This window comes from Mariniflexile ostreae (genome assembly GCF_042427585.1).
GTDB lineage: Bacteria > Bacteroidota > Bacteroidia > Flavobacteriales > Flavobacteriaceae > Pseudalgibacter > Pseudalgibacter ostreae.
In genome coordinates, this window is the sequence record NZ_JBHMFC010000028.1 from 1 (window position 1) to 57671 (window position 57671).

At 34.7% G+C, this 57671-nt stretch carries 46 protein-coding genes and 2 tRNA genes (1 of these 48 running past the window's edge); 33 read left to right on the top strand and 15 right to left on the bottom strand.

The features are described from left to right. Positions 1 to 165: 165 nt before the first annotated feature. The 5 genes from ACFFU9_RS07905 (at position 166) to ACFFU9_RS07925 (ending at position 3485) form a co-directional block, all read left to right on the top strand. Complete coding sequence (locus ACFFU9_RS07905) at positions 166 to 540, top strand: hypothetical protein (protein WP_379860856.1); 375 nt, start codon at positions 166 to 168, stop codon at positions 538 to 540. Between the two features lie 92 nt (positions 541 to 632). Continuing rightward, on the top strand, positions 633 to 911 hold the full coding sequence (locus tag ACFFU9_RS07910; RefSeq protein ID WP_379860857.1) for a helix-turn-helix domain-containing protein: 279 nt from the start codon (positions 633 to 635) through the stop codon (positions 909 to 911). Between the two features lie 5 nt (positions 912 to 916). Beyond that, positions 917 to 1288 (top strand): hypothetical protein, encoded by a 372-nt coding sequence (locus ACFFU9_RS07915; protein ID WP_379860858.1) that lies wholly within the window; start codon positions 917 to 919, stop codon positions 1286 to 1288. A gap of 121 nt (positions 1289 to 1409) precedes the next feature. Next, a complete protein-coding gene (locus tag ACFFU9_RS07920; RefSeq protein WP_379860859.1) occupies positions 1410 to 2624 on the top strand; it encodes a hypothetical protein in 1215 nt (404 codons plus the stop codon). Positions 2625 to 2753: 129 nt separating this feature from the next. Next, positions 2754 to 3485 carry a hypothetical protein gene (locus ACFFU9_RS07925; RefSeq protein ID WP_379860861.1) on the top strand — a complete coding sequence of 244 codons (732 nt, stop codon included), beginning with the start codon at positions 2754 to 2756 and terminating at the stop codon, positions 3483 to 3485. Positions 3486 to 3863: 378 nt separating this feature from the next. On the opposite strand, the gene ACFFU9_RS07930 is transcribed toward ACFFU9_RS07925, so the two are convergent. Beyond that, positions 3864 to 3945, bottom strand: a tRNA-Leu gene (locus tag ACFFU9_RS07930). Positions 3946 to 4139: 194 nt separating this feature from the next. Between ACFFU9_RS07930 and ACFFU9_RS07935 the strand changes: the two genes are divergently transcribed. From ACFFU9_RS07935 to pth, 3 genes are all read left to right on the top strand, one after another. After that, a complete protein-coding gene (locus ACFFU9_RS07935) occupies positions 4140 to 5081 on the top strand; it encodes a ribose-phosphate pyrophosphokinase (RefSeq protein WP_379860863.1) in 942 nt (313 codons plus the stop codon). Between the two features lie 67 nt (positions 5082 to 5148). After that, entirely contained in the window at positions 5149 to 5778 is a 630-nt protein-coding gene (locus ACFFU9_RS07940) for a 50S ribosomal protein L25/general stress protein Ctc (RefSeq protein WP_379860864.1), read from the top strand. 396 nt (positions 5779 to 6174) lie between these two features. Continuing rightward, positions 6175 to 6741, top strand: coding sequence for an aminoacyl-tRNA hydrolase (gene pth / locus ACFFU9_RS07945; RefSeq protein ID WP_379860865.1), 567 nt, complete (start codon positions 6175 to 6177; stop codon positions 6739 to 6741). Between the two features lie 5 nt (positions 6742 to 6746). On the opposite strand, the gene ACFFU9_RS07950 is transcribed toward pth, so the two are convergent. Beyond that, positions 6747 to 9476: a T9SS type A sorting domain-containing protein gene (locus ACFFU9_RS07950; protein WP_379860866.1), complete on the bottom strand. Its 2730-nt coding sequence runs from the start codon at positions 9474 to 9476 to the stop codon at positions 6747 to 6749. Positions 9477 to 9707: 231 nt separating this feature from the next. On the opposite strand from ACFFU9_RS07950, the gene ACFFU9_RS07955 reads away from it, so the two are divergent. The 10 genes from ACFFU9_RS07955 (at position 9708) to ACFFU9_RS08000 (ending at position 21205) form a co-directional block, all read left to right on the top strand. After that, positions 9708 to 10640 (top strand): bifunctional riboflavin kinase/FAD synthetase, encoded by a 933-nt coding sequence (locus tag ACFFU9_RS07955; RefSeq protein ID WP_379860867.1) that lies wholly within the window; start codon positions 9708 to 9710, stop codon positions 10638 to 10640. Further along, positions 10633 to 11949 (top strand): HTTM domain-containing protein, encoded by a 1317-nt coding sequence (locus tag ACFFU9_RS07960; RefSeq protein ID WP_379860868.1) that lies wholly within the window; start codon positions 10633 to 10635, stop codon positions 11947 to 11949. The genes ACFFU9_RS07955 and ACFFU9_RS07960 overlap by 8 nt, the downstream gene beginning before the upstream one ends. Before the next feature lie 429 nt (positions 11950 to 12378). After that, a complete protein-coding gene (gene serS / locus ACFFU9_RS07965) occupies positions 12379 to 13650 on the top strand; it encodes a serine--tRNA ligase (protein WP_379860869.1) in 1272 nt (423 codons plus the stop codon). Between the two features lie 156 nt (positions 13651 to 13806). Further along, positions 13807 to 13929: a hypothetical protein gene (locus tag ACFFU9_RS07970; RefSeq protein WP_379860870.1), complete on the top strand. Its 123-nt coding sequence runs from the start codon at positions 13807 to 13809 to the stop codon at positions 13927 to 13929. Positions 13930 to 14350: 421 nt separating this feature from the next. Beyond that, entirely contained in the window at positions 14351 to 16144 is a 1794-nt protein-coding gene (locus tag ACFFU9_RS07975) for a tetratricopeptide repeat protein (protein ID WP_379860871.1), read from the top strand. 67 nt (positions 16145 to 16211) lie between these two features. Further along, a complete protein-coding gene (locus tag ACFFU9_RS07980; RefSeq protein ID WP_379860872.1) occupies positions 16212 to 17072 on the top strand; it encodes a cupin-like domain-containing protein in 861 nt (286 codons plus the stop codon). A gap of 265 nt (positions 17073 to 17337) precedes the next feature. Beyond that, on the top strand, positions 17338 to 17805 hold the full coding sequence (locus ACFFU9_RS07985) for a hypothetical protein (RefSeq protein ID WP_379860873.1): 468 nt from the start codon (positions 17338 to 17340) through the stop codon (positions 17803 to 17805). Between the two features lie 455 nt (positions 17806 to 18260). Beyond that, positions 18261 to 19793, top strand: a complete 1533-nt coding sequence (locus tag ACFFU9_RS07990) for a hypothetical protein (RefSeq protein ID WP_379860874.1) — start codon at positions 18261 to 18263, stop codon at positions 19791 to 19793. Between the two features lies 1 nt (position 19794). Continuing rightward, positions 19795 to 20463 (top strand): hypothetical protein, encoded by a 669-nt coding sequence (locus tag ACFFU9_RS07995; RefSeq protein ID WP_379860875.1) that lies wholly within the window; start codon positions 19795 to 19797, stop codon positions 20461 to 20463. A gap of 244 nt (positions 20464 to 20707) precedes the next feature. After that, positions 20708 to 21205: a DUF6646 family protein gene (locus tag ACFFU9_RS08000; RefSeq protein WP_379860876.1), complete on the top strand. Its 498-nt coding sequence runs from the start codon at positions 20708 to 20710 to the stop codon at positions 21203 to 21205. Between the two features lie 135 nt (positions 21206 to 21340). Here the strand turns inward: ACFFU9_RS08000 and ACFFU9_RS08005 are convergent, their stop codons facing one another. After that, entirely contained in the window at positions 21341 to 21814 is a 474-nt protein-coding gene (locus ACFFU9_RS08005; protein WP_379860877.1) for a regulatory protein RecX, read from the bottom strand. Positions 21815 to 21919: 105 nt separating this feature from the next. Between ACFFU9_RS08005 and ACFFU9_RS08010 the strand changes: the two genes are divergently transcribed. After that, positions 21920 to 24301, top strand: a complete 2382-nt coding sequence (locus tag ACFFU9_RS08010) for a T9SS type A sorting domain-containing protein (RefSeq protein ID WP_379860879.1) — start codon at positions 21920 to 21922, stop codon at positions 24299 to 24301. Positions 24302 to 24452: 151 nt separating this feature from the next. Beyond that, positions 24453 to 24866 carry a putative signal transducing protein gene (locus ACFFU9_RS08015; RefSeq protein WP_379860880.1) on the top strand — a complete coding sequence of 138 codons (414 nt, stop codon included), beginning with the start codon at positions 24453 to 24455 and terminating at the stop codon, positions 24864 to 24866. A 463-nt stretch (positions 24867 to 25329) separates the two neighbouring features. Here ACFFU9_RS08015 and ACFFU9_RS08020 read toward each other — a convergent pair whose 3' ends face one another. Then, on the bottom strand, positions 25330 to 26832 hold the full coding sequence (locus ACFFU9_RS08020) for an aminotransferase-like domain-containing protein (protein WP_379860881.1): 1503 nt from the start codon (positions 26830 to 26832) through the stop codon (positions 25330 to 25332). Positions 26833 to 26908: 76 nt separating this feature from the next. On the opposite strand from ACFFU9_RS08020, the gene ACFFU9_RS08025 reads away from it, so the two are divergent. The 4 genes from ACFFU9_RS08025 to recJ all read left to right on the top strand — a co-directional run bounded on the left by ACFFU9_RS08025 (position 26909) and on the right by recJ (position 32173). Further along, the gene (locus ACFFU9_RS08025) at positions 26909 to 28729 is read left to right on the top strand and encodes a TonB-dependent receptor plug domain-containing protein (protein ID WP_379860883.1); all 1821 of its coding nucleotides are present in this window, start codon (positions 26909 to 26911) and stop codon (positions 28727 to 28729) included. Between the two features lie 7 nt (positions 28730 to 28736). After that, positions 28737 to 29834, top strand: a complete 1098-nt coding sequence (gene bioB, locus ACFFU9_RS08030) for a biotin synthase BioB (protein ID WP_379860884.1) — start codon at positions 28737 to 28739, stop codon at positions 29832 to 29834. Between the two features lie 166 nt (positions 29835 to 30000). After that, the gene (locus ACFFU9_RS08035; RefSeq protein ID WP_379860885.1) at positions 30001 to 30423 is read left to right on the top strand and encodes an OsmC family protein; all 423 of its coding nucleotides are present in this window, start codon (positions 30001 to 30003) and stop codon (positions 30421 to 30423) included. Positions 30424 to 30484: 61 nt separating this feature from the next. Beyond that, entirely contained in the window at positions 30485 to 32173 is a 1689-nt protein-coding gene (gene recJ / locus ACFFU9_RS08040) for a single-stranded-DNA-specific exonuclease RecJ (protein ID WP_379860908.1), read from the top strand. A gap of 63 nt (positions 32174 to 32236) precedes the next feature. Here the strand turns inward: recJ and tamL are convergent, their stop codons facing one another. The 3 genes from tamL to ACFFU9_RS08055 all read right to left on the bottom strand — a co-directional run bounded on the left by tamL (position 32237) and on the right by ACFFU9_RS08055 (position 40526). Next, positions 32237 to 34570: a translocation and assembly module lipoprotein TamL gene (tamL, locus tag ACFFU9_RS08045; protein WP_379860886.1), complete on the bottom strand. Its 2334-nt coding sequence runs from the start codon at positions 34568 to 34570 to the stop codon at positions 32237 to 32239. Next, a complete protein-coding gene (locus tag ACFFU9_RS08050) occupies positions 34524 to 39611 on the bottom strand; it encodes a translocation/assembly module TamB domain-containing protein (RefSeq protein ID WP_379860887.1) in 5088 nt (1695 codons plus the stop codon). The genes tamL and ACFFU9_RS08050 overlap by 47 nt, the downstream gene beginning before the upstream one ends. A 156-nt stretch (positions 39612 to 39767) precedes the next feature. Beyond that, complete coding sequence (locus ACFFU9_RS08055) at positions 39768 to 40526, bottom strand: UDP-2,3-diacylglucosamine diphosphatase (protein WP_379860888.1); 759 nt, start codon at positions 40524 to 40526, stop codon at positions 39768 to 39770. Between the two features lie 261 nt (positions 40527 to 40787). Here ACFFU9_RS08055 and ACFFU9_RS08060 point away from each other — a divergent pair, with 261 nt between their 5' ends. Then, positions 40788 to 41822 carry an AI-2E family transporter gene (locus tag ACFFU9_RS08060; RefSeq protein ID WP_379860889.1) on the top strand — a complete coding sequence of 345 codons (1035 nt, stop codon included), beginning with the start codon at positions 40788 to 40790 and terminating at the stop codon, positions 41820 to 41822. Positions 41823 to 41857: 35 nt separating this feature from the next. Here ACFFU9_RS08060 and ACFFU9_RS08065 read toward each other — a convergent pair whose 3' ends face one another. After that, the gene (locus ACFFU9_RS08065; RefSeq protein WP_379860891.1) at positions 41858 to 42310 is read right to left on the bottom strand and encodes a 6-pyruvoyl trahydropterin synthase family protein; all 453 of its coding nucleotides are present in this window, start codon (positions 42308 to 42310) and stop codon (positions 41858 to 41860) included. A gap of 116 nt (positions 42311 to 42426) precedes the next feature. On the opposite strand from ACFFU9_RS08065, the gene ACFFU9_RS08070 reads away from it, so the two are divergent. Next, the gene (locus ACFFU9_RS08070; protein WP_379860893.1) at positions 42427 to 43068 is read left to right on the top strand and encodes a 2OG-Fe(II) oxygenase; all 642 of its coding nucleotides are present in this window, start codon (positions 42427 to 42429) and stop codon (positions 43066 to 43068) included. Between the two features lie 317 nt (positions 43069 to 43385). On the opposite strand, the gene ACFFU9_RS08075 is transcribed toward ACFFU9_RS08070, so the two are convergent. Continuing rightward, a complete protein-coding gene (locus ACFFU9_RS08075; RefSeq protein ID WP_379860894.1) occupies positions 43386 to 44720 on the bottom strand; it encodes an MATE family efflux transporter in 1335 nt (444 codons plus the stop codon). Positions 44721 to 45063: 343 nt separating this feature from the next. On the opposite strand from ACFFU9_RS08075, the gene ACFFU9_RS08080 reads away from it, so the two are divergent. From ACFFU9_RS08080 to ACFFU9_RS08110, 7 genes are all read left to right on the top strand, one after another. After that, positions 45064 to 45137: transfer RNA gene (locus tag ACFFU9_RS08080), tRNA-Ala, on the top strand. Between the two features lie 87 nt (positions 45138 to 45224). Beyond that, positions 45225 to 46109 carry a hypothetical protein gene (locus ACFFU9_RS08085; RefSeq protein ID WP_379860895.1) on the top strand — a complete coding sequence of 295 codons (885 nt, stop codon included), beginning with the start codon at positions 45225 to 45227 and terminating at the stop codon, positions 46107 to 46109. 144 nt (positions 46110 to 46253) lie between these two features. Next, the gene (locus tag ACFFU9_RS08090) at positions 46254 to 46553 is read left to right on the top strand and encodes a helix-turn-helix domain-containing protein (RefSeq protein WP_379860896.1); all 300 of its coding nucleotides are present in this window, start codon (positions 46254 to 46256) and stop codon (positions 46551 to 46553) included. After that, on the top strand, positions 46534 to 47811 hold the full coding sequence (locus ACFFU9_RS08095) for a DUF3987 domain-containing protein (protein WP_379860897.1): 1278 nt from the start codon (positions 46534 to 46536) through the stop codon (positions 47809 to 47811). Before ACFFU9_RS08090 ends, ACFFU9_RS08095 begins: the two co-directional genes overlap by 20 nt. 82 nt (positions 47812 to 47893) lie before the next feature. After that, a complete protein-coding gene (locus ACFFU9_RS08100; RefSeq protein WP_379860898.1) occupies positions 47894 to 49105 on the top strand; it encodes a site-specific integrase in 1212 nt (403 codons plus the stop codon). A 90-nt stretch (positions 49106 to 49195) separates the two neighbouring features. Next, entirely contained in the window at positions 49196 to 50059 is an 864-nt protein-coding gene (locus ACFFU9_RS08105; RefSeq protein ID WP_379860899.1) for an AAA family ATPase, read from the top strand. Beyond that, on the top strand, positions 50031 to 51065 hold the full coding sequence (locus tag ACFFU9_RS08110) for a DUF3871 family protein (protein WP_379860900.1): 1035 nt from the start codon (positions 50031 to 50033) through the stop codon (positions 51063 to 51065). Before ACFFU9_RS08105 ends, ACFFU9_RS08110 begins: the two co-directional genes overlap by 29 nt. Before the next feature lie 35 nt (positions 51066 to 51100). Here the strand turns inward: ACFFU9_RS08110 and ACFFU9_RS08115 are convergent, their stop codons facing one another. From ACFFU9_RS08115 to ACFFU9_RS08140, 6 genes are all read right to left on the bottom strand, one after another. Then, entirely contained in the window at positions 51101 to 52195 is a 1095-nt protein-coding gene (locus tag ACFFU9_RS08115; protein WP_379860901.1) for a HigA family addiction module antitoxin, read from the bottom strand. Positions 52196 to 52207: 12 nt separating this feature from the next. Then, complete coding sequence (locus ACFFU9_RS08120) at positions 52208 to 52540, bottom strand: type II toxin-antitoxin system RelE/ParE family toxin (RefSeq protein WP_379860902.1); 333 nt, start codon at positions 52538 to 52540, stop codon at positions 52208 to 52210. An 87-nt stretch (positions 52541 to 52627) separates the two neighbouring features. Beyond that, complete coding sequence (locus ACFFU9_RS08125) at positions 52628 to 54070, bottom strand: 5-methylcytosine restriction system specificity protein McrC (protein ID WP_379860903.1); 1443 nt, start codon at positions 54068 to 54070, stop codon at positions 52628 to 52630. A 3-nt stretch (positions 54071 to 54073) separates the two neighbouring features. After that, a complete protein-coding gene (locus ACFFU9_RS08130; RefSeq protein ID WP_379860904.1) occupies positions 54074 to 56179 on the bottom strand; it encodes an McrB family protein in 2106 nt (701 codons plus the stop codon). Between the two features lie 23 nt (positions 56180 to 56202). Further along, positions 56203 to 57225, bottom strand: a complete 1023-nt coding sequence (locus ACFFU9_RS08135; RefSeq protein ID WP_379860905.1) for an HNH endonuclease signature motif containing protein — start codon at positions 57223 to 57225, stop codon at positions 56203 to 56205. Next, a protein-coding gene (locus tag ACFFU9_RS08140) for a restriction system-associated AAA family ATPase (protein ID WP_379860906.1) crosses the window boundary here: on the bottom strand, positions 57225 to 57671 show its end. It continues 1281 nt past the right edge of the window; 447 of the gene's 1728 nt are visible here — the last part of the coding sequence; the start codon falls outside the window, past its right edge; its stop codon occupies positions 57225 to 57227. The genes ACFFU9_RS08135 and ACFFU9_RS08140 overlap by 1 nt, the downstream gene beginning before the upstream one ends.

Genomic DNA, 57671 nt, shown 5'->3' on the forward strand with positions numbered 1-57671 from the left:
TTTTAGTGCGCTTGTAGAGTCCCATGAAAATTATTTTTAGTCTGCAAACCAAAAATAAGGGATTCTCAAGCTTCTTTAAAACTTAAACTTTCGGATAGTTGTGAGTTTAGACCTATCGAAAATTACAATGGCACTAAAGATTTTTTAAAATGGATTGATACACAATTGATAAATTTAGATTTAAAAGACTTAAAGCAAACCAGTCAACCAACCGAGACAATAACAAACCCACACTTTAAGAAACTACCTTTTTATTGTGAAATAGGGGCATTGTTCGCACAAGGTTTTATATACAAAATAGGTTTTGACTATTATTACAAAGAAATGAAATTTGAAAGCATTAATAAACTATCTAAACATGTTGAGAAAGAAATATTAAAAACTAATAAATCAACCAGACAATGGATTAATGACACAGTACAAAACACAGGAATTAAAAATTTTTATGCTTCTAATAACAGGATGCAAAATATTATAGAATATTGCGAAATAAAGGGCATCGAAATAAAACCCGATTTTAAGCCAAATACTACGTATTAATAAATCTGCACCAAATCTGCACTGGTGCAGTAATATAGTGCCAAGGAACTAAACGCAAATTTGTATCATATTAATCTTAAAAAGTTAAAAAGATGCAAACGGTACAACTAATTTCTGTAACACCCGAACAACTACAAAACGCAATTATTGAGGGCGTAAAAACTCAACTTCAAGACCTTAAAAAGCATTTTGAGCCAAAGACACCTAACGAGTATTTAACACGTGTTGAGGTTGCTGAATTGCTTAAAATAAACCTTGCAACTGTTCATAACTGGACAAAGAAAAGTATTTTAATATCTTACCAAATCGGTGGGCGTGTTTATTATAAACGCAATGAGGTTGAGAACGCAATTGTTGAACTTAAGAAGTAAAAGCAATGGCAACGCAAACACCTCAACCAGTAACCCACGTTTACAAAGAAGTTAACGAGGGCAAATATAAAAGCGTAAAACATTACGAGCTTCTACAATGTAACGCAGTACCTAAATTTTCGACACTTATTAATATTAGTGCAAATCAAAATTGCGCTTTATCTATGCCCGATTTTTGGCTAAGAATTAGGCAGGGCAACAAGTGGACAAAATACATAACAGGACTTTTTAAAACCTCTAAAAAAGGTATCTACAAGGGCGACACCCAAAAAAAAACAAACCTCGTTATTTTTAAGTTTTCAGACGACACCAGTACATTAACTATTGATGTTTACGAAAACTTCTATACAAGCGATTTAAGCACGTTTCTACAGTAACATAACGGAACTGTTGCCAAATGTACAAAAGCAAAAAAGAGGGCGTTCAAAACCCTCTTTTATTGTTCAAATGTGGCAATACGGCAACGCATTACTCACACGCAAATATAACTATTTTCTTTTGATAGACTTTGTAAAATATGAACTTATAAACACACGCCCCGAAATATTGGAGTGTAACAGTTTATTAGATTTTCATAACAAAGTAAATTTATCTACTGGCGAAATGGGTACATACATAAACGCATTTTATAAAGGTTTAGAATTTCGTATTTATGATGCCACCATAAAGACACCTTACAGACGTATAACGGTCGAGGGTAGTTTACATAAATACTGGAATAGTGGGGCGCATAATTTTAACGACTTTGGAATTATGCAAGTTGTTGAGGTTGTGAATGACTTAAAAAGATGCTTCAATATATTTCAAGAAAACTGCGTTTTAAAATGCTTAGAAATAGGTGTTAACATAGAACCACCATACAAAACTAAAACTATCTTAAACCAATGCCTATTACATAAAACAGACCGTTTTAAATGGGTGTACACCAATGATGAGGGCAACTACATACAAACCAAACACCAAAGGCACTTTATAAAAATTTACGACAAGAAAACCCACTACAAAAACAAAGGCTTCACTATTGATAATGAGATATTGCGTATTGAAAAGAAATATACAAAAATGAAATACCTCAACGACAAAGGAATATACACCCTCAAAGACCTTTTAAACTATGGTTTGCACAACTTCCAGCCCGAACTATTAAAAGATTGGGAAAACGTTTTAATTTATGATAAATCAATACTAGAGAAAACCAAATACAAAGACAGATATTCCAATGTAGTTTTTTGGCAGGAACTTAAAAGAGATAACTTTAAATATCACAGAAATAACCTTAATAAAATCTTATCAAAACACCCTGAAAATATTAAAAACCAAATAGCCATTTTGATAAAAAATAAGTGTGAATTTCTAAATACTAAAACTACCCAAATTAACCCTTTACATATACGGTTAATTCGGGTAGTTTCTACTTCTCAAAAACAGGACGAAAACAGGCGCTTATGTGTGGTTACAAAACTCAATATTTCGATGCAAAAAGAAGATAGTATTTTATTAAGTCATACAGGATTGAGATACTACTTTAAAACCGATAAGAAGATATTTAACGAGGTCAAAAATAAATACCTTTCTGGAAATTGGATTGATTCAGAACACGAAACCCAAATAAAAGAAATTGCGCACAACATAAGAAACACCAACAGCAACCAAACCATTAGACAGAGAAAACTATATACGAAAAATCAAATGAGACTATTCAACATCAATTAAAACAAAGAAAAATTATTAACAATTATTAACACCTAAAACACAGAAAATGAAAAACAGAAAAGACGACCCGAACAACGGAGAAATCACAGAAGCAGAATTAAACGAATTAATCGAAAACCTTTGGAAATAATGAACACAACAGAAAAAACACCACAGACAAAATTTAAAAGAGTATTGGTCTTTGAGAATACGGAGAGACTAAAAAATATAGTAGAGCAAATAAAACCGCATAAACCTTATTTAAACGCTTTGAAGGAATCCTACGAGCTGTTAGAGATTGGAGATTTCACCAATGATAAGTACATTGAACTTATCACAAAAGGCACTCTTATAACTGAAAGAAGATACAAGGAGTTTCTAAATTCAGAACTTGAAAAACTAGGTGTAAAATCCAGCGTATTAAAAGGCAACTTATTAAATGAATCGGATGACTCACTTGATAATCTAAAGGAATCTTTGAAAGCTTTAAAGTCATTTAGGGTAAAACAGTCAAGTTTTGACGAGCAATTGCCACCGCTAAAACTTGAATCGATTACTTATGCAAATATAGGTTGGGTTTTTTATGTAAGCAATGAAAGCCGTGAGGCCATAAGCGAAATGCACTGCAAGACCTATCTTGAGAGTGAAGATGAACAAAAGCTTTATGAGTCGATTAACGCTATAGCCAAGGCTTATGACAAGTTTCTTGATGACTCTAAAGCCTTGTTAAATCTTGATTTTCGCTTTGATGGATTGGGAGCTCTGAAGCAATACATTGATGACCCCATTGTAATGAGAAAGCACGATAAAAACTACAACAAGAAAACCTTGATTAGGAATGAATGGTTACTATCTTTTATAAGGTATAACAAGAAACAGTAATCTATTATGCGCTATTGTTGGGGCAATTTAGAAAGTGTATTGCTATCAATTAAAAAACCTTACAGAAATGTGGGGTTTTTTTTGTTTAAATAGTTTTAAAGAATCATTTCTTTCACACAGTAAACCTCTAATTTTTAATAGAAATATACCAAGGTAGTGCCAAGGGTAAAAAGAAAAAAACAACGATATTGCAACGAGGGTGAAAATATAAATATTGTTGACCTTTGTTGACATTCAGAATGCCTAAAAAGTACCAAGGTAGTACCAAGGGTAAAAGAAAAAAACAACGGTTTTTAAAATGGTTGTCAAATGGTTGTCATGTATGCTAAATAAAAAACCGTAAACAATTAATTAACAACTGTTTACGGTTTTATTAAGTACTCAAGGTGGGAATCGAACCCACACAACCGAAGTTACTGGATTTTGAATCCAGCGCGTCTACCAATTCCGCCACTTGAGCAATTTAAAATCATGCCTCCATATTACGATTAGGATTGCTACTTAAGCATGTTTGCGACTGCAAAAATATATTTTTTTTTGATAAGTATCACAAAAATACTCGTTAATATTCTTTTTAGGTTGAAATAAAAGTATAAATTTGCACCTCGTTAAAAATCATCTAGTGTTTTTGCACTCTAATACAACATGTTAACTATGCCAATCGTTATTACCGAAGCCAAAATTTTTGCATGCACACAAAGTAAAGTTCTTGGTGAAAAAATAGCAAAATCTTATGGTGTCCCCTTAGGGAAGGTTATTACCTCAACTTATAGTGATGGTGAATTTCAGCCGTCTTATGAGGAATCTATAAGAGGTGCCCGTGTTTTTATCATTGGATCCACCAATCCAGGTCCAGAAAATTTAATGGAAATGTTGTTAATGCTCGATGCAGCAAAGCGTGCTTCTGCAAGACACATAACTGCCGTTTTGCCATATTTCGGTTGGGCAAGACAAGATAGAAAAGATAAGCCACGTGTGCCCATTGCAGCAAAATTAGTAGCTAAAATGTTAGAAGCGGCAGGTGCCACGCGCATTATAACGATGGATTTGCATGCCGACCAAATTCAAGGATTTTTCGAAAAACCAGTAGACCATTTATTTGCCTCTACTATTTTCTTACCTTATTTGCAAAGCTTAAACCTCGATAATTTAACCATTGCATCGCCCGATATGGGAGGTTCAAAACGAGCATATGCCTATTCCAGGGCCTTAGAATCCGATGTGGTTATATGCTACAAACAACGCTCTAAAGCCAACACCATTTCCCACATGGAACTTATTGGCGATGTTACTGGTAAAAACGTCGTTTTAGTAGACGATATGGTCGATACCGCAGGAACACTTACTAAAGCTGCAGATTTAATGATGGAACGTGGTGCATTAAGTGTTAGGGCCATTTGCACGCATCCTATTTTATCTGGCGACGCTTACGAGAAATTAGCAAATTCAAAACTAGAAGAACTTATCGTCACAGATTCAATTCCTGTTAAGCCATTAAGTGATAAAATCAGGGTATTAAGTTGCTCAGATTTGTTTGCACAGGTTATGGATAAAGTCCATAACAACAAATCTATCAGTTCACAATTTGTGATGTAATATTTTTTTTCAAAAAAAATAAAAGGTATATTAAATTTAGAATATTAATTAAATTATATAAATAAAAATGAAATCAATTACAATCGACGGATCTCAAAGAGAAAGCGTGGGCAAAAAAGCAACAAAAGCCTTACGTAATGCTGGTCAGGTTCCTTGCGTATTATACGGGGGAGATAAACCAGTTCATTTTGCAGCACCAGAACTTGCATTCTCAAAACTTGTATACACCGCAAATGCGCATACAGTTGTGATTGCTTTGGATAATGGCGAAAAATTAAATGCCATTCTACAAGACATTCAATTTCACCCTGTAACAGATAGAATTCTACACGTAGATTTTTATCAGTTATTCGATGATAAAGAAATCACTATGGATATTCCTATACAATACATTGGAAGCTCACGTGGTGTTAAAAACGGTGGTGTTTTACGTAAAAACCAACGTAGCTTAAAAGTAAAGGCTGTACCGGCCAACTTACCAGATTTTATCGAAGTGGATATTACGCCGCTTAAAATTGGTAGTAAACTTTACATTACAACTTTAGAGAACGATGCTTACAAATTTATGCATCCAGAAAACACTGTGGTATGTCAAGTAAGACGTTCTAGAACATCTATAGACGAGTTTGACGACGAAGAAGAAGAAGGAGCAGCGGCAGCAGAAGGAGCAGCTACAGAAGCACCAGCTCAGGAATAAATCTTATTCTTAATAAATATTTAGAGCATCCTGAGGTCATTCAGGATGCTTTTTTATTTTTAAGAAGATTAAGGATTTGGGCGTTACCGCGTCCCGATACTTTTTCGGGACACGGTCGGGCTTTCCGCTATATCTTTTTAAAAGGTCATAATGCAAAAAGTACAATGCGGCTATCTGCCTGCTTTTAGAGCTAAACCTAAGGGTATGGTTTGGTGGGTTTAAAAAGGATGCCGCTACAATCCCTAACGCAGGCAGTTCTGGAAAACCATGTTCGTCATGGGTTTTTTAGACAATATTGATAAGGGATTGGCTTGAAAATAAATTAAAAGCGATATGATGTATGCATGGTTTTTAAGGATGTTTAAAAAGAGAATTCATATTGAAGAACACGATGTTATGAAAAAATTTTTGATTGTTGGATTAGGTAATATTGGCGAGAAATACGAGAACACGCGTCACAATATTGGTTTTAAAGTTTTAGATTATTTGGCATCTCAAGAAGCCCTGACTTTCGAAACCCAAAAGCTTGCCGATATAGCGACCTATAAATTAAAAGGCAGAACCTTCATTTTAATAAAACCCAATACTTATATGAATTTAAGTGGTAAGGCTGTACAGTATTGGTTAACAAAAGAAAAAGTCCCTTTACAGAACCTATTGGTTATTACAGACGACCTTAATTTGCCCTTTGGAAGCATTAGGTTAAAAACCAAAGGAAGCGATGGGGGGCATAACGGTCTTAAAGATATTCAAGATAAACTAAATACCTCACAATACAATCGGTTTAGGTTTGGCATAAGCGACGCGTTTAGCTCGGGTAAACAAATCGATTACGTACTGGGCGAATGGACCGAAGAAGAGTCTGAAAAATTAAAAGAACGCTTAAATAAGGCAACAGAGCTTATAAAGTCGTTTGCTTTAGCAGGGGTTAACCATACCATGAACGCATTTAACGGGAAATAAAAAACTTAGTTTATCATTATTTTTCTGGTATACGTTCGTGTTCCGTCTCTTGCCTTCAGAATATACATGCCAGACGATATCGAACTTAATTTTATGGTTTCATTAAAAACGCCATTATTCTCATAGTCTTTTTTAAAGATAATACGCCCGCTGGTATCATAAATAACAATATCAATTTTATGCTTTATTAAATTGGTTAGGGTCACGATAAAGTCTCCTGAATTGGGGTTAGGAAACACTTTTAAGTCGGCAAATGCTATAGGTTCTGGGCTGCCTTCTGTAATAGTGGTTGTGCAGAGTTCTAAATACCAAGATGTTAAGATGCCTGTGTCTCCTGCCGAAAGATCGGCAATACCTAAAGTCCAATTCCCAAAAGGATTCTCTCCTTTAAATATACTTAATGGATTTAAAGGGCGGTACACGTCATTGTTTTGGGCATTGGAGCAATCTATAGGGTTGGCGTTGTCGTCTAGGCGAATTATAAGGCTGCCATTTCCGCATAAGTTAGGAGTTATTAGATTGGTTTGTGTCGAATTCGGACTTTGAAGCGCTATCTGTAAATCCCCTTGGTAAGTATGATCAATGTTAAGTCCCACTTTTACATCTGTTATAGTGGTAGATTCGTTAACGCTTATAGTACTGCTAACAAAAGCATCACCATTATCAGGGATATTTAAAGGCAGGTCGGTACCACCTGTGTATTGTGTACATGTGGTTGATACGTTGTAACCTATAGCGAAATTTTCAGGATTAATGGCAAAAAAGATATTATTAACGGCCTCCACCATAATTCTACAAAATGGCGCTTTTATATCGTTAGGGAACGAAATGTTTGCTGTGCCATCATTCGCTGTATTGGCTACTAATACGGTAGGGAAGGTTAGGCCGCCATCGGTAGATAAAAGAATGTTTACCAGGCTAGTGTTTACTGGGCTTGCATTGGTTTTAGCGACATCCCAAGTAATGGTTTGTGTACTGTTTTCGGGGTAGCTAACATAGCTTTGCTGAGAGGTTATTTTAAAGGGGCCGGCATCGGCATAGGTAGATACGGTCATGTTATCGGTAGCGGTTTGCCCACCTCTAATATCATGGTCTCTTACAGTAAGCTGGAAGTTGATAGGCCTACTCACAGATGCGAGCTTTTCCCAAGTGGTGGAGCCATTAGAGAGCCTTAAGTCTTCTAGCCTAGGGATGTACCTTATAGGGGAAGTGGTGCCTTCAAAAGAACGCACTAGGGGTCCTGAGGCATTCGATTCGTTAGGAACGCCCCTAGAGGCGCCTCCTCCAAGATCATACTGTTCCCAGGTGTAAGTATGTGTATCTGTGCCCTCGGTATCTGTAGAGCTGCCCGTAAGTTTATAAGGTGTGGAAATAGGAATGGTATAAGAGGACCCTGCATTGGCTTTAGGCGGCGAATTGAACGTTGAAGACTCGGTACCGCAGGTGCTGCTTCCTGTTGTGATAGTGTTCCAAATCATTTGAATGCTTTTTTGATGAAAATAAGCATCTGCATACGATTGAATGTTTTGGGGCGCACAGATGCCAGCGTAAGCCATAATAGTACTTCCGCTACCAGGTTCATAGGCGTTGGAAGAGTTCCATTCTAAGGTATCGCAATTTCCTGCATTACCGTTCCAGGTATGGGGCGCACCAAATTGATGGCCCATTTCGTGTGTTACAAAATCTATATTATAAGCATCGCCCACTGGAAACGGCTGCCCCGTAACGCCTCGTGCCTTTGCGTGGTTGTTGCATACCGAGCTTAATTCTGCAATACCTCCCGCGCCTGTGCTAAAGGTGTGTCCAATATCATAATTTGCGGCGCCTATTGTTGTATTGATAATGGTTTGGCTTTCATCAATTAATGCACTAGCGTCAAAATTGCTAAAGCCATCCTCCTCATCTAAAAAAATAATATCCATATTATTTACCAAAGACATTACTAGGGATAGGTCTCTTTTGAAAATAGCATTCACACGTGTCATGGTAACCACCATAGCCTCTAATACGGCCTGTTTTTTTTGGGCCATGGTAGCGTTGCTTAACCCTGCAGCATCGATGTGGAACGAGGCATATTCTGCTGTACTTGCCAGTGCCAATCGAAACGTTCTTAGTTTGCCATCACCCATGGTTTTTGCCGATTTCGATAGGTTGTTAGATGGGTTTAAGGTAGTCGCGTAATCTGGTGTAAGGCATTTTGGGAATTCTTTTAAAGTGGGCAAGTCGGTTTTGTTATAAACCGTATAAGTATTCGAACTGCTGTTGTAGGGGTCTATAAATTGAGTTCCGTTTGCTGGGGAGAGCGTCATGGCATGAAGCCCTTTTGGTGTTAGGCTAAAGTGGATTGTGGTCTCCGGATTTTCAATGTTATGGCCGGCATAGCTGCGTATATGGTTTTGTTCTGCTTGAAAAACAGGTTCAAGTATTGGGGTTTCTATAACGGTATACGAGCCTATAGTGCCATCGGCATTGGGAAATGTAATAATTTGGCTAGAGGCTTTTGAGCCGTTTGAGGGGCGTGAGGCCAATTGCAACCTGGCGGTTAGCTGCTCAATATCCAGCTGGTATAATCTATTTTTGTTAGAGAATCCTTGTCTGAAATCATTTTCGCGCTTTACCGTCTGCTTTTGTGTGGTTACCGTCCATAACGGATTGGTGTGTTGTGCAAAAGAGGTCAAAGATAGGCACGCGATGCTCAATAAAAGCAATAGAAATTTCAGGTTAAGCTGTTTCATAATAAAACCAAAGGATCAAATTGGGGAAATAAAAATACCTTGATAATTTATGATTAGCAAGGTTTTTAGTCATTTTGATTTATTTGGAATCATTGCGAAAGGTATTACATGATTTGAGAAGCGGCTCTAAGGCTTTGTAATAATTGAGATACGGGCCTATAACATTTAAAGAATTAGTTTAATTTCGCATTATAGCTTTAGAATCCCTAATTTTGCATAAAACCGAGTGGCTTGAAAATTTTAAATGACCTTGATGCTTTTGCTAAAACCCCTACAGTAGTTACTATTGGCACATTTGATGGTGTGCATATAGGGCATCAGAAAATAATAAAACGACTTTTAAATACGGCCGAACAAGGGCATTTAAAGTCTGTAATTCTTACGTTCTTTCCTCATCCGCGTATGGTTTTGCAAAAAGATGCCCATATCAAATTAATCCATAGCATTGGAGAAAGATGCCAGATTCTAGATAGTTTGGGCTTAGATTACTTATTTATTAAAAAATTTACACACGACTTTTCTAGGCTCTCTGCTAAAGCGTTTGTGAAAAATATTTTGGTAGACAAACTACATGCTAGAAAAGTGATTATCGGTTACGACCATAGGTTTGGTAGAAATAGAAATGCCGATATTAACGATTTAAGGAAATTTGGTGAGTATTATGGGTTTGAAGTAGAAGAAATTTCATCGCAAGATATTGATGAGGTTACAGTGAGTTCCACGAAAATACGAACAGCTTTAAAAGAGGGGAACATCGAAAAAGCCAATGCTTATTTGGGCCATAGTTTTATGATTACGGGTAAAGTAGTAAAAGGAAAGGAACTGGGTAGGCAAATAATGTTTCCTACAGCCAATATTAGTGTAGACGAAACCTATAAATTAATCCCAAAAAAAGGCTCGTATGTGGTCAGTTCTGAAATGGGTGGACAACTGGTATATGGCATGATGAATATTGGTACCAACCCTACAGTTGAGGGGAAGAAAGAATCTATTGAAGTTCACTTTTTCAACTTTAATAAGGATCTGTACCACCAAAATATTCAAGTGAATTTACTGCAACGTATTCGGGATGAAGAGAAATTTGAGTCGGTAGATGCGCTAAAGGCACAATTATTAAAAGATAAAGCCGTTTCGCTTCAGTTTATTGCGTCTCAACATGCTTAAAGTTTGGTTGTTTAAACATGTGGATAATTCGGCATTGATTGTCTTTAGAATCATTTTCGGATTGCTCTGTTTTTTAGAATCTGTTGGTGCTATTTTTACAGGTTGGTTAAAACGCACCTTAATAGACCCTAAATTTACATTTTCGTTTATCGGTTTTGAGTGGTTGCAGCCCCTTCCTGGAAATGGGATGTATGTCTATTATGTTATTATGGGGGTTTTGGGGCTCTTTATCATGATTGGGTATAAGTACCGATGGAGTGTTATAGCCTTTACGCTTATGTGGTCTGCCACCTATTTAATGCAAAAGGCATCGTATAACAATCATTATTATTTATTGGCCCTTTTAGGGGGGATTATGGTTTTTCAGCCCGCAAATAGATACGCGTCGTTAGATGTTAAACTGAATCCAGAGCTAAAACAGATCAGCATGCCGCAATGGTGTAAAGGGGTGTTCGTGTTGCAACTTTTTATCGTCTACACGTATGCTTCTATTGCGAAACTGTACCCAGATTGGCTAGACACCAGTGTGATAGCGTTAATGATGAAAGCCAAACAGCATTATGTGATTGTTGGAGAACTCCTTCAGTTAAAATGGCTGCATTACGGTATGGCTTATGGCGGTATTTTGTTTGATGGCTTAATTATTCCGTTGCTGCTTTATAAACCGACAAGAAAAGCGGCTTTTATAGCCTCTGTTTTTTTTCATTTATTCAATTCATTTGTATTTCAAATCGGGATATTTCCTTATTTGGCATTGGCTTTTACGCTTTTCTTTTTTGAGCCCAAAACCATTCAAAACTTGTTTTTAAGGAATAAGCCTTTTTATGAGAAAGGAGAGGTGAAAGTCCCTAAAGTAGGAACAGCGCTACTGGTTTTGTTTTCTATTTATTTTAGTATTCAAATAGCACTGCCGTTGCGACATTATTTTATTCAAGAGGATGTGTTGTGGACAGAAGAAGGGCATAGGTTATCCTGGCGCATGATGTTAAGATCTAAAAGTGGATATACCCGATATACTGTGGTGGATAAGGCTACCAACGAGCGGGTTCTAATTAATCTTAACGATTTTCTAACAAAAAAACAATCCAGATTAGCGAGTACAAAACCCGATGTGATGTGGCAATTTTCCCAATATTTAAAAAAACATTTTAAATCTCAGGGTCAAGAAGTGGCGGTTTATGTGGACAGCAAGGTGGGTGTAAATGGAAAACCGTTACAGCCTTTTATAGATCCTGAAATTGATCTTGCCCATGAAAAGTGGGACTTTTTTAAGCACAGTACTTGGATATTGCCATACAAAACGGATTGATTTTTTTGCTATGAATGTTTTTTTTGAATCTTAATCCATGTCATTCCAACGTTAGGAGGAATCTTCTATTTCTATTTTTTATTGAGAATTAATATACTTTCTTTTTTAAAGAGATACTTCGCCATACTCTTAATGATGCCATACGCTTTTAGTATTTTTATCATTAAGCGGGAGGTGCGAAAAAAGGACTTTAACAAGCCTTGTCTTTCCGATGTTAATAGAAGCTTCATCACTTACATATCTTTTCTTTCATTAAGAATGAAAAACGGCTAAAGCATCTCAGCAACAAGAAACTATCGTTAATCATTTCTAAATAGGTCTCTTTACTTTTATAGCATGATAAGAGCGTTGTACCCGTAACATAATAATACAGGTTTAGTGTTAAATATAGCAGTAATTCGCTAAATTTGCAGCTTAAAATTTAGATAGATGTTACAGGTTCCTTTTATTAGAGAAAATAGAGATTTAGTTATAGAGCGCTTGGCGAAACGAAACATGGATGCAACCCAGATGATCGATCAGGTGATATCCCTTGATGAAGCACGTCGAAATACCCAAGCAGAATTGGATAATACCTTGGCAGAATCCAATACACTGTCTAAAGAAATCGGGAATTTATACAAATCTGGAAACGCCACAGAAGCCCATGCTTTAAAAGAGAGAACAAGTGAGTTAAAAGAGCTTTCTAAAGAACTGAATGAGGTTTTAAACACCAAAACGTCAGAGTTAAGCCAATTGCTATACAAAATACCAAATGTGCCCAATAGTATTGTGCCTTCTGGAAATTCTGAAGTTGATAATGAAGAAGTGTATAAAGAGGGCGATATTCCTGTTTTACATGCAAACGCTTTGCCTCATTGGGAATTGGCCAAAAAGTATGATATTATCGATTTTGAACTTGGTAATAAAATAACAGGTGCTGGATTTCCGGTTTATAAAGGAAAAGGTGCCAGGTTGCAACGTGCATTAATAGCGTATTTTTTAGATAAAAATACTGCGGCGGGCTATACAGAATATCAATTACCGCTTTTGGTAAATGAAGCTTCAGGTTTCGGTACAGGGCAGTTGCCCGATAAAGAAGGGCAAATGTACCATGTTGGGGAAGATAATCTCTATTTAATTCCCACAGCCGAAGTACCAGGAACTAACATCTTTAGAGATGTTCTTTTAAATGAAAGTGAACTGCCTATAGGCATTACAGGTTATACCCCGTGTTTCCGTAGGGAAGCAGGGAGTTACGGTGCACATGTAAGGGGGTTGAATAGGCTGCATCAATTCGACAAAGTAGAAATTTTGCGTGTAGAGCACCCTGCCAAGTCTTACGAGGCCTTAGAGGGGATGGTAGCACATGTAAAAACCATTCTAAAAGAACTAAAATTACCGTACAGGATTTTAAGACTGTGTGGTGGTGATTTAGGGTTTACATCGGCCCTAACATATGATTTCGAAGTGTTTTCAACGGCACAAGACAGGTGGTTGGAGATATCATCGGTCTCTAATTTTGAAACCTTTCAGGCCAACCGTTTAAAATTGAGGTTTAGAAATAGCGAAGGCAAAAACGAACTGGCACATACTTTAAATGGCAGTTCCTTAGCATTACCAAGGGTTTTAGCAGGCATTCTGGAGAACTATCAAACGGAAAAGGGCATAGTAATTCCAGAGGTATTACAAGCCTATACAGGTTTTAGTATAATCGATTAGGTATAGGGTTAAAATCTTACAAAAATACGGTGTTTTTATAAATTATCCGATGAAATGCTTGATAATCAGGTTTTTCAACGATTATTTTAGTTTTTGCTTGGTGTTTCATATTATATTTATGATGTTAGCAGTACCAACCAATTAAACTATTTATTTATGAAAAACGTAAAGCGTATCGTGCTGCTTATCGCATTAGTAGCGATTGCTGGCAAGGTTTTGTTTTCAGATTTTGAAATTGTAAAACCTAAACAAGAAACAGTGGTCATTGCAAATAAATGATATTTGTTTTTGTTAAAATTATTGTCCCCAATCTTGATAATACTGTTTTTTAATTAATAAAACATTTATTTTTGGTTGGTAATGCCCGAGTTCTATTCGGGCATTTTTTATGTTTTTTTTTAAAACGAATGCTGAAGTTTAAAATAACTGTCTCCGCTGGTTGTTCATGTTAATTTGCCGAGGTCAAGATTTTACTGCTTAGCCTCAAGGTGCTTCATGTTCAAGTGCCACTCCATAACAAAAATAAAACCGTGTTAAAGCAGCTATAACCAAGCTTAAACCCATATGGCTATCTATAGCTTTGCTCATTTGGGCATGATTCCTAATATAATATGTTTTATCGCTTAAATTATTAAAATTCTGTTGTATAAATTTTAAATTGCACACGGTTTCACTACGTTACATTCATTATATTTACCCCATGAGACGTCTTTTTATCTTAGTGCTACTTTTCTCAACCCCTCTTTTTTCTCAGGAAGATTTTTTCTTTCAGGAAGATGCTTTGGCACAGGAATATTTTAAAAATGGCGATTTTAAAAAAGCCTTAAACGAATATCAAAAGCTTTATGATAACGCCCCAAACAACATCAATTATATTAATCAAATTATAGCTGCATATCAGCAATTAGAGCTTTATAATGAAGCGGAAACATTTTTACTGTCTTTGATGAAAAAAATTAAATACCCCGCTTTTATGGTGGAACTTGGGTATAATCATCAATTAAAAAATGAAGTTAAAAAGGCGACAGCTTACTATATGAAAGCGATTGAAAGTGTGGATGAAAATGTAAATAATTCATTTTCGGTAGCGCGAACCTTCCAAAGTCACTCTTTGTTGAACCAGGCCATTTCAACCTATGAAAAGGCTATGCTTTTAAACCCAGAACTGAATTTTAATTGGCAATTGGCGCAAATTTATGGTGAACAGGGCGATATAGAGAAGATGTTTAATAGTTACATCTCTTTTGTAGAAACCACCCCAGATGCCTTAAATACTATCAAACGCGCTATCAACGATTTTATAAGTGAAGATAGTACACAAGAAAATAACGTCTTGTTCCGAAAAATACTGCTTAAAAAAAGTCAGAAAGACCAAAATTTAATTTGGAACGAATTGTTGAGTTGGCTCTTCATTCAACAGAAAGAATACAATAAATCCTTTATTCAGGAGAAAGCTATTTTCAACAGACAGCCTGAAAGCTTAAACCGTATTGAAGAATTGGCAAATATGGCTGTTTTAGAAGACGAAATTGAAGTGGCTAAAGCGATTTTTGGGTTTTTAATAGACACAGCACAAGACTTAGATACAAAAATAGCGGCCCATTATAATTTGCTAAAGATAGAAACAGAAGAAAGTACCGTTAAAGACTTTAAGGCTTTGGGCTTAAAATATCAGGATTTTTTTAAAACCTTCGGAAAGTTCTCGGCAACTTTAAAAGCTCAAATCGGCTATGCTCATTTCTTGGCTTTTAAAATGAACGCTAGCCAAAAGGCGATTTCTTATTTACAAGATACTTTGGAACTCCCGTTATCGGAAATGCAAAAGGCAGAAGTGAAAATGGCGCTGGGGGATGTTTTGGTTCTGGAAGAGAAATTTAACGAGGCCTTAATCTATTACACTCAAATTCAACGAAATTTAAAAAACAGCACCATTTCCCAAGAGGCACGGTTTAAGGTAGCTAAAACCAGTTATTTTAAAGGGGATTTCAAATGGGCCGAATCACAACTTAATATACTAAAGGCCTCTACGTCGCAACTTATTGCCAACGATGCATTAGAATTAAAGCTTTTAATATCTGATAATAAATATGAGGATTCTCTTCAAACAGCTTTAAAACTTTATGCAAAAGCCGATTTATTAGGATTTCAAAACCGGAAGGATGATGCCATTTCCGTATTGGACCAACTATTGAGTGCCCACCAAACTGAGCCTATAGTGGAACAAGCGCTCTTTAAGCAAGCGCAATTGTTTGAGGACAATAAGCAGTTTAAGCGTGCTGAAGATAACTATAACAATCTGTTATTGTCTTATAGAGATGGTATTTTAGCCGATAATGCCTGTTATGCTTTGGCAGAGCTTTATGCACATGAACTGGAACAGCCCGAAAAGGCTAAAATGCTATATGGGCAAATTGTTTTTGATTATCCCGATAGTATTTATTTCGTAGATGCTAGAAAAAAATACCGGGGCTTGCGGGGCGATGCCATAAAATAACAAACTGGTTTTGAATATCGTTTTTTAACAATGTTTTCTTAACTTTGAATGACTAAACCTTATAGCTTTGGGACTGAACCTTCAAGAGATTCCTCGTGTAAAGACCATTACAAAAGAAGACTTTTTAAACCATTATTTCAGGCCACAAAAACCTGTGGTTATAGAACACTTTATCGACCAGTGGCCAGCTTATAAAAAGTGGAATTTAGAGTATATAAAAGCACTTAGCGGCGACATAACAGTGCCGTTGTATGATGATAGACCAGTAGATTATAAAGATGCTTTTAACGAGCCCCATGCCACCATGAGGCTGGCAGATTATATCGATTTACTAAAAAGTGCGCCAACAAAATATCGTATTTTTTTATGGAATGCCTTTAAAGAGTTGCCGCAACTGCTTCAAGATTTTACCTTTCCCGATTTTGGTTTACGACTAATGAAAGGGATTCCCATGTTGTTTTTTGGAGGTCGCGACTCTTATACCTTCATGCATTACGACATTGATTTGGCAAATATTTTCCACTTTCATTTTGAAGGGAAAAAGAAAATTATCCTTTATGATCAAGAGCAAAATCGGTTTTTGTATAAAATTCCACACGCCCTAATCACTCGCGAAGATATTGACTTTAATAATCCCGATTTTGAAAAATGGCCACTTTTAAAAAGGGCTAAAGGCTATGTTGCAGAACTGAATCATGGCGAGGTTTTATATATTCCAGAAGGCTATTGGCACTACATGCGCTATATTACCCCTGGGTTTTCCATGAGTTTGCGTGCAATAGCAAGAAACCCTAAAAACCTATCTAAAGCCTTTTATAACATTCTTATTATGCGCCAATACGATAACCTCATGCGGCGTATAAAAGGTCAGAAATGGATAGATTGGAAAAATGAGCAGGCTGTTATTAGGGCGCGTAAGAGGAAATAGGGAGATGTGTGTATGGAAAAGGAAAGATCTCTATCCCGCACCAGACCACTTCATATAGTTCATCTATAAGCAAATAGTCTGTTTCTGCAACTCTCGAAGGTAGAATCCTATTAATTGGGTCGTTTATTATACTCCGTGTTTCCTTTAATGAAAAAAGGCATTATATTTATCGGAACATGAAACACTACCAATAATATTACATATGTATTAATGTCGATTAGGCGATACTACACATATGCAATCGTTACCACACATTTGAGAAACTATGACCATTAAAGATTTTTTCGATATTGAACCAATCCAAAAAAATGGATTACTGATTTTTGCATTTGCTTTTTTAATGGCATACCTCCAACTTTTTATATTTAAATCCAATTTTTCTGATTTAGATAAATTTGATAAAATAATATTAAGTTTATCTGTAAGTGTTTGTTGGGTCGTAAGCGAATTGCCTACCTACTTCTTTTTTATGAACTCCAAATGGTTAAAATGGAAAAGCAAAGGGAAAGTATTTGAATTAATCGCGGATAGAATTGTGACTGCCTTTGGTTTTACGTTAATATTATGGATGGTTATTCTAACCTATATTGGATACGAATTTAAAATGGATTTAAATATGTTCATTAGAACTTCATTAATCTGGATGTTTCTAAAATCAATATATTGGTCTTTTTACTGGCTAAAATATATATTGATTGACATAAAAAAAGAAAAGAAAATGCAGACGGAATAACATGAATTCTGGAATATTTCTTGGGAAACACGATGATAATTCGTCAAATTTGAAACTGATTTTTTTAATAATATCCGATTTATAAAAACATAAATTAAAAAACGTGTGGTAATAACTAAGTATTCTACTCGTCAATAGGCTAGAGCTGAATATGGTGTTGACGCATCCGGTTGATTTGCCACTTTATGGGTAAAACGATGCGTTTAAGATAGTGTTAGGCTCTATTGTTTTTTACTTGTTGATTAAGTATCTAACTTGCTTTACTCCTAATTTGATATTGGCTTTTAGCCAGCTAGTTTATCCTGAATATGGTAAGCACTCAGATTCTTACATATTTATGTAGGATAATATATCAAAAAAGAATAAGTTTGATGTGAAAAAAATAAATATGGATGCAATTCTTTGCGTTTATATTAACCCTTGGCAATAAGGCGACCCACTCAAACGAAAAGAATATGGCTAAATCAGAATTACATTTTTTAGGACACATAATACAGCTTATAACAGTAGAAACTAACTATAATAAAGATTTTAACAACTATAAAGGCACTCCTATACTTTATAATCAAGGTGGGTTGCTTCGATTTGTTTTTGCCTTTGGGGAAAATTTCCCCTTTTTAGAACGCATGACAACCGTTGATTATAAGCGATATAAATTGAGTTATCCTGTAGACGATGGAAAGGTCGTATTCTACGATGCCAATCATGATGTTTTAAAAATCTGGAAATTTAAAGACGCTCCTATTGTTTATTATAAGGTAGAGTTTGATCCTAATGGTGCCGGTATGCAAGTAGAAATGATAATTTCGCCAGCAATACAAGACTACGGCTGTAAAATCCATAGAAGTTGGCACATAACACCTATTGAGGAAGAAACATATCAATCTCCTGTGTATGCGATAGAAGAGAAAGAAAAGAAACCCTTTAGAATAGACATTGGTGCAAATAATAGCGATATAAAAAACGGAGTTTTTGGGTTCGATAAAATACCAAGTAACTATAAAAGTATCTGTACTTCAAATATTGAGAAACTAAGGCAAGAATACCAACCCATAGCAGATATTTTAGATAAAGAATATTTACCCTCTTGGCTAAGTATTCGTAAAGGCCAAACGGTAGAATTAGAATTAAATTGGGAAAAGAAAGGACGAGCCGATGATTATACCAACATCACTTTTGATAGGCATCCAGATTTTATAATAACACCAACAAATTTAAAAGGCACAGACAAAGTACAAATTACGTGTAAAAATAATAACCCTAGCACTGCGCAACTACTTATAAAAGCAAATAGTAAAACCGTAGGCGCTTTAAATATATTTTATCCAAAACCAAAGACTATTGATTTAGAATGGTGTTTTGTGGAAATTACTGGAGATAAAAAAGATGAATTTGATTTAGGTAAGAAAATCAAAAAATCTAACTTAGAAAATCTACTAGAAAAAGGCCTAAAACCGGCACTAATAGATGTAGCCGTATCAAACACAACTGCAAAAATAATTGATATTACCGAATATACCGACCGTCAAAAACAGCTAGGTGTATTAAAAAAGCATCTCAATGATAGAATAGGAGATTATATTGAAAGAAGTTTAGTTAATCGTGTTTTTGCTACTATTGGTATGAAACACAATAAAGATATAAACAAACTGACCTTATATGTTATTAACAGAAAATGTATTGTTACTGCCGATATTCCTGATAGTGGTTCATTTCCAATGGCAGGAGGTTTGTCTCCAACAGGAACAGGAGTTTCTTATATGGTTTTAGGAGATGGTAACAACATAGATTTAAGAAATGTAATGCACGAAATAATGCATTCTTTAGGATTGCATCACACATTCATAAAAGATGGAGAAAGCACTACAAAGTTCACCCATAAATTCAAAAAAGAGAAAACCAAAAATTATATGGATTATAGAGATAATAAAGAAATTACTTGGAAATGGCAATGGAGAAAATTACACCAATATTCTAAATTAAATTAAAATGAGATATACCTTGATTTTTTTATTAAACCTTTTTTTTTTAAGTTGCTCATCTATACCTAATGAGTATTTAGCCAATGATGATGCTTGCCATTATACCGACCCTATCTTTAAAATCACAAAAGAAGAATTATTTCTTAATCCAAATATTTTAAAACAATCAAAAGACGAAAATGGAGATATTGTTTTAACAGATAATAAGAATTATAAAAATCTCTTTTCTGTTTTATCTGGTGGATACATCGCAAATTACCAAACAAATAAAAAGCTAGGGATTGATAAATGGGTTTTATATAGAAAAAACAGAACAATTAAAAGAGTAAGTTTTATATATCTTAACGGAACAAAAGAAATAAGTCAAGAAACTCATTACGACGAAAAAGGTAATATCACAAAAATTATAGACTACGAAAAAGGCTATAAAATATGTTGGAAAGAAGCCATAGAAATAGTTAAAAAAATAGCAAAAAAAGATATTGAAAAATATGAAATAAAAGGTTATAATTTAAGTCATAATAATTTAAACGAATTCCCAAATGGAAATCCAGAATGGCAAATATCACTAGATGGAAATGAAGAATATGAAGAAAAAGACACCAAAATATATGCTATCGATGGAGTAACAGGGAAATTAATAAGAACTTATAAAATAACAATGGAACATTATTAAACCTGGTTGATTTTCCACGCTATGGGTAAAACGATGCGCTGAGTGGATACTGCCGGCGATGGTGGTCCTGTACCTAATCATGCACAACCCTATATTCCTTTAGGCTTTAAAGTATATTAATACGCTGCTTCCAATAGCTGTGTTCTAAACTTAAGCCTGTTTGCGAACCGAATACTTTAGATATTACCCCTTGTTTTATAAAAACTTATAATATCTTTGGGCACTTAAAACTTAAACTTAAAACATGAAACATTTATTTTTAATAGCAACCATGCTAACAGTATCTTTTGCTAGTGCTCAAGCGTTTTCAGGAAAAGATGATAAAAAATTACAAGTAGGGGCTAATTTTCAAAATAATGCCACAGGACTTAATGTGAGCTATGATTTAGGTGTGGGCCAGAATATCTCTTTAGGTTTCTCTACCACTTATGCGTTAGGTATTGATGAGGTGGATGTTATAGACAGTGGTTTTGCAGATTGTTTTGATATAAGAGGGCGTTTTAATGCTAACTTAGGAAATGTCCTTAAAATTGATGATAATTTTGATGTCTATCCAGGATTAAGTTTCGGACTTAAAAATTTTGGTGGGCACTTAGGGATGCGTTATTTCTTTTCTGATGGTTTTGGTTTGTACACCGAACTGAACACGCCTTTGGCAAAGTATGATACAGGCGACTTAACAGCGGCCGAAAAACTCCATAATCAATTTACAATAAGCTTAGGAGCTGTTTTTAATATATAAATACAAGCCAGTTATAAACAAAAAAACGGATTAGCCTTAAAATGGCAATCCGTTTTTTTTGTTTATATCATTTTTTTGTATGCTTAAAAAAAAGATTTATTTTCAATCCATCTGTTAATTGGCGTCTAAAACAAGCTATTTTATTAACTCATGAGCCTTCTCGTAAACCAAAAAGGATTCCCAGCCCCGGTATAAAAAATAGTCAATAAACGTCTTACGTTTCTTAAAAATATTAGGTTCCTTAATGGAGTCTGCCTTCTTCTCGGCTAAAGCATTGAACGTCTCAATATATTCTTCGTCCGAAATTTCTTCAAGTGCTTTATTTATGTTATATTTACTTACGTTCTTTTGTTTTAGTTCGTTTGTCAGTCGGTATTTGCCCCAAGCCTTAATCCGGAACTTACCACGGACAAAAGTTTTGGCAAAACGGGTTTCATTTAGGAAGTTGTGATCTAAAAGATGTACCATAATAACATCGATAGCTTCTGGTATCATGTACATGGCTTCTAGCTTTTGTCGCACCTCTTGATGGCACCGCTCTTGATACGCACAATAATGCTCTATCTTTTTAGTGGCTTCCTTTACCGTATATGTTTTTTTTAATTGCATAACGTATCAAAAATAAGAATTGAACCTTAAAACCTCCTAATAAACCCTATAAATATATTTGAAAATACAGATTCTGCACAACATGTTTTAAAAACCAACCCTCCTATGAGAAAAATTGTTTTTTTATTATGCTTTGCTTCAACATTGAGTAATGGCCAAAGCATTTTTGATAATGTTATATTGGGGACAAAACCTCAAATGGATAATCCTTTTACAATAGGACAAAATATAGATCCCAATATAAGTGTTTCTGGAATTGGTTATGGCCCAGGGGTAGATGGTCACGCAACTTCCAATAATCAATATAGTGTTGTAAATTGGGATTCTCAGGATTTAAATTTAGAGGATTATTTTGAATTCACATTAAGTCCCAATCCAAGTTTTAAGATTGATTTTGTCAGTTTTATATATAATGGAATTTCAACGGATAGAGGGCCTACTCATTTTGCCTTTAAGAGTAGTTTAGATGGTTTTACAGAAGTTATTGGAACAGCGGCGGCCTCTGCGTCTATTAATTTAAGCAGTTATGTTTTTCAAGATGTAACAAGTCCAATTACCTTTAGGCTTTATGCTTGGGGTGCTGGTCATCATTTTGGAGCTTTTAGTATTTTTGATTTTGTTTTTAACGGTGTTGTATCGTTAATACCTTGCCCTAATACCTCAACCTGGAATGGTATCAGTTGGGACAACGGTTATCCCGATATAACCAAACATGTGGTGTTAGATGCAAGTTATAATACTGAAGTAAATGGAGGGAGTTTTTCAGCGTGTAGTGTAACGGTTAACACGAGTGGTACCGTTCCTGAAAATAATATATTAACGGTTTCCGAAGGACACTATGTGGAAGTTCAGAATAGTATTGTTGCTCATGGAAACATTGTGGTGCAGCCCTTTGGCACAATTGTGCAAGTAGACGATATCGCTACCGTTTTAGGAAATGGAAGTATTGAAGTTCTAAAAAAAACAGCGAAATCTAATAACTGGTATGAGTACACGTATTGGAGTACGCCTGTTAAAAATGAAACAATTGACAATGCTTTACGAGATTCTAATCCCCAAAGACGATTTGTTTTTAAAGCTGAAAACTACCTAGATACCACTGCAGAAATGGATAATAATAACGAGGTAAACCCAGGACAAGATAATGTTGATGATAATGCTGATGATTGGAATTGGGTGGGTGGCGAAACACTCATGATCCCTGGTGTTGGATATGCATCTACGCACGATAAATCCATTTTCGAGAACAGTTTAGATCCCCATAAACAATTCATATATCGCTTTAAAGGATCTTTTAATAATGGTATAATTACCGTTCCTATTTATCGAAACGATTCTAATTTAGAAGATTTTAACTGGAATTTTATAGGAAATCCTTATCCTTCAGCCATTGATGCCGATTTGTTTTTATCTACCAATCGTATTATGGCACATGATGAAGAAACAATCATAAATGAAGCCATGGATGGAGCTATTTTTTTATGGTCGCAAAACACAGCAGCTTCAGTCACGGCGAACGGCAATGAACAGCTTAATTTTTCGAATGAAGATTATGCCATTATTAATGCTGTTGGCGAAATACCTGGCGGCGATGGTGTAACACCTTCAAGACACATTCCTTCGGGCCAAGGCTTTTTTGTTTCTATGTCTAATACCGCTTTTGCCACATTGATATCTAGTGATGTTTACAAGACAAACATTGTTTTTAATAATGCCATGCGGGTAAAGGATGCAGTAGCGAATAGCCTGTTCTTTAAAAATTCAAATACTAATAAAGGCACTCCTAGTATAGCTAATAAATTATGGCTTAATCTTACTTCAGATCATGGTGTTTTTAATCAGATTCTTGTGGGCTATGTCAATGGAGCTACAAACCTGGATGATGGCATAGCTTTCGATACCCATAAATATCCAGTAAAAGGGGCGGCAATATATTCAAGAATAGCAAACTCAAACAAAAAGTACGCCATTCAAGGTAAAGACATACATAGCATTCATGATGATGAAGAGATTGCTATTGGTTTTTCATCTACCATAAAAGTGCCCACGGTATATAAATTGTCCCTAGCGAATTTACAAGGCGATTTTTTAACAAACACCACTATTTATTTAGAGGATACAATGTTAAATAAAATCCATAATTTATCGGGAAATGATTATCGCTTTACTTCAGAAATAGGTGAATTTAATAACCGATTTAAAATATGCTTCCGTGCCAATGCGCTATCGATGGCAGACCAAGATTCGGAAAAAAACAAGCTAAGCATTGTCCATCTAAATGATCATCAAGTTCAATTTACGGTTTCGACTAATTTAAAAATTAAAACCGTTAGCATTTACAATCTTTTAGGCCATCAGTTGTATAGTTTTAATGGGCAAAGCAGTTCAGAAATCTTTAGCTGGTCTTCTCTGCAAGCTGCTGTATATATTGCTAAAGTAAGACTTTCCAATGATGTGGTGATTACTAAAAAAACCATTAAAAAATAATGAAAGTAGTTTTAGGGTGTCTGTTTTAAAGATCCAATATAATTAGATCTAACAAGTTTACGCTTAATGGGGCTAATTATAAAGCGGAAACAAACAAGGTACTGGAATTACTTGTTATTTTTGTAAAGTGAATATTTTAAAACCCCTCTAAATGAGTACCACCTTTAAAACCATTGCTAGATTTCAATATTCGAGTGAAGCACAAATTATAAAAGGCCGATTAGAGGCAGATGGTATTCAAGTGTTTTTATCCGATAATCTTACTATAGACACAGACCCCCTTATAAGTAATGCCATTGGCGGTGTAAAATTGAAAGTGCTATCGTCACAAGTTTTGGAGGCACAACATATTTTAGAAACTATTAAAAAGTATTCTATTGATGATGAAGGGAGTAGTATACAGTGTCCGAACTGTAAAAGCGAAAAAATAGAACTATTTTCAACTATAAAAGATGTAAAGTCGTTATTCTGGTTTCTTTTTGGTGTCCTGTTTTCGTCCCTTCCCTTTTACACAAAACATAAATACAGATGTGAAGCTTGTAAAACGGAATTCGATATTAAATAAGTGTGCGTCACGCAGAATTAGTTCTGGGGTCATATAAAAACATGAAATAAAAGAGTATGCGACTAAATCCCTGCAAACGTATTGGATTTATGGTTTTTTTTAAAACAAAACGCTTCAGATTTAAAACCAGTCATTAATAAAGCTTTTGGGTGTCGGTTTATCGTCATATGTAATCGCTATATTAGCTTGAGGACAATTTATCGATAATCAACTTAAAAAATCTGCGGCCATCAGTTTAATCAGCGGGAAATAATTATGATGCGTTTATCCCTCAGATAATGAAAATTAATGCGTAATAAATAATTTCAAGCTCGGATGGAATCAGATAGAATACGTTAATTAAAAAGTAATATTCGATTATTGAATTTATGAAATGCCAGAGCTTAACGGGATATTCTCTAAATTTTAAACACTTTATAGGCAATCGGATAAAGCGTTTTCTGAAGCAAATTTTAAGTTTTTTTCAGATAAAACCTAAAACCACAGTATCGTAAGCCTGTTTTAATTTTTTTACCACCTCTTCTATTTCTGCTTCATTTAAATGCCCAAATCCAAAACGAATAGCACAAGTGTCTTTATCTTGATAAAGAATTGTTTTTGAAAGGAATAAATCGTTTCTTTCGGCTGCTTCAGCAAGCTTAACCAAAGAAATAGTAGGCGTAAATTGCAACCATATGGCTAATCCTCCCGATGGTATTTTCCAAGAGACAGCATCTTTAAAATAGGTTGTTAAATAAAAGCACACACTATCGCGTCGTTGCTTATAGATGATAATATTCTTTTTTATAAGCCGATATATTTCACCTTCATATATTAATTCAGAAAGGATTTGTTCTTGAATAATATCGCCTTGCTTGTCCAATAATTGCAAATAATTTTTGGCCTCAGAAATTAAATTATCGGGCGCTACCACAAACCCTGTTTGAAAACTCGGAAATAACGATTGCCCAAGTTTTCCTAAATACACCACCATACCATCGGTGTCGGCACTTGCCATGGGCAACATAGCAGACCCTTCAAACTGGAAATCGTAATCGAAGTCATCTTCAATAATGGCAAACTGGTATGTTTTTGCCAATTCCATTAGTTTTAACCGTCGCTCTGCGCTCAATGTTACGGTAGTTGGGTAATGCCTATGTGCACATATGTATACACAACGTATGCTGCCTTTTACAAAATGGGTTCTTATATAATCAATATCCAAACCATTGGCATCAATAGGAATGGTTTTTATAGTAGCACCAGCTTGTTGGAAAATCATGTTCGCCGCATAATGGCTTAAACGCCCTACTAAAACAATATCTTTTGGCTTTATTAAAAGCTGGGATACTATATACAAACTCATTTCTGTACTTCGCGTATTTATAATATGATTTGGTTTTATGTGAAAACCTCTAGTAGCATTTAAATAATTGCAAAGCTGGGTTTCAAATACAGAATAAGAGAGCTGAGCAGTCTTGTTCCATTTTGAAATTAAAGACTTCCGTTTCATTGCGGCGCTATACCATCTCGAAAATTGATGAATAGGATGTAGTCTTAAATCGGGGCTACCCTCATTAATGCTATACTTCGCCTTTGTGGTTTGTAACGTGGAAGCCAAATTAAAAGAAGGTTGAAAGGGAAAACCAGTAGTTTTAGAATACTCATAAACCTGATCTATGCGCTGGGCCGTGGCTTTAATGTTTGGTGTAGTTTGTTCTGGTACCAATATAAAGGTGCCTTTATTGGGGATAATTTCCACCCAACCTTGAGAAGCCAATTCGTCGTAAACCGCGACCACGGTGTTTCTATGGATTTTTAAGGTGTCACTTAAAACACGTGTTCCTGGCAATGCGGCGCCTATAGTTAAATAGCCCCGCTGAATGGCATTTATAATTTGTTGCGCTATCTGAACATAAACAGGATGTACATCGCCTTTGTTAAAAGAAATTAATTGCTTTAAAAGCTGGCTAACCGGACTATTCATTGTTTTAAAACTGGACTAGTTTACTCGTCCGGAAAGTTACGACTTTTGCACCGTTGTTTTAAATAAATACACTTTTATGAAAATTAAATTCGCTTGCACCGCTTTTATTTTGTCTGTTTTAATGGGCTACACACAAGAAATCCATAAAAATCAAGCCTTAGATACTATAATGATAGCTTCAACCAGAATAGAGCTTCCGTTTAAGGAAAACTCAAGAACGATTACTATTATTTCTTCGGAAGCTATTAAAAATAGTGCTGCCAATACAATAGCCGATTTATTGCAACAGGTTGCGGGTATAGATATAAGACGTCGTGGAACTTCTGGAAGTCAAGCCGATCTATATATTAGGGGAGGGAGTTTTGATCAAACGCTTTTACTTATTGATGGCATAAAAATGGACGATGCCCAAACGGGACACCATACCATGAATGCAGCATTACCCATTGAAGTTATTGAGCGAATTGAAATTATTAAAGGCCCTGCAGCCCGAGTGTTTGGACAAAATGCCTTTACCGGTGCTATTAATATTGTAACAAAAAAGAATATAGAGAACACCATGTCTTTTAAAACAGAAACAGGCTCTTTCGGACAATTAAATGCAGGTGTAACCGTGAGTGCAGATTTAGAAAACTCATCACATATTGTTCATGTGGATAAAATGTCTTCAGAAGGCTATCGCCATAATACCGATTATGATAATAGCAGTTATTTTGTAAAAAGCGTGTTTAATAAAAACAGAAAAGCCATAGAAATGATTGCGACATTTCAAGAACGAAAATTTGGTGCTAATGGTTTTTATGCCAGAGAAAGCGCCACAGACCAATACGAAGAAACACAAAATAGCTTAATTGGATTTTCTACGCAGTTTAAAACAGAAAAACTGACGTTTAAACCGCGGGTGTATTGGAAACGCAACCAGGATGAATACCTGTACCTGCGTCATGATCCTGCGTTTTTTAGAAATAAGCATATTAGTAATAAAATAGGGGCAGAAGTAAACGCCACTTACAGATCCAAAGCGGGTATAACTGGCTTTGGTGTCGATTTTTCCAAAGTGTTTCTAAAAAGCAATAATTTAGGACACCGGAATAGATTTATGACCACGCTTTTTTTAGAGCATAAATTGAAGCTCTTAAACAATACGCTAGATATTACCCCTGGAGTGGCGGTTACTTATTTTTCAGATTTCGAGTTTTATGCTTTTCCTGGTTTAGATTTGGGTTTCAAAATAAACGATCAGTTAAAAGTTTACGGGAATATTGGCTATACCTACAGAATACCAACTTATACCGATTTGTTTTATACCGACCCCAGTACTGTAGGGAATTCAGAATTAGAAGTTGAAGAAGCTTTTGCTCAAGAAATTGGTATGAAATATTTTTCTCAAAAATTCTCGGGGTCTTTAGCAGTTTACAATAGAGATGCTAAAAATTTAATAGACTTCGTTCGCCTAGACACAACAGAACCTATTTACACCGCCACAAACATTACAGAAGTTAATACAAAAGGATTTGAAGTAGATGTGGCCTATCATTTTAAATTAAAGACGTTTAAACAAACTTGGGCTATTGGTTATAATTTTTTAGAAGACAATCTTTTAAATCAAAATAAAGCGTTATCACGCTACTCTCTAAATACTCTTAAACATCATATGACCACGCGCTTAAGTACACAGCTTTTTAAAAATGTAAGTCAGAATATTGTTTACAAATATGCAGAGCGTACCACGGGTGATTGTTATAATGTTTGGGATGCCTCCATAGTTATAAATACAAAGCCATTAGAATTTACCCTAACAGCCAGCAACATATTTAATGCCCATTATATTGAAGCTGGTTTTGTACCAATGCCTCCAAGTCATGTGTTATTGGGCTTAAGATATAATTTAAAATAGCAGCCTTATGGATGAAACAAGACATAATTGGACCAAAGAAGCCATTCTAGAAATCTATAATAAGCCTTTAATGGAGTTGCTTTATGAAGCCGCTACCATCCACCGTTTACGCCACGACCCCAATACGGTACAGGTATCTACATTGGTATCTATTAAAACGGGGGGGTGTTCCGAAGATTGTGGATATTGCCCTCAAGCGGCACGCTATCATACCAATATCGAGGGTAACGCTTTAATGAGCGTTCAACAGGTAAAAGCCCAGGCTTTACGTGCAAAGGCCTCGGGAAGTTCTCGCGTTTGTATGGGTGCTGCATGGCGAAATGTAAAAGACGGTAAAGCCTTTGATCAAGTATTGGAAATGGTGCGCACCATCAATAAATTGGATATGGAAGTATGCTGCACCCTTGGGATGATTACCGAAAACCAGGCCAAACGTTTGGCAGAGGCCGGTTTATATGCCTATAATCATAATTTAGATACTTCAGAAGACTATTATAAAGAAGTTATTTCTACACGTGGTTATCAAGATCGGTTAGATACTATTGGCAATGTGCGTAAAACCAATGTAACGGTTTGTAGTGGCGGTATTATTGGTATGGGTGAAACCGTGGAAGACCGAGCAGGCATGCTGGTGGCATTATCAACTTTAAATCCGCAACCAGAATCTACACCTATTAATGCTTTGGTGGCTGTTGAGGGCACCCCTTTGGAAGATCAAAAACCAGTGTCTATTTGGGATATGGTAAGAATGGTGGCCACTACACGCATCGTGATGCCAGAAACCCAAGTGCGTTTAAGTGCAGGAAGAACCCAAATGAGTAGAGAAGGGCAAGCCCTGTGCTTTTTTGCAGGCGCCAATTCTATTTTTGCAGGCGATACGTTATTAACCACCCCAAACCCTGATATAAATGAAGATATGGACATGTTTAAGCTGCTAGGCTTAACGCCACAAAAACCGTTTATCAAAAAAGGTCAGCCTGAAACGGTTGAAGCTTCACAATCCCAATACCAAGCTCTGGAAGAAAAACCAAAGTGGACACGACCAAAACATGTTATCGAACGAAATGAGCTGGCTAAAGAAAAAGGAAAATCTTTAAAGCTGTAGATCTATTACAGGTGTTTTGTAGTGATGAAAGTTCAAATTTTAAGTGTTGCTTGGGCTATAGAATATGTATGGGGTCTCTAAAAAAGCAAAGCATTTCAAAATCTGCAATAATCTTAAATTAATCCGTATTTTTGAAATTGTAACAACATAAAACAATTCAGAAAACATGACAAATCAGATTACGACCAAATGGTTGGGTGGGATGAAGTTTGAAAGCACAAACCCTTCTGGAAACAACTTATTTATAGAAGCTAGTCCAGAAGATGGCGCACAAGCAGAAGGCTATAGGCCTAAAGCTTTAATGTTATCGGCATTGGCAGGTTGCTCAGGATTGGATGTGGCATCGCTTATTAAAAAGATGAAACTGGAAGTTGCTGATTTTAGTATAGACATAGATGCCAACCTTACCGAAGAAGATCCTAAGTTTTATGATAAGCTCACGATGGCCTTTCATTTTTATGGAAGTGATCTAAACGAAAAAAAACTTCAACGGGCTGTAGATTTATCAGTAGAAAAATACTGTGGTGTTATGGAAATGTTCCGTCAGTTTGCCGAATTAAACATTGAAACTCATTTTCATAAACACTAAGTTTTCATCTTTTTCAGATTGAATAAATTTAATAATTGGAACTTTTGTCTTAATGAAATCCATGCGCTGGACCATAACCCCAAAACCCGACTCGGAAAAAGTAAAGCTATTGCAAGAAGCCCTTGGAGTTGATGCTGTAATTGCATCGCTTTTAGTGCAGCGTGGTATTGAAACCTATGCAGAGGCCAAAGCCTTTTTTAGGCCGAAATTAGAAGATTTACACGATCCTTTCCTAATGAAAGACATGGATAAGGCGGTAGTGCGTATTGAAAAAGCGATAAGGAACAATGAAAATATTTTGGTTTATGGCGATTATGATGTCGATGGTACCACATCGGTAGCCTTGATGTCTTCTTACTTAAAAACCTCATACGATTTAGTCCATACGTATATTCCAGACCGGTACGACGAAGGTTATGGGGTCTCTTATAAGGGTATCGATTTTGCTTTTGATAATGATTTTACTCTTATTATTGCTTTAGATTGTGGTATTAAAGCTGTAGATAAAGTGGCCTACGCTAAAGAAAAAGGCATTGATTTTATTATTTGCGATCATCACCGTCCGGGTAGCGATATACCAAATGCCGTGGCGGTTTTAGATCCAAAACAAGACGATTGCCATTACCCTTATCAGGAATTATGTGGGTGTGGTGTGGGGTTTAAACTAATTCAAGCTTTGGCATCGCGAAAAGGAAAAACCGTAAAAGACTTGGTTGTGTATCTAGATTTGGTAGCGACGGCTATTGGCGCAGATATTGTTCCCATTACCGGCGAAAATAGAATATTGGCATATCATGGTTTAAAAGTCATCAACTCAAAGCCACGTCCTGGGATAAAAGCGATTATTGATTTGGTTAAAAAGGATGTGCTTACTATTACGGATGTGGTATTTATTATTGCGCCCAGAATTAACGCTGCAGGCAGAATGAAACATGGGAATTATGCCGTGACCTTATTGACCGATATGGATTATGATGAGGCTTCAGAACATGCAGCAGAAATTAATCAATATAACCTCGATAGACGTGAAGAAGATAAACGAACTACAGAAGCTGCTCTTAGACAAATTGAAGAACAAAAGGAGCAGAAACACTTTACTACTGTTGTTTACCATGAAAACTGGCATAAAGGCGTTATTGGTATTGTGGCTTCTAGATTAACAGAAACCTATTACCGGCCAACTTTGGTTTTTACAAAAAGTGGAGAGAAATTAGCGGCATCGGCACGCTCTGTAAAAGATTTTGATGTCTATAATGCTCTTGAAGCTTGTGCCGAGCATATCGAACAGTTTGGAGGGCATAAATATGCAGCAGGATTAACACTAAAAGAAGAAAACTATAGTGCTTTTAAAAAAGCGTTTGAAACGGTGGTTGCTAATAGTATCGATAAAGAGCTTTTGGTTCCAGAAATTCAAGTGGATGCAAAAATTGACTTAAAGCACATCACTTCTAAGTTTTATAGAATTTTAAAACAGTTTGCGCCTTTTGGTCCAGAAAATATGACTCCCGTCTTTTTAACCCAAAACTTGGTCGACACAGGTTTTGGAAAATGTGTTGGTGCAGACCAAACCCATTTAAGACTTCATGTTACTCAGCCAAATGCGAATCAAAAAGTGGCTATTGGTTTTGGTTTGGGCGATAAACTCGAGTTAACTACAGATGGAAAGCCTTTTAGTGCCCTTTATTCTATTGATGAAAATGAATGGCAAGGCAATATCTCCCTTCAGCTTAAGTTAAGAGATATTAGATAATCGGTTTTAATAATTGGCAGTCTCGTATTTTATGTTCGGGTATGGCCATATATCATACCTGTTTTAAAACGGATATCCAATAGCAAAATTAAGAATAGGGGCTTTTAAATTAAAGTTATATCGTTCTCCTTCTGGTAGCGACGGATCATGAAAAGGAGCGGCTAAATCCAAACGGATTACAAAACTCTGAATGTCTACACGAAGCCCGATACCAGCACCCATGCCTAATTCATTAATAAAGTTACTGGTAAATTTATCCTTACCATTAAAGGTGGGGTTTTCTTTAGAGTTCCAAATATTTCCAGCATCGGCAAAAACAGCACCTTTAAAGAATGAAAAGATAGGGAAACGGTATTCTATATTGGCTTCTAATCTAATATTACCTGTTTTGTCGAAAAAATCACCATCATTAGTCCCTTCTTCATCACTGTAAGTGCCTGGGCCTAAGGAACGGATCCTAAAGGCGCGAACGCTATAAGGGCCTCCAGAAAAATATTGTTTAACAAAAGGCACGACTTCAGAATTGCCGTATGCCATACCATAACCAGCAAAAAGGCGTGTGGCAATAAGTTGGTCTTTTCCTAAGTTTAAATGATAATGTAAATCTAGGTCTACCTTAGCGTATTGGGCATATTCTAATCCTAAAAAGGTTTTAGGGTCGTCTGCGTTTTTTTGTTTTCCCAGTAATCCAACGGTGTTTCCTGCAATATCGAATAAAGTATTCAAGTAAAACTGATGTTTTTTATGGACATCCACTAAACCATTGTAAGTGAAGGAGTATGTTAGTCCGGGGATGAATTGTTGATCAAAACTACGCTTTAAAAAAGGGTTGTCCTCTAAAATTTTATCAAACTCTGCCGTGGTATTTGATAGTTCGGTATAGTTTATGGAAACAGGGTTAATGTCGTGAGTTATAAACCTATTGGCATCCCACATATATCCAAAGAGTCCGGTGCCAGATAATAAGGTGTAAAGTTGTGTTCGCTTTAGGTAATTGGCTCCTATCGACATCTTTGTTTTTGGAATCGCATATTTAAAAAAGTTTTCATTAATTTTAATGGGAAATAAAACTCTAGGAAAAATCAATTCATTCTTAAAGCCTAATTCTAGACTGCTTTTCCCTGTTTTGTTAGCGCCCCCAATCTGGGTTTCATAGCCTACTTTAGCGGAAGTATTAAGGGTTTCGCCTCCTCCAAATAGATTTCTGTTACTAAATGTTATAGCAAAAGCAGGCCCTGAAAAATTATTGGATTTTGTAACCAATTGCAATTCTGCCCTAAGCGCACGTTTATTGAGTGGCGATAAATATATGTTACTCTCTAAAACACCTAGCGTATCGGTGGCCAATGAATCGATTTCTTGATACTGTATGTTAACGTATTTGTAAGCGCCGATGGTGGATAGGCGCCTTGCGGTGTTTTTGGAGTTTTCAGGGCTATAGTATTGATCGGCTTCTAGTGTAATGAATGGATCGAGATATTTAGGCTTGAAAACAACTTCTTTTTGGATGAAGTTTTTACCGTTATAACGAATGGTTTCGGTCTGGATAGAGTCTGAAATCTCATAACTTGTGTAAACATTTACGTTATTGATTTTATAAGGAACAATACTTTTTTTCGGCACCTCTTTTTTTAGTTTCAGAAACAAATCGTAACGTTTATTGTTATACGTATTGGTGTCGGCTTCAAATATTAAAAAACTATCGTCGAAATTATAATACCCTTTTTCTTTTAATTTAAAATCTATGCGTTGGCGTTCCAATTTCATGTTGTTCAAATCGAACCGCATGCCTTCTTTAAAAGATGTTTTTGATACTAAATCTTTAATTTCAACTTGAGCAGGCGGTGGAATCGTATCCAGTTGATAGCGAGCCATTTTGTAAGGTTGCGGGATTTTAACCGTATAGGCTACCGATGCTTTCTTTCCTTTTTCTTCGGTTTTTGAAGAGGCCCTACTGTAGAAAAACCCTCTGTTTTCTAACCGATTCAATAGTAGTTTTTCTATTTCGTAAGTTTCCACATCCGATTGGTAAACGGGTTTTTCACCTAGCTTTTTATAAAGCCAGCGGTTTATAAAGCCAGGATTTTCTTTTTGATTTTTATAGTATAAATATAATCCAGGATATAGGCCTAATATTTTTTTGTTTGGCGCGGGTAATAATACGGTTTCAAGTTCGTTTTTTAATGCATCTTCATGTTTAATAATAGAATCTGAAATCATTTCGAGTGAGGCTCCTGTGTACAAATGATCATCCTCGGGTATATATTTAGTAACACTACAGGAGTAGAGACCACCAATAGCGATGAGGATAATAAAAAGGATTTTAAGAGGCGTTTTCAAGTAAATGCGTTTATGGTTGTTTCGGTTCAGTACTTTCATTAGTTTCAGCTTCTTCATCAGGCTTTCTAGATTTTTTATCTGCTTTTAACTCGGCTTCCTCTTTTTCTTCTTCTTTGGTTTTCGACGTCAATAAAGCTTCCCAGAGTTCCCTGAATTTATTAAATTCTTGAGTAAAAATTAGCGATATTCCGCTTACAATGGTTTGGCCATCGATTACATTTTCAAATTCATTTCTTCGAAACCCTTTTAAACGGTATCTGCCATTTTCCGAAAGTAAGTATTCGAGACTAACGTTGCCAATAAGCGGTGTTTCTTCTTCTGTAGCACTACTGCCTTGGATATCTACTTCGCTGCCTACACGAACAATTAAACGATCATTGAATAATTTTTTTTGTGCTGCAATATCCAATTGCGTACGTTCTTGAGGGGCAGCTCCTTGGTAATCGGTGTAGCTATCTAGCCCAAAATCCAGTTCAAATCCAGTTTTCCCTAAGAGTTTGTCAGAAAACATATTGAGTTGGTCTGATACGGCATCATTTAAATTATCGCGGGCTATAGACGCTACGCCACCGCTACTCCCATCGCTGCCTGGATCTGGATAAAAGCGATTTAGCACCAATAATGAAAATACTTGGCGGTTAAGTTCGTCTTCCTGCTGATTGAGTTGTTGTACCCTACCATATACTTGTCCTCCAATAGCTCCTTTGTCTTCTTCGGGCATATCTAGGGTAAACCCGATTTTAGGTTCCATCAATTGGCCATCGATATTCAGGTACACATAAAAAGGCAATACTTGGCGGAACTTCCCTTTAGAAGCCACATCGCCTCCGGAAGAAACCGGTGCCATTAAAGAAGACGCCGATGCTTCTACCTTATACAGCGCCTTAATGTCCATTTTGGCATCAAAAGGATCGCCAGACCAAGTCACTCGGCTTCCAGAAGCGAGATTGAATTTTCTACTAACAAGATTGTAAAGGTTTAATTCATAGTGGCCATCTTTAACTTCATACACTCCAGCTAAGGTCATATTTCCGTTAGGGTTCATTTTGAAATCGAAATCGCCTTCACCGGCTACCTTAAAATTATCACCAGTTTCTTCGTTAATAATCAAGGATATGGCAGCATCTTTTTTTATTTTTAAACTTGCTGCAATATCAAAGCCTGTAATGGTACTTGTTTTTTCTTCAGACCTTGTTAAAATAGCATCTGGGTTTTCTCGGTTAACAAAAAGCACCACACCATCGCGTTCTTCAATATTTACAGCGGCCGAAGGCAGTACGTAAGTAATATCGGTATCAGAACCAACGGTAAGTGTCATGTTAACTTTAGGGATTTGCATATCGCCCGTAATTTTAGCATCGGCATCAAAACGGGCTTTACCGTATAAGAAATCATTATCTTCTTTTTCGGCATTTAGGAACTGAAAATTATCGGCTTTTGCACGTAAATCGAATGTAGGATTGATAAAAGACTTGGTGCCTATGTTGCCTGACAATGTAAAGCTGTTTTTGTTTTCGTCCTGAATGGTGAACCGATCCATAGATACCCCGTCGTTGTTTACATTAAGGGTTTCATTGGGCAATAAAAATCCAGCATTAAACATGGCAAGCTTAAAACCGGCCTTTTTAAAGTTGAGTTTCCCTTCATATTTTGGTTTAGAAGTGGTACCGCTCAATTTAAAATTTCCAGTAAAATAGCCCTCGGTTTCTGTGATTTCATTTCGAGAAAAACCTTTTAAAGCTGTTATGTTAAACTTGTTTATATCGAGTTCTAAATCCAGTTCTGCCCCCGTTTCCTTTGCTAAGTATTCCCCTTTAAGATCTAAATTAATCTCGCCGCCCTCCATATCTGCATGAAAACCATAACTGTTGCCACCTAAAGATTTGGCGTCTAAATGGAGTGTGCCCATAGAAACATCCATAAAACTCAGTTGGGCGATATCTAAATCGGCTACAATACCAGTATTGGTAAAGGGATCCTCAATAATAAAATTGCCATTTAGGTTTCCAGTAGCTAATTTTTTATCTGGATTTAAGTAGTTTAAAAATTCACTTAATTTGAAATTCTTAAAATTTATAGCGATATGGTCTTTAGTTTTAGAAGGATGTTTATCTGTGGCTCCAAAGGATTGATTGCCTTTTGTAAACTTAAAGTCGTTTAGTATCCATTTCTTTTCATCTAAAAGGATTTCGTTATTTTCAGGAGTATTCCATGGTTGTTTATTGAAAATTAGCCCTTCGGGCAAGACATGAAAACGCAGCTGATTGCCTTCACTTGTTATCTCACTCATCATTTGGATAAGTTTTTCCTTTTTATGATATGCGATAAAGTCGACAGCCATTTTAGTATTCGACTGTGAGCCTTTAAGTACTGTTTTTTGTATGTTGATGGTACCCGCTTTGATGTTTAGAAAACCAAGATCAAAACTGAATTTTTCTTTATCGGTATCCATGGCGAAAGCGAAACTATCCAATTCAAAACCGCTGTAATTGATATGGGGAGCAGTAACATTGGCTTTTAATTGTCGTGCTTTTTCATCAAAATCGACAGCCATTTTAACCGTATCCATGTCTTTTAAGTTTACCAAAAAAACATCTTTTAAAACAGGGGCTTGACTCATATGGCCACGCAATTTTAAATTAACACGAGATGCGATGCTGTCTGGAATTTTTATATCCTGATAAAAATAACTGTTTATATGGCGTTGCAATGCACTGCTAAAGGCTTGTGGATTGGTATTTGATTGTAAATCCAAGTTGAGCAACTTGTTGTTGAACGTTACAGAAGTGGTGTCTGTTCTTACATGGGCTACGGTATTGATATCGCCCATTAAGTAGGTTTTATTATCGTATACAACCACACCTTCGTCTACTAAGGCTGCAACGTCATAACCGGTTGCATGACCCTTAAAATCGGCATAAATCTTCATGCCTGTTTTAATAGGCCGTTGTAAGACCCCCAAAGCTTGTAGGTCGGCACCTGTAATATCCCATTTTATACTTGCTTTTGGAGCTACAGAATCCAGTACTACAAAAGCATAAAAATCTGTATTAAGGTTTTTGTCTTTATAATTGGAGGTTATTTTACCTCGCCCGTTTTTAATATCGCCTTTAATTTGCAATCCTTGAACACTATAGTTATTTAATCTCAAGTTTGAAACATTGGCTTCCAGTTTGGCATCCAAGTTATTTATAGTCTTGCCTTTACCGCTGGCTTTTACTGTTAAATGGAGTGCGCCAATTTTTGGGTTTTGTAGCAATTCGTTCAACTTATAATCTTCTATAGAAAGATCGGCATCAAACGCCAAGATGTTGTCATTTTTTAAATGCCCTTTAATTTTTGCAAGGCCTTGAGAGGTTGTCAAGGTCGCGTCTGTATATAGATTGTTTAATTTTCCTTTAAGATATCCTGCTAATGTAACGTCGTTTGGGAACCGTAAACCGGTTTCTTTCTCATTAACAAATGTTACAATGTCCGAACGTTTTGTTACCAAAGAAAATTTCGGAATATTGAGTTGAAGATTGTCAGCATCCGTAATGTTTTTAACATGGCCCTGTGCCGAAAAGTGTGTCGTGTTGCCCCAATGTGCCTTCATACTTGATATTGCGATATCAGAAAGATATCCAGTTGCTTTTATATGGCCTGTAATGGGTTTTGTACTTAAAGATTTAAAAATCTCATTCTTTTTTAAATGGGGTTGAAACAGAAAAAGATCGTTTAACGCGACTTGAAACTTAGAGAGGTTTAAATTTACTTTAGATGTTTCTGGAGTTTGTATGAAATTGGATAAAGTAGGATAATCCAATTGTAGATTCCCTTCTAAAATATGGTTATTAACTGCAGTTTTTAGATTGTTTATTTTTAAAGCGGCGTCTGTTGCCTGTAAACCAAAGCGTAGTGTTTTTAACTCTAAACCTGAAATCTCTTTAACGGATCCTTTTTTAATTTGGACTTCTGCTTTTCTATCTTTTAGGAGAACATGATTTCCTAAAATATTAAAATTTGTCCACACCATGGCTTTAGGATTGAAATGTCCTGTTTCTGCTTTTTGATGGTCTACAAAATAACTAAAGGTGTTATTCTGAAAATCGATAGCTTTTACTACAATATTTAATTTAGGCCACTCAAAACCACCGCTTTCTTTTGGGCTAATATCTTCTGCATTCTTTTCTTTTGTATTATCCGTTGTTGCGGTATGCAGTATAATAGACGAGTTTTTAAGGTTTAATGCATTTAGTTCGAAGGTGTTGTTTGGTAAATCTATATTTGGAATTTCAGCATAAAAATCTTTAAAATCGACTTCTGCAGCAAGGCCATCATCAAGAGATTGGTAATCGGCATAAACCTGAGTAAGTTGAATTTTTTTTATACTTAAAAGAGGCTGTGTTGCAGGTTCTGGATTGGGGGCTTTTGGAACTGGTTTTTGAATGAACCTAATATTGGAGTTGTTCAGTTTTAATGAGGAGGCTTCGAAAGCCATGCGTTCCAAATCGGTTTTTTTAAAATCGGCATGTAGGCGCCCTATTTTAAACCGGCTGTCTATTCCTGCTACGGCATCATTAAAGACGATGTCTAGATTTTCGAAATGAAGATCTTTTAAAATAAGGTTTAAGGGGGCCGTAGTAGAATCTGTTTGCACTACAGTAGAGTCTTTAGAAGCAAAAGCATCTATTAAAAACTGAAAGTTATAACCGCTAATAGAATCCTTTCTTATAATATTGGCACGTAAGCCGTCCCAATCTAGGGCATCCACCCCAAGCCCTTTACCTCTAAGCATGGCAAAAATAGGAATATTGGCTTCAAGGGATTTGGAGTATAGCAGGGTGTCGCCTTTTGTGTCTTCAAGATATAATCCATCAAGTTTAATGTCGCCATCAAAAGTGATAAAGAGTTTTTTAAGTGTGATGGTTGTGTTTGTTTTGTTCGAAACAAAAGATACGGCCTTGTTAATAATAATATTTTGTCCCCAAGGACTTCTAATAAATAGGACTACCAAAAACAAAAATACGAGGATCCCTAAAATAATTTTTCCAATTATTTTAAGAGCCTTATGGGTTTTGTTTTTTGGAACATTCTCTTTATTAGGGCTATTAATCACGGTGTTATATGTATAGGGAATACAAATTTATGCTATTATAGGAAGATTATACTAACGGCATTCATTTTATTAGTAGCTCATTCAATAAGGGGGGGCATAAGCATTAAAAAAAAAAATTAAATAAAAACAAATGGGAACAATTGGGTTTTTAATCTGTTAATGCTTAAAGGTTTTAAGCTCAAAATGATCACCATCAAAAACGCCATAAGTAAAATATTGGATCCAATCTCCCAAATTGATGTATTTGGATGATTCGTTTAAAGGGATTGTCATGGGTAAATGGCGATGTCCAAAAACAAAGAAATCACAGTGTTTGTCTTCAAGTTTCTTTTTCGAGTATAATACGAGCCATTCGTTATCATCTCCTAAAAACTTCGCATCATCGTCGCCAGAGATAAGTTTGTTTTTTATAGATAGATATTGCGCAATACTAACGCCTATATCTGGATGCAGCCAACGAAAAAGCCATTTAAAAAAAGGATTGGTAAATACTTTTTTCATGCGTTTGTAACCTTTGTCGCCAGGACCTAGGCCATCGCCATGACCAATTAGGAAAACTTTATCGTTAAAAATAAATTCTTTGGGCTTGTGAAAAACGGGAATGTTGAGTTCTTCTTCAAAATAACCATCCATCCAAAGGTCATGATTTCCAACAAAAAAATAAATAGGAATTCCAGAGTCTGAGATTTCTGCTAATTTACCAAGCGTTCTGGTAAAGCCTTTTGGTACTACGGTTTTAAACTCCATCCAGAAATCGAATAAATCGCCTAAAATAAAAATAGCGGCAGCATCTTCCTTCACCTCATCTAGCCAGGCCACAAACTTTTTTTCACGTGGGCGGGATGCCTCAAGGGTCGGGGCTCCTAAATGGTGGTCGGAAGCGAAATATATTTTTTTTCCTTTGGGAATTTGCATGGTGTAAATATAGTGCTTTGGATGTAAGCGGGGAAATGGGAAATTGATTTTATCAAAATAGGTTTGTAATAGGTAGGAATGGGATAGTTAAAGTTTAGAAAACCTCCTGTTTTGCCTCTCTTATCCATAAAAGCAGACAAGTAAAATGGGGGCGCGTTTAAATGCATTAAGATTATAAGGGATTCGGGTAATGACATTTGGTGATTTTGCTTTATTTCACAAAAAAAAGTATCAAAACTATAAACCTAAAAAAATAATCTTGTGAGCCATTCAAAGCTAGATATTTCTGGACGCTATTTAATAAAAGCATTTCTTATTGTGGGCGGTTTTCTGGCCCTTTTATACTTTGGCGCATCCCTTTTAATGCCTTTGTTGGTCGCTGCGATTATGGCTATTATACTTGATAAGCCCACACAGAAATTAAATAAAAAAGGTTTGCCAAATTGGTTGTCCATGACCTTGTCTGTAACGATCATGGTTGTTATTGTTCTAGCCTTATCATGGCTTATAAGTTCTCAGGTAAATGCTATTGCAGACGATTGGCCAACCATTAAGGAGAAAGCGGGAGAAAAGGTGGGAGGCGTTTCTGAATGGTCGAAAGAACAGCTTAAATTTGATTTGAAATCGTATATAAACGATAATCAAAGCCTTATTAAGAAAGCGCAAAGTATGGTAAGTGTTTTTCTTTCTTCTGTGCTCAATTTGTTGTCGCAATCGCTTTTAATCTTTGTTTATATCATTTTATTTATGATGCAGAAACAGATGTTTATCAAGTTTTTCAAAAAAATCTCATCGGACCCAAAAGTCATGGCCCTTGTTTTAAGTGAGTCTTCAAAAATAGTGAGCAATTATCTTATAGGAAAAGGGAAAATCATGGTATTTCTATTCGTTATTTATTATTTAGGTTTTATCCTGGGGTCTGTACCGTATGCTTTGTTTTTGGCTGTTTTTGCGGCACTGTTTTCAATAGTTCCTTATGTGGGTAATATTATTGGGGGCGGCGTAGCGGTACTATTATCTTTTCTGTATGCTGGCGCTACACCGGCGTTAATTGTTATTGGAGTGATTTCTTTGGCGCAATTAGTGGAGAATTACATTTTAACCCCTTGGATTATTGGCGACGAGATTAACCTAAATCCATTTATAACCGTGTTTGGCATTGTTCTTTTTTCGGTTCTTTGGGGCATGGTAGGCGCTATTATTTCCTTACCCCTTATCGGCGTAATGAAAGTGGTTTTTGAGCATGTTAAGGGCATGGAAGGCTATGCTTATTTATTAAAAAAGCATAACGATTAACACCGTTGGGATTTAAAGGAGTATTGATATACCCCTTAGGTATTGTCAGAAGCAAACCATTGGGCAAAAGAACTGTCGGTTTCTTGAAGTTTTAGAGAGTGCAATTGAATGTTTTCTGGAAGCCTTGCTTTTATTTTCTTAGCAAAATCGAGAACCATCATTTCACTTGTTGGTTGATAGTCTACAAGTAATACGTTATGGCCTCTTTTTTCAAGCTCGTTGGCAAGCTCTACGTGTGGGGTGTTTTTGTTAAAGACAGTAGCATGGTCAAAAACCATTACCACTTCTTCTTTAACAATTTTTTTTAAATCGCCAAAATCAATTACCATTCCATATTTTACATTGGCTTGATCTGTAATAGGGTTGCCAATTACCGTTACCGAAAGCTTATAGCTATGGCCGTGCACGTTTTTACATTTGCCATCATAACCATAAAGCGCATGACCAGCTTCAAAAGAAAATTTTTTTGTAATACGTATATTATTCATTTAGAGTACAAATTTTAAAACACAAAGATATTCATTTTGTAAATGTAATGGCTTTTTAGATTACATTTACGCGCTTTTGTTCATGATACACTTGAGCGTTAATAGGTTATATTGCTATGAGCCATCTTTTTGAAGCTATTGATTTTGTTGAAAATGAGGTTTACGAACAGATGATTTCTGATATCGGAAGACAAAAATTTAGTATTATCGATAATTTTTTTACTTCGGAAGAAGTGGAGCAGTTAAGGCGTTCATTATTGCAAAAGCATGAAGACGATGCTTTTAAAAAGGCGGCTATTGGTAATCGGCTGAACGAAACCATTGTAAAGGCGATAAGAGGCGATGTGATTTTGTGGATAGATGAACGTAAGGCCGATGTAGATGAAAAGCTCTTTTTTGTAAAAATTAACGATTTGGTGCGCTATTTAAACAGAACCTGTTTTTTGGGTATTTTAAATAAAGAATTTCATTATGCTCTATATCCAGAAGGCACATTTTACAAACGCCATGTGGATACGTTCCAGAACGATGATAGGCGGAAATTATCTTTTGTTTGTTATTTAAACGAAGCGGGTTGGTTGCCAGAAAACGGAGGCGAACTGGTGCTGTATTTAAATGAGAGTGGCAAAGCAGTGGAAAAAGTGATTTATCCACTTCCTGGTCGTGTGGTGGTATTCGAAAGTCAGGTTATCGAACACGAGGTTATGCCAGTGCGCAAGGCGCGCTTAAGTATTACAGGCTGGTTAAAAACACGGTAATTAGCGTTTTTTTATTCTGTTTATGATATAAACAATTATTAAGATTAGGGCAAGTAAAAGGAAAAGACCGTTTCCACTTAAAAAAGACATGATATCCATATTCAAAGTTTTTATTATTTTTTGTTTTGGTTATACCTGTAAATTAAATAAGCCAAAAGTACTAACAGTACAAAAGGCAACATTGATCCTATAAAAACACCTATTTCGTAGGCTTTATCAGGGGCGTTTTGTGTTTTTTCTTCAATCGTATTTTGTTGTAGAAAAACCAAGAGTGCTGTCATGATGTTTTTTATTTAATTTGAAATAGCGAACCAAAGTTACTTGTTTTCTGAGAGTGGCATAAACATTTTTCTGAATTTCACAATTAATGGAACACCACGGGCTAATATCCAAAATGTTAGGGCGATAAAAATACCATGTAATTGATAGCCTAAATAATCCAGAAAAAATAAAATGGGAACAAAAACGGCTCCCGTTGCGAATAATAGGACATTTCTTAAAAACTTCATTTCGCCCAAACCTTTAAACATGCCATCGAAGATGAAGGCTAAAGCACAAAAGGGCTGCATGGCTAGAATCATCCAAAAGGAGCTATAAAATAAAGACAGGACTTCGGGGTCTTTAGAAAAAACGCGTCCTATAGGATAGTAAAAAACAGCACCTACAATGGCAAGTCCAATGCCTATAAAAATACCGTAAGTAATTAAGGTGTTACTCAGCTTAATTAAAACATGGTTTGCTTTGGCCCCAAGTAACTTTCCCGATAAAATATTGCCAGCACTAGCATAACCATCCACAAAAAAGGCAGCAAAAAACCATAAATTAATACAAATGGTATAAGCAGCAATATGCGCTGCACCATAACCAGTAGCAAAGCGGGTTGCGAAATAAAGGGTTACGTTAAGGGCTAAGGTGCGCACAAATAAATTCAGAATCATGAAAATAAATTTTCGGATATCTTTATGGAACGGGAAGCTTGGCATTAGCGGAATATCGGTTTTTTTAAGCAAATAATAGGCCGATAGCAGTGCCATTAAGCATTGTGCTACCAAACTGGCATAGGCAGCACCTTTAATATGCATGGCTGGAATATAATTTTCGATACCAAATACCAGAACAAAATCTAACACCACATTCGTTAAAGCGCCAATTAAAGCTATAATCATAGGGTAATAAGTGTTTTGTAAGCCTCTAAAAACACCGAAAACAGCAATGGTAAATAGAGTAAAAGGAAACCCGAAAACTCGAATTTTATAATAGTCAACACTGTAGTCGAGTATCAAATTTGAGGCATTATAAAGTTTGAAAATATTGGAGGCGAATGGATAGGTGCCTATAATGATTAATATACTTAAACTTGTAATAATGAAAATCGCTTGCGCTGGTAAATTTTTAATGGCCTCTATTTTATTGGCGCCAACATATTGGGACACAATAGATGAAATGGCACTTCGGGTTTGCCCAAGTACCCAAATAAGCATGGATATAAAGGTGCCCACAATGCCCACAGCGGCCAGCGCTTCGGTAGCGTTAATATCAATATTTCCAACAATAGCTGTATCTGTAATAGATAATATAGGCTCTGAAATGCCTGCGATTAAAGCAGGTATTGCCAATTTATTGATGCGTTTTAAACTAATGCTTGTATTCATAAAGTATTAAATATCCACAAAAACAGGTGTTTGCTTTGCCTAGTGTTTAAAAGGCTTGCTTTTGCAGCGTACAAAACTACATAGATTTGAATGAATTTTAGCAAGACTGTTTAAATCTAAGTAAATCGTTACGGTTTTTTTAAGAAAATCAGAGAACTATTTAAAATTTAATAAAAACTATTCGCTTGATTTACAATAAATTATTCCCATTATGTTGCTCGAAATAGAATATATTTACACCATATGCGTTTTCCTTGTTGAGTTTTGCATTAAAAATATATACAATTGCATATATTTGCCATTCGAATTGTGTTTTAGAACATGGCACTAATTTGAGTTTAATGGGGATGTAGCTCAGTTGGCTAGAGCGCTTGACTGGCAGTCAAGAGGTCGTGGGTTCGAATCCCATCTTCTCCACTTTAATAATCAGGCACTTACAAGTTTTTTGTAGGTGCTTTTTTATTTTGCCTGCAACATACCGACAACATTTAGTAAATTTGGGTTATGAAAACCAAAGACGAAAATCCTCTAGCATTTTTTGAATACATCTTTATTGAAAATAATATTACAGCAGAATTAGAAGCACAATTAAAATACTACGATTTTCAGTCTCATAGCATTAATCTTCCCTATGTAATAAAATATGTTGAGTATGACGATTGGAATAACAGTATAAAAGGTGAAATAGAAATTCAAAAAATATTAATTCCTATTTTAAGAAGAGAATTTGAGAAAGCTAAAGAACACATGTATGCAGCTTTTCTTAGAAATGAACCTTCTTTTAATTTAAACTACCTTACATATCAGTTCAATACTATTCAAAGTTTGATTACAAACAATTTAAGCATAATTAACAAATACCCTTTTTTTCTGCTACCCTTAAAAGGTCTTGTTAAGTATATTAATGACCGATTATTAATTCCTGGTAGTGATAATTTTGTTTTGGATGAAAACAATATTGAATTTAGTATAGATGATTCCCTTAATACTTATGTGAAATCAAATGAACAAATAGTTCATTTGATATTTGATTATATGAATGGGAAAAACGAAAGAAAAGAAATCATATTATCTGAAGAAGATTTTAATAAACTGATAAGTTATACGCTACATTTAATACAAGAAGAAAGCGTCCCTGTAATTGATAAAAAACTAAACCCAAAGCTTTCTTCAAAAGATATAATTCGTTTTTCATATTGGGTACTACATAAGGAACTTTATAATACCTCAAAAATAAGAACTTATTTCTATGACTTTATAAAAGAGGTATTCGAGAATTTTAAGGATAATGATATAGCTTCAATTAAGAGTCAATTCGGTACTAAAAGCAGGATTTTTAATCATGCCTTTTTCCCAGAAATTACAAAAAAGTATCTTTCAAGGGACTAAATTTTATACATCTACAACCCATCTACAAAATTGAAGTCTTTCTACAGATTTTAAATTTCTTCTACAATCCATCTATTCAATTCTTTGTGCTTTTAATCAGATACCCAAATTGAATGAGCTCAAGGTGTCACAAAAATTAATATTATGAAAGGTATAATGAATGCCAATGAAAAAAATCTCCAAACAGTACAGATGATTGTACACAAGGAGATACTGAGTTTTAAAGAAGCACTAATTTATTTAGATGTAAGTGAATCCACTTTATACAAATTGACCGCAAATAAAGCTATTGAATTTACTAAGCCTAATGGCGGTAAAATTTATTTCAAGAAGTTAGAATTAGATAATTGGATGTTACAAAATGAATCAAAGAGTAAACGAGCTTCAGAAGAAGAAGTTTTTAATCATTTAAAAAGAAATGGTCATGGTAAGAAAACTAATTGATAAAAGTATTTATAACAGGCTGCCAGAACCATTACAAATCCTTACTGAACCTTTCGAGGGTAGAGAAAAGGATATTGTTCTGTTGTCCAGTTTAGGAGTCTTAAGTAACTGTTTCCCAAATGTTTTTGGTATTTATGATGGCGATACTATTTATCCTCATTTATATTTAATGATAATTGCGCCAGCAGCATCGGGTAAAGGGGTAATGAACCATTCTAGGTTATTGATAGAGAAAATTCATGATAAAATATTAAGTGAAAGTAGAACTCAATATTTAATTTGTGAAGAAAGTAAAAAGAACAAAAAAAAGGATAAGGATATAGAACCATGTCCAAATTTAGAAGTTAAAATTCTACCGGCTAACATTAGTAGTGCTGAAATGTATTCGTATTTAGGTTCAAGCAAACATGGTTTACTTATAATGGAATCAGAGGCTGATACCATGAGTAATATGCTTAAGAACGATTGGAGTAACTATTCGGATGTTCTTAGGAAGGCATTTCAGCATGAACCCGTATCCATAAGTAGAAAAATTGAAAAGGTTTTTGAGGACATAAAAGAACCTAAATTATCTATTGTGCTTAGTGGTACGCCTGACCAAGTCCAGCCTTTAGTTAAATCCAAAGAAAACGGGTTGTATTCAAGATTTATAGTTTACAATTTTGATGAAATTTCGGAGTTTAAAAATGTCTTTGATGTTAAGGCAAGAGATAATAAAACTATTTTTAAAGAGATGGGTAATAAAGTGTTTAATTTCTATAATGAATTGGAAAACCTTGGAAGTCCCGTAGAATTCTGTTTCACAGAAAACCAAACGAATAAGTTCTTTAGTAATTTAAGACCTATTAGTACAGATATTATTGAAAATCACACAGAATCTTTTATACCTAACTTAAGAAGGCATGGTTTAATTCTTTTTAGAATAGCAATGATATTAACTGTTCTAAGAAATAGGTCTAATATCAAAAAGGATGAAAAATTGATTTGTTCTAATACTGATTTTTTAATTGCATTAAACTTGATGAAAAGGTTATTAAGGCATAGTCAATTTACTTTTAATACAATGGAATCAGGAGGTTTGTCGTTGCAAGATGAAAATATTTTAGATGATTTAAATTCACCTTTTACTAGGCAAGATGCTATTAAGATAGGAGTAAAATACGACATACCTAAAAGGACTATAGATGATAAGTTAGTCCAATGGAAAACAAAAAAATACATTTTAAAGCACAGTAGGGGTAAATACAAGAAATGCTAATGTAAGTATGTAATTACTGCAACAACTGTAATAACTGCCTCTATACTGAGGCAGTTTATTTCAAAATTTAAAACAAAAAAAGATGATACGAGCAACAATTAAATTGATGCTTGATGGGAAGCCTATGGCTAATGGCAAGTATGCTGTTTACTTGAGAATTCTGAAAGATAGAAAGCAAAAGAAAATCAGTTTAGGACTATATTGTAATGTAGAGCATTTTGTGAATGAATCGTTTACAAAACACCATCCAAGCTATCAAACAGAAAATGAAGTTTTATTAAACCTAAAAGCAAGAGCATTAAAAATAATTAGAGAATTCAAACTCAATCAAACAGATTTCACATTAGAAGATTTTGAAGAAGCGTTTAGAGGGACTAAAAAGCAAGATGAAATATATGTAATTGGTTTCTTTAATGAAATTATAGATGAAATGACGAGGTCTGGAAGAATAAGTAATGGAAAAGCCTATCAAAGCACGAGAGATTCGATAATTAAATTTAGTGGAAAGAAGATTAAATTTAAGGAAATGACTACTACCTTTTTAGAGAAATATGAAGTTTTTCTTAGAGAAAACGGAAACCAAAATGGTGGAATAGTTTTTAAGATGAAAGAGCTTAAAGCGTTGTTTAACAAAGCCAGAAAAAGAGGGTTGATACCTAAAGAACCATATCCTTTTGAAAATTATCAGATTTCAAAGCTTAAATCGAACATATCTAAAAGAGCATTAACAATTGAAGAGTTTAAGAAGATTAGAGATGTTGATTTAAGCGATTACCCACATTTAGTAGAGGCACATAATTACTTTATGTTTTCAGTTTATGCTAGGGGTATGAATTTTAAAGATATGATGCATTTGAAATGGTCAGATATACAAAACAATAGAATTCATTATACTAGGGCGAAGACCAAAGGGAAATTTAATTTAGAAATCATCGATAATGCTCAAGAGATTATTAATTATTATAGGGGTCAAAAAAGACCAACAAATTATGTGTTTCCCATTCTGTTACATGAAAATTTAACTCCGATGCAGATACATTATAGAAAGCAAAAAGTATTAAGAGCGTACAATCTTCGACTTAAGGAAATAGCTAAATTAGTTGGTGTGGAAACAAGGCTGACGTCTTATGTGGCTAGACATAGTTTTGCTACCATTCTGAAAATGAGCGGAACACCAATTGAAAAGATTTCTGAAATGATGGGTCATGCAGATGTAAGCATAACCATGAGTTACTTAAAAGAATTTTCAAATGAAGATCTAGACTCGGAAAACAGAAAGTTTATGGACTTATAACTTTAAACAAAACATTCATTTTATAACAGGTTAATTTCGGAAGGGATTAGCCTGTTTTCATTTAAATATTAATCATTAAATAATTTTATTATGGAATTAAGAAAATCCGAAAGAAAACAAGCAAAAATTAAAATGGCTCTTCAAGGAAGTAGTGGCTGTGGGAAGAGTTTAAGCGCTCTTTTACTTGCTAAAGGACTAACTAATGACCAGCTGGATAAAGTGGCTGTTGTTGATACAGAAAACGGTTCAGCGGACCTTTATGCTCATGTAGGTAACTACAATGTATTACCATTACAACCACCTTATACACCAGAGAAATTCATTGAAGCAATAGAGGTTTGTGAAAAAGCAGGAATGGAAGTGATAATTTTGGATTCCATCTCTCAAGTATGGGATGAATTGATAGACTATCATTCAAAACTACCTGGCAATTCTTTTACAAACTGGAACAAGGTAACTCCACGACAAAAAGCTTTTATTAATAAGATTTTACAATGTAATGCTCATGTTATAGCAACCATGAGGACAAAACAAGAATATGTACTACAACAAAAAGATGGTAAATATGTTCCTGAAAAAGTAGGACTTAAAGCGGTACAAAGAGATGATGTTTCTTATGAGTTTACTATTGTATTTGATATAGATATTAAACACTTTGCTTTAGCGAGTAAAGACAGAACCAATTTGTTTTCTGGTAAGCCAGAATTTATGATAAATACTTACACAGGAAAACGCATATTAGAATGGTGTACTTCCCCTATAAAAGAAGAAGATGTAAAACAGAAAATAGAAGACTGTTTATCTGTTAGTCAGTTAATGGAACTGTATAAACAACATCCTAGTTTTCAGTTGCCATTAAAAGCTTTGTTTCAAGCTAAAAAAGATTTGTTAGAAAAGTTAGTTAACCCACAAAATTTTAGTCAAAATGGAAATAGTATCAGTAACAGAGCTTAACAAGCAACGTCATGGAGTATTTAATTTGCTTGAAGGTCAGTCACAAACTGTACATCATTTGCAAATACCTTCAGAAAATAAAATATATCCACAAAATCCATTTATGGAGGCTAACACAAAAGAGGTTAGCCTTTCTACTTTAAAGCATGATTGCATCATTCCTGTTTTTTCAAAAGATAACGAAAAAACATTAGCACATCAGGAGTTTATAGAGATAGCTCAAGATTGTGTTGGTAAGGTGTTTTCGCATCATACAGTTGAAGTGCCAGAAGTAAGGGTTTCTCATCAAATTAAGGGCAGAACTGCTGATGCAATTTATAAGCCCGTAAAGGAACTTTTAGACCACGAGAAAACCCAGTATTTTGAAAGGATGGCTTTTATCATTAGAATTCCATCTATAACAGAAAACATTAATGGAAATGATGTTGCTTTAACAGTAGGTGGAGTGCGAGCATACAACCAAGAAAACCTATATAACAAAAAAACTTATGAGAAGTTTAAGTTTTTTGTAGGTTTTCAAAATATGGTGTGCTGTAATTTATGTATTTCTACAGATGGATATCAAGATGAAATGCGAGTTGGGAACTATTCTGAATTACAATCTAAAATCATGGATTTAATGGAGAACTATAATGCCCAATCACACTTACAGGAAATGAAGCAGTTATCTCAACAAAGTATCACTGAAAAACAATTTGCTCAACTTATAGGGAGGGCAAGATTATATAACTTTTTACCTAAAGAGGAAAAATCTCAGATTCCAGAATTAATGCTTAATGATGGGCAGATTTCTACAGTAGCTAAGGATTATTATTTGGATAATAGCTTTTGTAGAAACGAGAATGGAGACATCAATCTATGGAAAGTATATAATCTCTTCACAGGGGCTAATAAGAGCTCTTATATAGACTCTTTTCTATCAAGGAATGTCAATGCCTTTGATTTTACAAAGGGTTTGGCTAATGCTATCAATGATGACTCTAAACATCGTTGGTTTTTGAGTTGAGTGTATACACCCTGTTTAATTACGGGGTGTATTTTTTATTTAACAGTAAAATCAATAGGCTTACACAAGTGATTACCCAAACCAAAAGGGACTAACTTTAAGTGCTGTAGTCTGCCTATAATGACAGCAGGATGAGTTTTAAATTTGTTAGCGTAAGTAATTACATCGCTTACTGTTAATTTTTGATTGTTTATTATTTCTTGTTCTTCTGCTTTAGTTAAAAGAATGTTTGCAGAGAACTCATTTGCTTCATTCTCATAAACTTGATTTTCACCATCATATTCAATATTTTCTATTGATATATATTTTTTACCATGTAATAGAATGTGACCAATTTCATGGAAAAAAGTAAACCAGAAAATATCATTTCTTCTGTATCTGCCACTTAATTGTACTAAGGGAGTGTCTCCAAGCCACCTAGTAGAGCCATGTATAGGTGCTTTAGGTAAACAAGGCGTGTGTACAACCTTTAAACCGACACCTTTACATAGTTTTTTTATTTGGATAAAGAAATCAAGAGGTTGTATAGCCATTATTTTCTTTAGCTCTGGTAAAATTTTATTTAAGCTATTTTTATTAAATTCAGGAACTACTAATTCTTTAGCCTGTATTTCTCCTTGTCTTAGCCATGCTGCTATGGCTCCTGCATTTTCATTATTTCTTAAGGAGATTCGGAAATTAACTAAAAGTTTCTGATTGAAATAGAAGTCGTGATAACCTTTAGTGTTAGAAACTTCAAAATAATCATATAAATTTATAACCTTAACTTCTTTTTTTAATGTTGGTTCAACCCAACCTAGTGATGCCATTTTTGCGTAAGGGAATTGTTTAGACCATTCTATTCCTTCATCAATAGTTTTTTGATACTCTATTCGTGCAGAGTATTCATCATAGTTTTTTTGTCGGTTAATCCAAAAGTGTGCTGGGATTTTTAAAACTTGTTCAAATAGAATAGCCATTTCAGGAGTAATACTACTCTTTCCATTCAAGACATCTGAAATTGTTTTTTCAGGCTTACCTGTTCTAACTGCAAACTCTTTCGCTCCCATTTCTTTTTCAGATAATATTTCAGATAAAGTAGTTCCTGGGTGTGAGACAGATTGCGGATAATATTGGTTTATTGTTGCCATTTGTGTGTGTTTTTAGTGATAATCTTCAATTTCAATTAACTCAACTCCCTTTATCTCTATCCAGAGATATTGACCATTTTCATTTTCAGGAATAGGATCTTCAAGAGGTTCAAAAATTAATCTGTAAGGGTGGACTAAATTACATGCCCACTGCCCCTTTCTATTTCCAATTAATTCATGATACTTTCCGGGTAAATATCTAACATCTTCTAGATTTTTGGCTGCTGTTAAGTCATCAAGTCTTTGCTTAAACAGTTGTGCTTCTCGTTTTCCTAATTTTCTTTCTGCTAAACTATCATTGTTAGCATACTTCTTCAAGTTGTTATTACCAAACGTAATCTTCATGCAAATATAATATTTTTGTTAACAGAAAGTGTTAATTAAAATTTAATTTTTGTTGATAAGTCAAATATTTAATTTTGGAATTGTTTTCTATACTGTTTTTAAATGGGTTAATATGACATTATTTATAACATTTTCTAACCGAAACAAGAATTCATTTTCTTTTTCATTAATATCAGAGATACTCATTTCTTCATTAACTAAAATACCATCTACAATAAATTTAGTATCTATGTTTGGATTACCAAATAACCTATCAGAATGAGTAGTATCTACATTAATTTGATTAGATAGGGGGTAAATTAAACCACCTGCAATAACATCAGGTTGGTAATACTGAATATAAGAATGAATTTGATAGAAATCACTTCTATCTACATCTGAATAATTACTCAGGTTTTTATGAAGCCTCATTTTTTTAAACTTGGCATCAAAGACTACTATTTGATTGGTTTTTTTATGTTTCATTACTAAATCGGGAAACATTTTACGTTTATAAAACATTTTTTTGTAGACATTCAACTCCTCTTGACCAGTTATATACCAATCCTTAAAATAACGACTTAATAGCTTTTCTAGGTAAACCTCAAATAGTTGAGATATGTCGAATAGATAACCATTTGTGGATAGTTTATTGTCGATTTTAGATACTAGTAAGTTTTGTTCTTTCAGTATGATTTCAGCATAACCTATTGTTTTTTTAAAGTTAGAATACATAGGATTTTGCAATACTACATGATGTTTTGCTTTTTCTATTATAGCAGCTTGAGGAAAGACACCTGAATAATTTTGTTTAAGTAACTGATAGACACCTAATATTTTTTTATGTATTTCTTTGCCAAACTTCTTTTCAAGTGCCTTACAGGCTAGGTATAATACATCTATAATATCTTGAACATAAATTTGTTCCCTATAGATTGAGGTTAACTTTCCTGTAAACGGAATATCTTGTTTTAAATATGCGTTTAAATCAATTTTACCACGAACCTTATTACTTCTTTGTGTAATAGATTGATAGACTTTAGGTAAGCCTAGAACTGCTGATTTCTCTAATGATTGGATAAACAGAAAGGCTATAATGTTTTGAAACTCATTAGTTTCTTCTGTCTTATCAGCTTTAGTCGATTGGTTATCAATGTAGATTTCGTTAACAAAGTTCAACATTCGTTTTAAAAAAGTATCTCCGTAGGGTGTTACTATATTAAACTGAACGTCTTTATGGTAAATTGTTCCTGCAAATAAACCTGTTTGAATAATATATTTTTTCTCTTCGGTATTACTCTCTTTTGCGTATAATTTTAGTATGAGTTGTTCTTCATCTTCAAGTTTGTTCTTCTGTTCCTTAAATCCAAAGATTTTGATTTGTTGAAGGCTTTCCTTTTTACTTGTAAAATGATAAGTTGAAGAGAAAATATGTTGCTTGATATAATCTGTGTCCTTTTTAATTTTTGCACCAAACTCTTCCTTTAATTGGCTTTCAACTAATGGTTTTTCTTCATAAAAATTATGATTTGTTGGTACATTTATTTTCATCTATTATTTACTAATAGGATTTATAAAAACAGTTAAAGCTTCTTCTAATTTATTTTCAAGTTGACTTTCAGCAAACATAGACCTTAAGTATTCTTTAAGTGTAGGTTTTAAATGTAAATTGAATAACACTTTTAAATTTTTAGAAGAGATAGTTCTACTACTAGCAATATCTGTAATCTTCATAAAAAATGAATGACCGAATTCATAAGATTTCCCCATACCTAATTCTTCACTTATAAAATCATTGAGGTTTTTACATGATTTGGAATATTTTTCAATGTTATGAAAATCATCCCCGTTTCTAAATTTCACATCATTTTCAATTACCTCATAATCGCAATCCTTTCTTATCCATTTAAAACGTCTTCTTAAGGCTAAATCAAAGGCATCTATACTTTTATCTACATCATTCATCATGCCTATAAAAAACACGTTTTTAGGCACTCCAAAATAAGCATTGTTCTCAACTAGATGATAGGCTAAGCTTTCATTTTCTGAATTCTCTTTAATCATATCTTCAATTAAAGCTGAATATTGTGTTTTTATAAGATTTTCATCATTAATACCATCATGTCTATAATCTTTCTCAATACACAAAAGGGTTTCACCGAAGACCGAAGATAAGTTTGCTCTATTAATTTCGTCTACAACAAAATAATAGTCCTTATCAAGATTGTCCTTTGCTCTTTTGCAAAAGCGTTTAAAGATGCCATCAACTAATTCAAATTTAATGTTTCCATTATCTGTAACACCTTTAGGTTTGATACCTTCAATAAAATCTTCATAGGTAAATGATGGGTGGAACTGAACAAATTCATATTTACTTCTATCTCCTTGACATAAGAAGTCCAAACTTTTTTTTATTGCATGAGTTTTACCTGTACCAGGAGGACCATATAATATTACATTTGGTGAATTTTCGTCGGCATAACTTTTGTAATTACAAAACTGCCACAAAAAGCGTGATGCTAAAACACCTATTACCCTATCAGTGTCATTTAAACCAAGTATCTTTTTTGTAACTAATTTAATGGCATGATTTTTTCCAAAATTAGTAACTTCATCACCTTCAATAAACATGTCATAAAGTGTATCTATCCAATCATCAGAATAGATATAAACAAAAGAATTTACTTCATCTAAAACAGCCATTTTTCTTAAAATTTGTTTAGCTGCATATCCGCAGTTGTCCACCAATGTGATCTTCTCTATTATATATTTGGAATTAACAATACTTGTAATTAATGGTTTTATACTATTATTAAATTCTATTTCAGCTTCTTCTCTCGAAGCATTGGGATTACTTTTACCAATAGTATAAGTATCGTCATCATTTAGTTTTACGCCAAAATTTATGGCATTCCCAGGTTTGGATGAACCAAAAATATATTTAGTGGTACGCTCCAAAAAATTACATAAATAGCCACCAGGCATGGTTGCAGATTCATTATATAATCTATTGGTGTAATCATCAATTGTGAAGCTACCATCAACAATCTTTAACTTGTATTGATTCCAACTTTTTAATAAGATATCAATATCCTTATTGATTGTACTAATTTGTTCTACTGAATACGATTCTTTAAACTTAAGCCACAAGTTTATAATATCTCGTTGTCTTTCCAAAGTTGGTTTTATATGTTCCATAAGATTATCATTCTTTGCTTGTATGTGCCATTGTTTAATAAAGTAATTGGTTGCATTATTTCCTTGGCATAATGTTAATGTGCCTGGAGCTTGGATATGTTTGCTTTCATATTTTTTTAAGCTTCTTTCAAGAAGATTACTATCTCTAGATTCATCAAAAATTGCTATCAGTTCTACCTTTCTTCTTAAAGTGAACCAATCAAAATTATAATCTGCTGTTTTATCTATATATGCATCGCCCAATATTTTCACTAAAGCAACAGGGGTTATAGTATCACGAACCATTACTATATCTCCAATCTCTATGTCATTTTTAAAAATACCCGGATCTGGAACTGGATTTCCATTTTTGTCATTCCAAGTCTCTCCTAAACCAATCGCTTCTTTGGTTTTAATAACCTCTATGAGTGTTTGAACAGATAACTTATCATCTGGTTGCATTTGAGTGTGCCAGTAGTTCATAGAAAATAGAGATTTATTTATTTTTATGCACAGGTTTGTAAAAAGGTATCATCCTTTTTAAGGACTTTTAAAAAAGCAATCTTCAAGAATTTTTTATCATCATAGTAATCATGTTCATAATCTTCGATAAGGTAATCTATAGTATTTATAAATGTCCAATCTGCTTTTAATTTGAGGAATTTTTTATGCCTACGCCTTATCTTGGTTAGAAAAGTTTTTGAAAAACCTTTGATTTGATTACTATACCTTTCTTCTATATCAAATAACCAATTCCAAGTTTCTATTTTCGGAGTGTTACCAATAAAAGTAATTTTAAAATTATTAAGTTCAATATCTAACCTCTCTTCATTCACTCCAAGAATGAAATCAGAATTTATTTCAATTGTATGTTCTTCTGTTGAGAAAGGGTAAAAAACTACTCTATTTTTTTCTATTGGGTCTTTGGCTTTTTTTCTATCAGAGTTACATTTATAGCATAAAGGAACCAAATTTTGGAAGTTAACACTTGCGAATGGATATTTTGACTTGGGCAAGTAGTGGTCGTAAGCCTCTCTGTACTTACTTTCAAAAGATTCAAAATCTATTAAGCCACAGCAAGGACAAGTAATGAAATCATTATGTTTTATTAACGCTTTGTAATAGTCCATTTTATCACCAGCAACTTTTCCTTTATCTAAAAGTGTTTCATAACACCATTTAAACAATGGTTTAATTTCGTCATTAACTACTTTAGGTAATTGATTAAGATAGATAGGAATACCTCCATTACATAAAACCTCGATAGAATTATTAGTTGTAAAAGCTTGTTTTGTTAAATTCTTTTGCTCTTCTGTAAGCCCTTTAAATAATATATAAATACGTTCAACTTCACTTTTAAGCGTCACCTCTTTTTTGACAGAGTAATTATAGATAACTTTAAATTCATCCTGAAGCTTGTCTTCACATAAATCATTACAAGCCTCACACCACACATTACAGACAAGGTGTTCTAAAAGTGTATTTAGTGTAAAAACATCATGTTGAATAGGGTCGTATAGTCTAAGCATTAATCTTTAGGATTTATACGGTTTAACTTGGTTAAAACAATGTCTTTTTCGATGGAAGAACCTAGTATTCTTAATTTATGCTTGGCTTGGTCAACATCCTTTTTAGTTTTTATTTCATCAAAAGTAATATCTAGTAATTCCTGCTTAGACCAGTCTCCAATAGATTGGTTATAATCAAACAGTTCATCTAGAATATCCTCTACAGAAGCGCCAAAGGTGTTAAACTCCAGCTCTTTTGCACTTTTTGCTTCTACCAATTCGGTTTCTTTATTTCTGTCAAAGAAAATAACATTGTTAGGCATGCAATCCGAAATTATAAAAGGCGAATGAGATGTAAGAATGACATCTTTTAATAAATGAACATTGAAATCACCGTTGGGTAAATTCTTCAATCTACCAGCATGAATACTATCGTTTAAAATTTTAATAAACTTAGCCCTCCAAGA

Coding starts and splice junctions, on each gene's coding strand:
- ACFFU9_RS07970 (WP_379860870.1), top strand. CDS start 13,807: ATGAAAAACGTAAAGCGTATCGTGCTGCTTATCGCATTAGTAGCGATT.
- ACFFU9_RS08135 (WP_379860905.1), bottom strand. CDS start 57,225: ATGCTTAGACTATACGACCCTATTCAACATGATGTTTTTACACTAAAT.
- ACFFU9_RS07960 (WP_379860868.1), top strand. CDS start 10,633: ATGCTTAAAGTTTGGTTGTTTAAACATGTGGATAATTCGGCATTGATT.
- ACFFU9_RS08035 (WP_379860885.1), top strand. CDS start 30,001: ATGACAAATCAGATTACGACCAAATGGTTGGGTGGGATGAAGTTTGAA.
- ACFFU9_RS08070 (WP_379860893.1), top strand. CDS start 42,427: ATGAGCCATCTTTTTGAAGCTATTGATTTTGTTGAAAATGAGGTTTAC.
- serS (WP_379860869.1), top strand. CDS start 12,379: ATGTTACAGGTTCCTTTTATTAGAGAAAATAGAGATTTAGTTATAGAG.
- ACFFU9_RS08000 (WP_379860876.1), top strand. CDS start 20,708: ATGAAACATTTATTTTTAATAGCAACCATGCTAACAGTATCTTTTGCT.
- ACFFU9_RS07995 (WP_379860875.1), top strand. CDS start 19,795: ATGAGATATACCTTGATTTTTTTATTAAACCTTTTTTTTTTAAGTTGC.
- pth (WP_379860865.1), top strand. CDS start 6,175: ATGAAAAAATTTTTGATTGTTGGATTAGGTAATATTGGCGAGAAATAC.
- ACFFU9_RS07935 (WP_379860863.1), top strand. CDS start 4,140: ATGCCAATCGTTATTACCGAAGCCAAAATTTTTGCATGCACACAAAGT.
- bioB (WP_379860884.1), top strand. CDS start 28,737: ATGGATGAAACAAGACATAATTGGACCAAAGAAGCCATTCTAGAAATC.
- ACFFU9_RS08090 (WP_379860896.1), top strand. CDS start 46,254: ATGAAAGGTATAATGAATGCCAATGAAAAAAATCTCCAAACAGTACAG.
- ACFFU9_RS08075 (WP_379860894.1), bottom strand. CDS start 44,720: ATGAATACAAGCATTAGTTTAAAACGCATCAATAAATTGGCAATACCT.
- ACFFU9_RS08100 (WP_379860898.1), top strand. CDS start 47,894: ATGATACGAGCAACAATTAAATTGATGCTTGATGGGAAGCCTATGGCT.
- ACFFU9_RS08130 (WP_379860904.1), bottom strand. CDS start 56,179: ATGAACTACTGGCACACTCAAATGCAACCAGATGATAAGTTATCTGTT.
- ACFFU9_RS08065 (WP_379860891.1), bottom strand. CDS start 42,310: ATGAATAATATACGTATTACAAAAAAATTTTCTTTTGAAGCTGGTCAT.
- ACFFU9_RS08010 (WP_379860879.1), top strand. CDS start 21,920: ATGAGAAAAATTGTTTTTTTATTATGCTTTGCTTCAACATTGAGTAAT.
- ACFFU9_RS07940 (WP_379860864.1), top strand. CDS start 5,149: ATGAAATCAATTACAATCGACGGATCTCAAAGAGAAAGCGTGGGCAAA.
- ACFFU9_RS08055 (WP_379860888.1), bottom strand. CDS start 40,526: ATGCAAATTCCCAAAGGAAAAAAAATATATTTCGCTTCCGACCACCAT.
- ACFFU9_RS08025 (WP_379860883.1), top strand. CDS start 26,909: ATGAAAATTAAATTCGCTTGCACCGCTTTTATTTTGTCTGTTTTAATG.
- ACFFU9_RS08015 (WP_379860880.1), top strand. CDS start 24,453: ATGAGTACCACCTTTAAAACCATTGCTAGATTTCAATATTCGAGTGAA.
- ACFFU9_RS08120 (WP_379860902.1), bottom strand. CDS start 52,540: ATGAAGATTACGTTTGGTAATAACAACTTGAAGAAGTATGCTAACAAT.
- tamL (WP_379860886.1), bottom strand. CDS start 34,570: ATGAAGAAGCTGAAACTAATGAAAGTACTGAACCGAAACAACCATAAA.
- ACFFU9_RS08105 (WP_379860899.1), top strand. CDS start 49,196: ATGGAATTAAGAAAATCCGAAAGAAAACAAGCAAAAATTAAAATGGCT.
- ACFFU9_RS07975 (WP_379860871.1), top strand. CDS start 14,351: ATGAGACGTCTTTTTATCTTAGTGCTACTTTTCTCAACCCCTCTTTTT.
- ACFFU9_RS07990 (WP_379860874.1), top strand. CDS start 18,261: ATGGCTAAATCAGAATTACATTTTTTAGGACACATAATACAGCTTATA.
- ACFFU9_RS08020 (WP_379860881.1), bottom strand. CDS start 26,832: ATGAATAGTCCGGTTAGCCAGCTTTTAAAGCAATTAATTTCTTTTAAC.
- ACFFU9_RS08115 (WP_379860901.1), bottom strand. CDS start 52,195: ATGGCAACAATAAACCAATATTATCCGCAATCTGTCTCACACCCAGGA.
- ACFFU9_RS07985 (WP_379860873.1), top strand. CDS start 17,338: ATGACCATTAAAGATTTTTTCGATATTGAACCAATCCAAAAAAATGGA.
- ACFFU9_RS08125 (WP_379860903.1), bottom strand. CDS start 54,070: ATGAAAATAAATGTACCAACAAATCATAATTTTTATGAAGAAAAACCA.
- ACFFU9_RS08085 (WP_379860895.1), top strand. CDS start 45,225: ATGAAAACCAAAGACGAAAATCCTCTAGCATTTTTTGAATACATCTTT.
- ACFFU9_RS08095 (WP_379860897.1), top strand. CDS start 46,534: ATGGTAAGAAAACTAATTGATAAAAGTATTTATAACAGGCTGCCAGAA.
- ACFFU9_RS07915 (WP_379860858.1), top strand. CDS start 917: ATGGCAACGCAAACACCTCAACCAGTAACCCACGTTTACAAAGAAGTT.
- recJ (WP_379860908.1), top strand. CDS start 30,485: ATGCGCTGGACCATAACCCCAAAACCCGACTCGGAAAAAGTAAAGCTA.
- ACFFU9_RS07950 (WP_379860866.1), bottom strand. CDS start 9,476: ATGAAACAGCTTAACCTGAAATTTCTATTGCTTTTATTGAGCATCGCG.
- ACFFU9_RS07910 (WP_379860857.1), top strand. CDS start 633: ATGCAAACGGTACAACTAATTTCTGTAACACCCGAACAACTACAAAAC.
- ACFFU9_RS07925 (WP_379860861.1), top strand. CDS start 2,754: ATGAACACAACAGAAAAAACACCACAGACAAAATTTAAAAGAGTATTG.
- ACFFU9_RS08005 (WP_379860877.1), bottom strand. CDS start 21,814: ATGCAATTAAAAAAAACATATACGGTAAAGGAAGCCACTAAAAAGATA.
- ACFFU9_RS08110 (WP_379860900.1), top strand. CDS start 50,031: ATGGAAATAGTATCAGTAACAGAGCTTAACAAGCAACGTCATGGAGTA.